We start from the raw sequence: 57,671 nt of genomic DNA on the forward strand, positions 1-57,671 counted from the left end.
TTCTCGGCGCGACAGGTTTCCCCACGTCTGTTTCAAGACCCGCCATCCATCGGTGTTCATCAACTGTTCTCCAGTGTGAGGATGGCCTGCACCCGATTGTTCTGTTTGCTCGCGCTGCCCAGGGTGACGGGCAAGCCGTTCTGCTGCCCGCGTTCACGCAGTTGTTCAAGCTCGACGAAACTGTTCGCCGTCAACTGGATCTTCCAGCCTTCGCCTTCACGAAAATCGATGCGCTGCACCTCGACGTTGCTGGCGCCAATGACCTGCTCGGTCAGACGGGTCAGACGCGCGACCTGAGTGTCGTGGCTTTGCCCGCGTCGGCTCTGCAATGCCTGGAACTGCGCCGCCAGGTCGACGATCCGCTCCTGCCCGGGATACAGCGACCTGAACCGCTGTTCGCTTTGGGCATGCAAAAACCGGGTTTCGCGTTCAAGAAAACGTACGCGGGCGTCGCAGAAAGCCCAGGTGAGCACCAACATGCCCAGTACCACCGCCGAAACGCCCCGCCATGGCAGCGCTCGACCACGTCGACGGAACTCACCTTGCAACAGGTCGATAGGACGTCCACCCGCGCTCAGCAGCCATTCATCGATGCCAGGGCAATCGCGCTCTTCGTCCAGCCAGTGAATGTCCTCGGGCAAGCCGGGCTTGAGCGTCGCCAGGGCCCGTACCGACAACGCCACCCGCGCCGGCAGCCCTGCGCCCAACAACCAACGCCCGAACCAACGCACGCCCAATGCCTGCTCATCGGCAAGCAGGTCGGCGTCGACATGCACCGCCCGTGTATCGATGCCTTGTTCGGCGAGCAGCGCCAGCAGCGCCTGGAACCGGGCGCGCTCCGTCACCATCAGCGGATAGCGGTGCTGACGGTCCCGCGGGCCGACGCTGATGTGCAGCGCCTCCAGGTTTTCACTCAGTTGTTCTTCGATGGCGAATGCCAGGGCCTGGGGCCGGGGCTGGCGTCGGGAGGGCCACGGATCGCTGCGCAACCAGCTGCACATTTCCATCGGCAACAGCACATCGACGGGCCGTCCGCTCAACTCGCCGGCCGCCTCGTGCAACGGCAGGCGACGACGCTCGCCGGTGGACGACCACACGCAGCACGGCCAGTTGGCGCAAGGCGAGGTCAGGCCCTCGGCAGTCAGGTAAAGCCAGGTTTTCATCAAGGAAGCTCACTGGGGCTGAAGGGTAAGAAACGTCGCTGACGAACCGTCCAGCGCCCGCTGACAGCATCACGCTCGATATCCGAGGCCAGGCGCAGACGGCTGTCGGCATGGGTCACGCTCACGGTGATTCGAAACCAGCGACTGCCCACCCCCAGGCCATGGCTGCTCAGGCCCATGCCGGACAGCAACGGGTCGTTGGTGAACGCCTGCACGCTGGGGTATGGCGCGTGGCGACGCTGATTGACCAACGTCCGGGCAGCCTCGGCCTCCATGCCATCGAGGGTCATCAGCACGCGCTGCGGGGCGGTATTGATGTTCATCCGCGCGTCCTTGGGCAGCAACGCCACCCAGGGCTCCAGGCGCCGTAGCGTCGGGCCGTCGATGCCCGGCAACAGGCGCAGTTGACTCAACTCCTGTATCGGCCCGACCTGGGGCAACGACAGCGGCGGCAGATCCAGCGAGGCCAGCAAGCGGGTCCAGCGACCGAGGGTGACCTGATCGATTTGTCCCTGGGCCAGCAGCCCATTGAGATTCAGGCGCCCGGACAAATCCTCGATACCGATGTGCAGCGCGGCGCCGTCCATTTCCATGGCAGGCCCGAGCCGGGCCCAATCCTGGCTCAGGTCAACGGGCCCGGACGGCGTTATCCCACTGCTTTCCAACACCCCCCGCGCCCAGTCTTCCCCAGCCAATCCCAATTGCCGCAACTGGACCTGTTGCAGTTGCTGCGCGCTGCTGTGCAACAGCAGGCGATGGCTGCGCAACAGCCCACCGACCAGCAGCAATGCCAGGCTCAACACCAGCAGCACGCTGATCAGCGCCACGCCGCGTTGGCGCTTCATGGCAACGCCTCCGGCAACAGCAGCACCCGGCGGATCTGTTCGAAACGCCCCGCAGACACGCTCAGCTCCAACGCCAGCGGCGCGGTGCCGCTCGCGGTTTCACCGCGCCAGCCCCGTTGCCGGTCGAACACGCGCCAGCCCAGGCTGCGGACGTCGTCGAGCAATATCTGCCGCTGCACAAGCGTCATGCCTTCACCGACGCTCTCGCGCCATAACGTACCGCCCTCGAGCTGATAGCTCACTGTCTGCCGTTCGCTGCGAGGCTGATCCAGTGGGTTGCGCCAATGGCTGCGCTGCAACTGCAAATGCCCGGACGCGAGCACGACCGAGTCGGCAACCGCCTGCCACACATCCCGTTCGATCACGCCGACAGCGCGCTGCAAGGCCCTGATGTCGCGCTCATGCTGACCGACTCCCTGCTGGGTCCGCACGACCCCATCGAACAACCGCCAACTGGCCAGGCCGAGCAAGGCAAAAATGGCGATGGCGATGACCAGCTCCAACAAGGTGAAACCCGATTGCCTATTCATGATGGCTGCGGATCCAGCCGATGGTACGGTGCGCGACGGTCGCACTGTCGTCGCGGCTGACCTGGATCTCGACCTGCAACAGGCGTCCGTCACGGGCCGGGGCGATACGCTGTTGCAAGACCCAAGCGCGGCGATCCAGGTGCCGGCCCAGGCGCTGTTGTCCGGGCGACGTGATGACTTCCAGGCGCAGTTCGCTCAGTTGATTGTCCGCCAGCCAGGCGCCGAACAGACGCTCCTCAAGTGTGGCGCTTTGCTTGAGCACGAACTGGCTGGCCGAGAGAACGGCGGCCGCCAGCGTCGCGAAAATCGCCAGGGCGATCATGACTTCCAACAGTGTGAAACCCTGGCAACCGGCGGCCTGCCTGCGCGCGTTACTCATCGATCAGCGGCTCCGCCAGGCCATCGCTCGATACCCGGGCAACCGTCTGCCCAGCGACGTTGATGAACAGCTTGAACGGACTGGTCTCGTCATTGCTGAGCATCAGCAACTGAGGTGAGCCTTGAACGGCATCGAGCGACAGGACATGGCCGTCCAGCTCCAACCCGAGCGTCAAGCCCTCGGGCAATCGATGGGGCACCGACACGGTCGTCCAGCCCTGGACGTCGAGTCGCAACGCCTGATAACCGCCGGGCTGCACGTGCACACCATATTCCTGCCCGTCCAGTACCGCCCGCTCGCGCAACTGCTGCACCAGCGCAACGAAGTCCCGGGCTTGCTGGCGGGCTTCACGCGCCGGGCCCGGCCCCGTGGCGAGGCGGACCATGCCCGCCAGGACGCCGATCAAGACAATAACGACCATCAGCTCCAACAAGGTGAAGCCCCGGCAACGGCGCGGCATGTTCACTCCGCCCAATTGCCGATGTCGGCCGCCACCCCTTCACCACCCGACACGCCATCGGCGCCCAGGGAGTAGAGGTCATAGCCGCCATCGAGGGATTTGTGCCCGGGGTTGAGGTACTGGTAGGGCGTGCCCCAAGGGTCGACCGGCAAGCTTTTCAGATAACCCTGGGGGTTCCAGTTCCTGGCCGCGGGGGTACCGGAGGGGCGTTTGCTCAACGCCTCCAGGCCTTGTTGGGTCGAGGGGTAATGGAAGTTGTCGAGGCGGTACATTTCCAGGGCCGTGGCGATCGCCTGGATATCGGTGCGGGCGGCCGTGACCTTGGCCTGGTCGGGTCGGCTCATGAACTGCGGCACGACGATGGCGCCCAGCACGCCAATGATGACCACCACCACCATGATTTCGATCAGGGTAAAACCGCGTTGTTGATGATGTGCGGGTCGGTTGCTTTGAAGTTTCATCGGTCAGTTCACCAATTGGTTGAGGCTCAGGATCGGTAGGAGAATGGCCATGACGATCAGCAGCACGACGCCGCCCATCAGCACCAACATGGCCGGTTCGAAAAGGCTCACCACCAGCGCGATGCGCGCCGCGAGGCTGGCTTCCTGTTGTTCGGCGGCCCGGGCCAGCATGTTGTCGAGTTCGCCGGCCCGTTCGCCGCTGGCGATCATGTGCAGCATCAGCGGCGGAATATCACCGCCCTGCTCCAGGCCACGGGTCAGGGTCCCGCCCTCATGCACCGAACGTGCAACGTCAGCCATGCGGGCGCGGATCGTCAGGTTGCCGATCACCTGGGCGGCGATGTGCAAGGCCTCCACCAGCGGCACCGCGCTTTTGCTCAGGATCGCCAAGGTGCTGGCGAATCGCGCCGCTTCCATCGCCCGCAGCACTTCGCCCAGCAGCGGCAGCCGCAGCAACAAGCGATGCCAGCGCAGGCGCCACGCCGGTTGGCGCACGCTCCAGCGCCACAACCCGAACAGCCCGGCCAGGGCACCGAGCAGCACCAGGCCATGGCGACGCAAGCCGTCACTCACGGCGATCAGCGCCTGGGTCAGCCAGGGCAACGGCTGACCGCTGTCGATGAAAATCTTCACCACATCCGGCACCACATACCCCAACAGGAACGCGACAATCGCGACACAGGCCAGCATCAGGATCAGCGGGTACACCAACGCCAGTTGAATGCGCTGGCGCGAGGCCTGGCGCGCCTGGGTGTAGCTCGCCAGTTGCTCCAACACCTGGCCCAGGTGACCCGACTGCTCGCCCGCCGCGACCGTGGCGCAGAACAGTTCGGGGAACGCTTGAGGGAAGGCCCTCAGTGCCGTCGCCAGCGCATGGCCTTCCATCACCCGGCTGCGCACCGCCGCCAGCAGGTGGGCAACGCGGCGTTTCTGGCTCTGTTGCGCCACCGCCCCCAGGGATTCCTCAAGGGGCAGGCCGGCCTGGATCAAGGTGGACAGCTGCAACGTCAGTAACGCCAGATCCGCCGGGCCCAGGCGCCCCCCGGCATGGCGCCCGCCCAGGACTCGCTGCTCCTTGGCTTCCGCCAGCTCGCTGGGCAGCAAGCCGCGCTCGCGCAACAACTGTCGAGCATGCCGGGGGCTGTCGGCTTCCACGCGGCCCTTGCAGCGTCGGCCCTGGGGGTTTTCGGCCTGATAATCGAAGGTCGGCATGGCGCTAATCCTCCTGGGTAATGCGCAGTAATTCGTCGACGCTGGTCAGGCCTTCCAGCACGCGCTGGCGACCGTCCTGGAACAGGCTGCGGGAGGTCTTGCGGGCCTCGGCGGCGAGCGCCTGCTCGGTGGCGCCCTGGTGAATCAGCTGCGACAGCGCAGCGTTGACATGCACCAGCTCATAGATGCCGAAGCGCCCGCGATAGCCTTTCTGGCATTGCTCGCAGCCCTGGGCCTTGAACAACCTGGGTGCGGCATCGGCGTCGAGGCCCAGCCGCCGACACGTGGCGGCGTCGGCCACATAAGGGGCTTTGCAGGAAGGGCACAGACAGCGCAACAAGCGCTGGGCGACGATGCCGGCCAGGGACGACGCCAGCAGATACGCATCCACGCCCATGTCCACCAGCCGCGTGACCGCGCCGACGGCGGTGTTGGTGTGCAGGGTCGAGAGCACCAGGTGCCCGGTCAGCGATGCCTGGACGGCGATTTCGGCGGTCTCGCGGTCGCGTATTTCGCCGACCATCACCACGTCCGGGTCCTGGCGCAAAATGGCCCGTAAACCGCGGGCGAAGGTCATGTCGACTTTCGGGTTGACCGGCATCTGGCCGATGCCCGGCAGGTGATATTCGATGGGGTCTTCGACCGTGAGGATGTTGCGGCTCTGGTCGTTGATGCTGCTCAGCGCCGCGTACAGGCTGGTGGTCTTCCCCGACCCCGTGGGCCCGGTGACCAGCACGATGCCGTGGGGCTTGCCGAGCAACTGACGCAGGCTCGCCAGGGTGTCGTCGGGCAGGCCCAGGCGTTGCAGATCCAGGCGCCCGGCCTGCTTGTCGAGCAGGCGCAACACCACCCGCTCGCCATGGGCCGAAGGCAGGGTCGAGACCCGCACATCGACCTCGTGCCCGGCCAGGCGCAACGCCATCCGGCCGTCCTGAGGCACGCGTTTTTCGGCGATGTCCAGGCGCGCCATGACCTTGATCCGCGACACCAGCAGGTTCGCCAGTTCCCGGCGCGGGCGCAGCATTTCCCGCAGCTGCCCGTCGATGCGCATGCGCACCGACAGGTATTGCTCGAACGTTTCCAGGTGCACATCCGAGGCGTGCTCGCGGACCGCCTCGCTGAGCAATGCATTGATCAGGCGAATGATCGGCGCATCACCCTGCTGCTCCAGCAGGTCGGTAGTCTGCGGCATCTGGTCGGCCAGGCTGAGCAGGTCCAGTTCCTCGTCCAGGCCTTGGGCCACCTGCTCGGCGGCGCTCTGGCCCTGGCGATAGACGCTGGCCAGGCGCGCGGCGAACTGCGCCGGCTCCAGGACCTGGATAGGCAGATCCCGCCCACACAGGCGCCGGACTTCCGCCACGGCAGTCAGGGGCGTGTCGCTGCGCATCGCCAGGCTCAAGGTCGGCCCCGCGCCTTCCAGCAGCACGCCCAGGCGCCTGGCGAAACCAAAGGGCAACGGCTCGCTCACAGGCCCTCCGGCTGCGGTGGACGCCTGTCGACCGCCGGCTCCCGCGCGGACGATTCGAACAACTGGTGGGCGTCCCGGGGCAGCAGCGAATTGTTTTTCCGCGAGCCGGGTTTGCTCAACTCCCGGAGCGCGTCGTAGCGTTGCCGGCTCACATCGGCCAGGTCTTCGCTGCTGCGCACGATGGTCGGGCGCAGGAACACCATCAAGTTGCTTTTGGTCTGGGTGTCGCGGTTCCAGCGAAACAACGCGCCCAGGTAGGGAATACTGCGCAGCAGCGGCACACCGCTTTGCTGGCTGCGGACACTGTCGCGGATCAGGCCGCCGATCACGATGATCTCGCCATCGTCCGCCAGGATCGTGCTCTTCAAGGCGCGCTTGTTGGTGATCAGGTCCGAAGAGTCCACGCCGGAGACCGACGGCGCGATGTCTGACACCTCCTGCTCGACTTCGAGGCGCAAGGTCGAGCCTTCGTTGATGTAAGGCTTGACCTTGAGGCTGATACCCACGTCCTTGCGCTCCACAGTGGTGAACGGATTGTCCGCGCCGTTGCCGCTGGTGGCGTAGGAGCCCGTCTTGAACGGAACGTTCTGGCCCACGATGATTTCCGCCTCCTGGTTATCCAGGGTCAGCAGGCTGGGGGTGGACAGCAGGTTGCTGTGGGCGTTGCTCGCCAGCGCCGAGACCAGCGCACTGAAGCGATCGCCACCCAGCCGCAGGAATGCGCTTTCCTTGGTTTTATCCAGCTTGCTGAAGTCCAGGCCGATGATCGGGATGTCGGTTCCCGGGAAGTTGATGCTCCCTGCCGCGCTGCCGCTCTTGAGTCCCCACTGCACCCCCAGCGCTTCGGAAATATCTCCGCTCACCTCGACGATGGCCGCATGAATGAGCACCTGGGCCCGGGGTTGGTCCAGCTCCCGGACGATGTTCTCGATGATGCGGACCTGGGCCGGCTCGGCGATCAGGACCAAGGCATTCTGGCTTTCATCGGCCTTGATCCTGAAGGGGCTGGCCCCCGCGGTTTCCCGTTGGCCAGCGAGGGCCGGCGTGGTTTTCCTATCCTGCCCGACACCTTCCAGGACCTCGGCCAACTGTTTGGCATCGCTGTGACGCAGACGGATGACCCGCGCGTTGTCCTGGGAAGCGGCTGCCGGTACGTCCAGGGTCCGGGCCAGGTCGACCAGGCGTTGACGCACCGCTGGCGCGCCGATGATCACCAGCCGATTGCTGCGGGCATCGGCGATCACCACCCCCGCCGTATCCCCCTCGCGCTTGCCGCCGGAGGCTTCCACCAGGGGGGCGATGTCCCCGGCCTGGGCGTGCTTCAAGCGCACCACCACGTGATTGCGGTTGCGTCCTGAATCCAACCGTTGCACCACGCCGGCGATGCGCTGGACGTTGGCCGCCGTGTCGGTGACCACCAAGGCGTTGGACGAGACCGAAGGGCCGACGTAACCATTGGCCGATACCAAGGGCCGGATCAGCCCGGCGACATCGGCAGCGATGCTCGATTGCAGGTCGAGGACCCGGGTGACGAACTGCGACGGTGTGGCGCTTTGTTCGTCGGCGACACCGGCACGCGTCTTGGCATCGCTGACCGGCGTGATCAGGATCCGCTCGCCTTCGTCGATCACGGTGAAGTTATGGGCATCGAGTACCGAATAGAACAACCGCCGCACCCCTTCGCGGTCCAGCGCCTCCCGGGACATGACCGTGATGCGCCCCGACACCCGGGGATCGAGCACCACGGTCTTGCCCAGGATCGCTGAGAACTCTTCGACCACATCGCGCAGTTCCGCGTTGTTCATCGCCAGTTGCCACTGGGCTTCTTCGGCCTGCAGCCAACCGGCGGGCATCAGCAGGCAAGACGCGGCGAAGCAGAACAGGACACGCGAAACACGCTCCCGGATAAAGCTGTTCATGAATTCGATCACTCTGATTGCCCGGCCACCGGGCGTAGGTATTGCGAGGAATGCGGCGCGGCATGGCCCCCGTCTTCGAGGCTCAGCCGGCGCAGCAGGGGCTTGGCTGTGGGTTGCAGGGCCAAGCGTTCTTCACGTCCGTTGCGCCACAACGTCACATGGCTGGCCTCGACCCGGCGCAGCACGCTGCCACCCGGCAAACGCTCGCCCACCTGGTAAATGCGCGGGCCGGCGGCGTCCGCCAGCAAGGCCCGCGACAAGCCTTGGCCAGCGACAAAACTGGCCTGCAACGTGATCGGTTCGGTGCTAGGGACATGGGCACCTTCGGGCGTCAGGCCGAACACCGTCGCGACGGCTTGTACGTTGGGCAGGGCGCGCACCGGAACGGTCGGCGAGCCGCCAACCACGGGCACATCACGGGCCACTGCCTGGCGATAACGCCACTCGTGCCCGGCCAGCAACACCCCATACAACAGCGGTACGAGCATCAGGATTGTCGTGGGCAAACGACTGCCAACCTTGAAAGAAACACTCACTTTTGCGCCCGCCGGATCATCGCGCCCGAGGGCTTGGCGAAGGTCATTCGCCGCACCACCCTGCGTCCGGAGCACTCATGCCAGGCCACTGCGCAAAGATGCAGCGCCACGAGCACGGAAAGCACCACGCAAGCCGAGGTATGGATCGTGCTGGCCCGTTCGATCAGCGCCGGATCGCTCAGTGGCTGGGGGAAGTGAACGAGTCCGAAGACACTGATCGCGCTTTTCATCATCAGAACGCCGGTCACCAGGACGACAGCAATGACCAGGTAGACCATGGCGTGTACCGCAAAGGCCAGCGTCTTGATCGGCGAAGGCGCCGTTCCATGGGGTTCCAATGCACGGACAAACAGGCAGGCTCGCCACACGAACAGCGGAATGAACAGCGTCGTCAGCGACACATTGAATGACCCGATCCAGTGTTCGGTCGCAGCCGACACCGGGTTGTAAGCCACATAAAACCCGGACACCAACGTCCACAAGATAATGACCGCCGACAACCAGTGCAGCAGCACACGTGGCCGGGAATAATTGGAATGCATCACGCGCCCTCCTTCGAAGGCTCCAGGCAATCCCTGCGGATCGCCCGAAGCCGTGCCTGTCAGGACTTACAACTTGTCCCAGGCGCTTTGCCAGGAGGCACCGACACCCGGTTCAAAGCCGTTGGAAGCCGGGGTGTATTGCTTGCAGTAGCCGGACGCAGGGAACGGCTTGCACTCGAATACTTCCTCGGTCTTGGGTTGCAGCACTTTCGTGCCGGCGGCGTAGTCGCTGATGCCTTCAGGGAATACGAAGTCGTACTCGATGCCTGCACCCTCGCCGGTCAGGGTGACCGTCTTGGTTTCCTGGCGAGTGGTGCGGCCGTCTTCGGTGGTCCCCACCAGTGTCAGGGTGTGCGCACCTGGAGCGCTGCGCACGTCCAGGTTCAGGCCGGTGCTGCCTGCGCCCACGGTCTGGCTCACGACACCCACCTGCTTGTTCTTTTCATCGAACAAAGTGGCTTCGAGATTCATGCTGCGGTTTGTCTGTGCAGTGAACGCCATGCTGGTCCGACCTTTGTCGAGCACGTACTCCGGTTGCAGGGAAGAAATCTCCATGCTGGCGCTGGCGTCTTCGCGCATATCCAGTTGCACTTCATAGCGCTTCACGCCGCTTTCTTTCTGGGCGTACAGCTTGTTGGTGCCCTTGATCGGCGTGATATTGCCCTCGTCATCACGGATACCGGCACGAATCAGAGGATGGGCCTTGTTGATGGCGTCGGCGAGTTTGAACGACCAATTTTCAGGCTTGCCTTCTTCAGCGTTATCGATGCTGATTTGCACGCTGTACTCGGCGTTTTCACCGCTGGCAGAGAACGCCCGAGCCTTGACCTTGTCGCCCGCCAGCAACTGCGTCGATGGTGCGATGCTGCCCACCGGCGACCATCCGCCCGGCAACGCGGCTTCGGCGAGGATGTTCACATCCGCCGGGTTATAGAACGCATTGTCGGTGTCGCCGACCGTCCAGACCGCCAGGATGACATGGTGGCCTGTCTTCTCGTCGGGAATCACGCAATCGTGCTTGGCACCACTGGCTGGAAGTTGATTACCGCCATCGATCGTGCAGAACGGTGCGCTATCGAACGATGCGCGCTTGAGCGGCTCGTTTGGGTTCCAACCGTCACGGGTGATGAAATATTCGTGTTTGGTCGCCGGATGCGGGGCGATGTATTGCCATTGGAAGGTGATGTTGCGATCCCGGATTTCAGTCAGTTGCCAGCGAGTGGCCGACTGCGCATCCAGGGCGGAAAACAGCGAGTTACCGCCGCTGGCGATCTTGCCGTCGTAGGGGCCCTGCAGAGGAGCGCCACCGGCACCATTCGGGAAGCCCTTGAACGTTTCTCCGGTACTATGAGGTTCGTATTGCGCACCACCACAGTTTTTGTTTTCACCTTTCTGGCATAAAAATGCCCGCGAGGGCGGCACTTCGAGGTATCCGTGGGCGAATACACCCTGGGATGTCAGCATGGCCGACAACAGAACTAACGACGATGCGCATCCCGTTAATACGCCATTCTTGTTGAAGTTGTTTTTCATATAAGTTCCAGACTATCCATCGAGATTGAAAGACGTTTTACCGTCATCTTGCAAGACCCGCCGGATCGCTCAGCGCACGGCCTGCAAGCACCGGAACCTTATAGAAAGTTTAAGCCCCCCTATGTAGGAAAAATCTCTCAAAACAGAAGGAATGATCTGTTAATCTATTTCCCTTACATAGAAAGAGAAACTTCTTATAAATGGCAACAACTATTAAACACTGACAAACAGTAACACCAGGCCAACTACAATCAGGCGTTAAATTAAAAGTTATAGGGCAGACAATAAAAAAGCCTGTCCGGCACAGGACCGGACAGGCTGGGTGACAGAGGTCGCAATCAGACGTGATATTGCGCCGACAACTCATGCACCGCCCGCAGGAAGGCGCCGGCGTGTTCCGGGTCGACTTCCGGGGTGATGCCATGGCCCAGGTTGAACACATGGCCGCTGCCGCTGCCATAGCTCGCCAAAATACGCCCGACTTCGGCGCGAATGGCTTCAGGCTTGGCGTAGAGCACGGTCGGGTCCATGTTGCCTTGCAGGGCGACCTTGTGACCGACACGTTCGCGGGCGTTGCCAATGTCGCAGGTCCAATCCAGGCCCAAGGCGTCGGCGCCGGCCTCGGCGATGCTTTCCAGCCACAGGCCGCCGTTCTTGGTGAACAGGATCACCGGGACTTTGCGGCCTTCGTGCTCGCGGATCAGGCCGCTGACGATTTTGCGCATGTAGGCCAGGGAAAATTCCTGGTATGCCGCCGCCGACAGGTTGCCGCCCCAGGTATCGAAGATCTGCACCGCTTGCGCGCCGGCCAGGATCTGGCCGTTGAGGTAGGACGTGACCGATTGGGCCAGCTTGTCCAGCAACAGGTGCATGGCCTGGGGGTTGTCGTAGAGCATGGCCTTGGTCTTGCGGAAGTCCTTCGACGAACCGCCTTCGACCATGTAGGTGGCCAGGGTCCAGGGGCTGCCGGAGAAACCGATCAGCGGCACGCGACCGTTGAGTTCACGGCGAATGGTGCTGACCGCGTCCATGACGTAGCCCAGGTCCTTTTGCGGATCGGGAATCGGCAAGGCCTCGATGTCGGCCAGGGTGCTGACGACTTTCCTGAAACGCGGGCCTTCGCCGGTCTCGAAGTACAAGCCCTGCCCCATGGCGTCGGGAATGGTGAGAATGTCGGAGAACAGGATCGCCGCGTCCAACTGCGGATAACGGTCCAGTGGCTGCATCGTGACTTCGCAGGCGAACTGGGGGTTCATGCACAGGCTCATGAAGTCACCCGCCTTGGCGCGGCTGGCGCGGTACTCCGGCAGGTAGCGACCGGCCTGGCGCATCATCCAGACAGGGGTGACGTCCACGGGTTGCTTGAGCAGGGCGCGAAGGAAACGGTCGTTCTTCAGGGCAGTCATGTCGGCATCCGGAAAAAAAGTGCGGGCATTTTCTCAGAGCGCGACGCAAAAGGCACGGCAAGAGCCGTGCCTTTTATCTATCGGGGCAATTTGTCGCGGTGCCATGCAATGTTCAGCAACACCACAAAACAATTGTGGGAGCGAGCTTGCTCGCGATGAGGGCGTCCCATTCAACAGGTTCGTCGACTGATCCACCGCGATCGCGAGCAAGCTCGCTCCCACATTTTGATCGCATTCCAGCATTGGGAAGCGATCAGACTTGCAGGTAATCCAGGATCCCTTCCGCCGCATTGCGGCCTTCGAAGATCGCCGTCACCACCAGGTCGGAACCCCGGACCATGTCGCCACCGGCGAAGATCTTCGGGTTGCTGGTCTGGTGCTTGTACTGGCCCTGCTCCGGAGCCACGACGCGGCCCTGGCTGTCGGTCTGGATGCTGAACTGCTCGAACCACGGCGCCGGGCTCGGGCGGAAGCCGAAGGCAATGACCACGGCGTCGGCCGGGATGATCTCTTCGGAACCGGGGATCGGCTCGGGGCTGCGACGGCCGCGGGCGTCCGGCTCGCCGAGACGGGTCTCGACCACCTTCACGCCTTCGACCTTGTCTTCACCGACAATGGCGATCGGCTGGCGGTTGTAGAGGAACTTCACGCCTTCTTCCTTGGCGTTCTTCACCTCTTTGCGCGAGCCGGGCATGTTCGCTTCGTCGCGACGATAGGCGCAGGTCACCGACTTGGCGCCCTGGCGGATCGACGTGCGGTTGCAGTCCATCGCCGTGTCGCCACCACCAAGCACCACGACCTTCTTGCCTTTCATGTCGACGAAATCTTCCGGCGACTTTTCAAAGCCCAGGTTGCGGTTGACGTTGGCGATCAGGAAGTCGAGTGCGTCGTAGACGCCCGGCAGGTCCTCACCGGCAAAGCCACCCTTCATGTAGGTGTAGGTGCCCATGCCCATGAAGACCGCATCGTATTCCTCGAGCAGTTGCTCCATGGTCACGTCCTTGCCCACCTCGGTGTTCAGGCGGAACTCGATGCCCATGCCGGTGAAGACTTCGCGACGATTGCTCAGCACGGTCTTTTCCAGCTTGAACTCGGGAATGCCAAAGGTCAGCAGGCCGCCGATTTCCGGATTCTTGTCGAACACCACCGGGGTCACGCCACCGCGTACCAGCACGTCGGCACAGCCCAGGCCCGCCGGGCCGGCACCGATGATCGCCACGCGCTTGCCGGTCGGTTTGACCTTGGACATGTCCGGGCGCCAGCCCATGGCGAACGCGGTGTCGGTGATGTACTTCTCCACCGAACCGATGGTCACCGCGCCAAAACCGTCGTTGAGGGTGCAGGCACCTTCACACAGGCGATCCTGCGGGCACACCCGGCCGCAGACTTCCGGCAGGGTGTTGGTCTGGTGGGACAGCTCGGCGGCCTGGAGGATATTGCCCTCGGCCACCAGTTTCAGCCAGTTGGGAATGAAGTTGTGCACCGGGCACTTCCATTCGCAATACGGGTTGCCACAACCCAGGCAGCGGTGGGCCTGGTCGGCCGACTGCTGGGGTTTGAAAGGTTCGTAGATTTCCACGAACTCTTTCTTGCGTTGACGCAACAGTTTCTTCTTCGGATCCTTGCGCCCGACATCGATGAACTGGAAGTCGTTATTCAGACGTTCAGCCATTGTTAAAACCTCATCAAACTCTTCAGGCGCATATCACTGCGGGTTGGCACGAGTGCTGGAAAGCAACGATTTCAGGTTGGCAGCCTTGGGCTTGACCAGCCAGAAACGACGCACGTAGTCATCGAGGTTCTCGGCGAGTTCACGACCCCACTCGCTGTCGGTTTCCTCGACGTACTCATCCAGTACACGCTGCAAATGGCTGCGGTAGGCTTCCATCGCCTCGCCGCTGATCCGCTGGATTTCCACCAGTTCGTGGTTGACCCGGTCAACGAAGGTGTTGTCCTGGTCGAGCACGTAGGCGAAACCGCCGGTCATGCCAGAGCCGAAGTTATAACCGGTCTTGCCCAGCACGCAGACAAAACCACCGGTCATGTACTCGCAGCAGTGATCGCCGGTGCCTTCCACCACGGTGTGGGCCCCGGAGTTACGCACGGCGAAACGCTCGCCCGCGGTGCCGGCGGCGAACAGCTTGCCGCCCGTGGCGCCATAAAGGCAGGTGTTGCCGATGATGGCACTGTCCTGGGTCTTGTAGACGCTACCCTTGGGCGGAACGATGACCAGCTTGCCGCCGGTCATGCCCTTGCCCACGTAGTCGTTGGCATCGCCTTCCAGGTACATGTTCAGGCCACCGGCGTTCCAGACGCCGAAGCTCTGGCCCGCGGTGCCCTTGAAGCGGAAGGTGATCGGCGCCTTGGCCATGCCCTGGTTGCCGTGCTTGCGGGCGATCTCGCCGGAGATCCGCGCGCCGATGGAGCGGTCGCAGTTGCAGATATCCAGGTCGAACTCGGCACCGCTCAGGTCGTTGATCGCCGAAGCGGCCATGTCGACCATCTTTTCGGCCAGCTCGCCCTTGTCGAACGGCGGGTTGCGGTCGACCTGGCAGAACTGTGGCTTGTCCGCCGGGATGAGATCGCTGCCCAGCAACGGGGTCAGGTCCAGGTGCTGCTGCTTGGCGGTCTGGCCCTCGATCACGTCCAGCAGGTCGGTGCGGCCGATCAGCTCTTCAAGCGAGCGAACGCCCAGCTTGGCCAGCCACTCACGGGTCTCTTCGGCCACGTAGGTGAAGAAATTCACCACCATGTCGACGGTACCGATGTAGTGGTCCTTGCGCAGCTTGTCGTTCTGGGTCGCCACGCCGGTGGCGCAGTTGTTCAGGTGGCAGATGCGCAGGTATTTGCAGCCCAGGGCGATCATCGGCGCGGTGCCGAAGCCGAAGCTCTCGGCGCCGAGGATGGCCGCCTTGATCACGTCGAGGCCGGTTTTCAGGCCACCGTCGGTCTGCACCCGGACCTTGCCGCGCAAATCGTTGCCGCGCAGGGTCTGGTGGGTTTCGGCCAGGCCCAGCTCCCATGGCGCCCCCGCGTACTTGATCGAGGTCAGCGGCGATGCGCCGGTGCCGCCGTCGTAGCCGGAGATGGTGATCAGGTCGGCATAGGCCTTGGCCACGCCGGCCGCAATGGTGCCGACGCCGGCTTCCGCCACCAGCTTCACCGAGACCAGCGCCTTGGGGTTCACCTGCTTGAGGTCGAAGATCAGTTGCGACAAGTCTTCGATCGAGTAGATGTCGTGGTGCGGCGGCGGCGAGATCAGGGTCACGCCGGGGACCGCATAACGCAGCTTGGCGATCAGGCCGTTGACCTTGCCACCGGGCAACTGGCCGCCTTCGCCAGGCTTGGCGCCTTGGGCGACCTTGATCTGCAACACTTCAGCGTTGACCAGGTATTCCGGCGTCACACCGAAGCGGCCGGTGGCCACCTGCTTGATTTTCGAACTCTTGATGGTGCCGTAGCGCGCCGGGTCTTCGCCGCCTTCGCCGGAGTTGGAACGCGCACCGAGGCGGTTCATGGCTTCGGCCAGGGCTTCGTGGGCTTCCGGGGACAAGGCGCCGAGGGAAATACCGGCCGAATCGAAGCGCTTGAGCACCGATTCCAGCGGTTCCACTTCACTGATGTCCAGCGGCGTGTCGAGGGTCTTGACCTTGAGCAGGTCGCGGATCATCGACACCGGACGGTTGTCCACCAGCGAGGTGTATTCCTTGAACTTGCTGTAGTCGCCCTGCTGCACGGCCGCTTGCAGGGTGTTGACCACGTCGGGGTTGTAGGCGTGGTATTCGCCACCGTGGACAAACTTCAGCAGGCCGCCCTGCTGGATCGGCTTGCGCGGGCTCCAGGCTTCGGCGGCCAGGGCTTTCTGTTCGGCTTCGATGTCGACGAAACGCGCACCCTTGATGCGGCTCGGCACGCCACGGAAGCTCAGTTCGCAGACCTCTTCGGACAGGCCGATGGCCTCGAACAGTTGCGCGCCACGGTACGAGGCGATGGTCGAGATGCCCATCTTCGACAGGATCTTGAGCAGGCCCTTGGTGATGCCCTTGCGGTAGTTCTTGAACACCTCGTAGAGGTCGCCCAGTACTTCGCCGGTGCGGATCAGGTCGCCCAGCACTTCATAGGCCAGGAACGGATACACCGCCGAGGCACCAAAACCGATCAGCACCGCGAAGTGATGCGGATCGCGGGCGGTGGCGGTTTCCACCAGGATGTTGGAATCGCAGCGCAGGCCTTTTTCGGTCAGGCGATGGTGCACCGCGCCGGTGGCCAACGAGGCGTGGATCGGCAGCTTGCCCGGAGCGATATGACGGTCGCTGAGGACGATCTGGGTGCGCCCGGCGCGCGCGGCTTCTTCAGCCTGATCGGCCACGTTGCGGATCGCCGCTTCCAGGCCGACGCTTTCGTCGTAGTTCAGGTCGATGACCTGGCGCGCGAAGCCCGGACGGTCGAGGTTGGTCAACGAACGCCACTTGGCCGGGGAAATGACCGGCGAGCTGAGGATCACCCGCGAGGCGTGTTCCGGCGACTCCTGGAAAATGTTGCGCTCGGCACCGAGGCAGATTTCCAGGGACATCACGATCGCTTCGCGCAGCGGGTCGATCGGTGGGTTGGTCACCTGGGCGAACTGCTGGCGGAAATAGTCGTACGGCGTGCGCACGCGCTGCGACAGCACGGCCATCGGCGTGTCGTCGCCCATGGAGCCGACCGCCTCGTAGCCCTGCTCGCCCAGCGGACGCAGCACCTGGTCACGTTCTTCGAACGTCACCTGGTACATCTTCATGTACTGCTTGAGCTGGTCGACGTCATAGAAAGCCGAGCCGTGGTCGTTGTCTTCCATGGTCGCCTGGATGCGCAGGGCATTCTTGCGCAGCCATTGCTTGTACGGATGACGGGACTTGAGGCGGTTGTCGATGGCGTCGGTGTCGAGGATCTGGCCAGTCTCGGTGTCCACGGCAAAGATCTGGCCCGGACCTACGCGGCCCTTGGCGATGACGTCTTCGGGCTGGTAGTTCCAGACGCCGATTTCCGACGCCAGGGTGATGAACCCGTTGGTGGTGGTGACCCAGCGCGCCGGACGCAGACCGTTCCGGTCCAGCAGGCACACGGCGTAGCGACCGTCGGTCATGACGATACCGGCCGGGCCGTCCCACGGCTCCATGTGCATGGAGTTGTATTCGTAGAAGGCGCGCAGGTCCGGATCCATGGTCTCGACGTTCTGCCACGCCGGCGGCACCAGCATGCGAACGCCGCGGAACAGGTCGATGCCACCGGTCACCATCAGTTCCAGCATGTTGTCCATGCTCGAGGAGTCCGAACCCACGCGGTTGACCAGTGGGCCGAGCTCTTCGAGGTCCGGCATCAGGTCGTTGGCGAACTTGGTGCGACGGGCCACGGCCCAGTTGCGGTTGCCGGTGATGGTGTTGATCTCGCCGTTGTGGGCGAGGAAGCGGAATGGCTGGGCCAGCGGCCACTTCGGCAGGGTGTTGGTGGAGAAGCGCTGGTGGAACACGCAGATCGCGGTTTTCAGGCGCTCGTCGCTCAGGTCCGGATAGAAGGCGGTGAGGTCCGCCGGCATCATCAGGCCTTTATAGATAATGGTCTTGTGGGAAAAACTGCAGATGTAGTGATCGGTGTCGGCGGCGTTGGCCACGGACGAACGACGACGGGAGCTGAACAGCTTGATCGACATGTCCTGGTCGCTCAGGCCTTCGCCGGCGATGAACACCTGTTCGATCTGCGGCAGGCGCTCGAGTGCCAGGCGGCCGAGGACGCTGGTGTCGATCGGCACTTTGCGCCAGCCCACCAGTTGCAGGCCGGCGGCCAGGATCTCGCGGTTCATGTTTTCGCGAGCCGCCTCAGCCTTCACCGGGTCCTGGTTGAAGAACACCATGCCCACGGCGTACTGCTTGGGCAGGGTCACGCCGAACGTTTCCTGGGCTACGGCACGCAGGAACTCGTCGGGCTTTTGAATCAGCAAGCCACAACCGTCGCCGGTCTTGCCGTCGGCGTTGATCCCACCGCGGTGGGTCATGCAGGTCAGGGCCTCAATGGCCGTTTGCAAAAGGGTATGGCTGGGCTCGCCCTGCATATGAGCTATCAGGCCGAAACCGCAGTTATCCTTGAATTCATCTGGTTGGTACAGACCTGCTTTCATAGACACTTTCTCACCAGGCTGCCTCTAATCGAGGCAAATTTCTTTTCAATTCAACCGGTTGCATGCCGCGCCGAACGTACGCCAGCTTTGCGGGGGCAAAAGGGAGGTCATTGTACACACCGACACAGAGGCTCACAAATTTGACGACGAACTGTCGCAAATCCATGTCGCATTTGTGAAAGGTTTAAAGCTATATGCTGTGCTAGTCAAAACTTTTTTGGGTTTGACCGCTACGACTCAAACGCTACTGTGACGCAGACACCACAAGGCGCGCGGCCTGAAAGGTCGCCCGCCCTTGCGGAAATTTTGAGGTTGCCGGGAGAGGCGGCCTGGGTAAGGCCGCCGAATCTTCAGCGAGTTGCAGCCAGTTCCTGTTGGACGCTGGCGACAGTGCGAGGCCAAGGTTTACCAGCCTGAACCTTCGCTGGCAAGGCCTTGATGGCGGAAACAGCCGCATCACGGTTGGCAAAGCTGCCGTAGGTGATGACATACAGCGGCTTGCCGTTGAGCACTTTCTTGAAATAACGGTACTCGCCGCCCTGCTCCTTGACGAAGTTCTGCGCCGCGGCTTCGGAACTGGTGCCGAGGATCTGCACCACGTAGTTGCCCGGCGCCTGGCCGGCGTACCAGCTACCGCCCGCGGCCTTGGCTGGGGCAGCGGCAGGCTTGGCCGCCGGTGCTGCTGGCGTCGCTGGCTTGGCCGCAGGCGCCGGAACCGGTACCGGTTTGGCGGTAGCCACCTGGGTCGGCGCCGGGGTCGGCTTGGCGGTCGGGGCTGGGGTTGGCGCCGGGCCAGCCGGCACGCCCACAGGCGGTGCGGTGGTGGTCACGGTCGGCGGCGTGTCGCTGCTGTCGTCGATCGGTGGCGCTGCGCCGTCGTCGCCTTCGGTGATACCGCCGGCCGCTTCGGCCAGCGGGCCGCGCATGACCGGCTGCGACTGGCCGACCAGCGGCAGCGGCATCGGCTGGGTGTTACCGGCGAATTCCACGGCCGGCGCGCCACCGTTGGGTTGCGGCTTACCTTGACCAAGGGGCAGTTGCGCCTGTTCGTTGGCAGGGGCACCCGTGGCAGGTGCCTTGGTGCGACCCGGCATCAGCCAGGCGGCGGCAACCGCGACCACGACGACGGCGGAAATTGCCAATACGTGTTTCTTCGGCATGTTGAACCCCATACTTGGACGCTTCACCGCTGAGCGGCTGGCAATCATGACTTCGATCAGAGCATCGCGGGCGACCTGGTTGATGTTGCCAGGCCAGCCGTCGGAGCTTTCGTGAATCTCAGAGATCTGATCGGCGGTGAAAAGTTCGATACCCCGGCCCGCGCCCTCGAGACGCTGGGCCAGGTATTCACGGGTTTCTTCCTCGGTGTAGGGCGCCAGCTCGATGACGTGGAAGCGCTCTTCCTCGAGGTTCAATTGGTCCAGGTCGGCGATCAGCGACGACTCGCCGAACAGGAACACGTGAGGCCGGCCCTCCGGGGCACCGGCCGCCAAGGCCAGCAGGGCTTCGAGGGCCGACTCGTCGAGTTGCTCGGCATCGTCCACCAGCAGATAGACTTCCTGCCCGGTCAGCGCCAGTTGCACGATCTGATCGAGGATTGCACCGATTTCGGCCTGGGCGACGTTCAGCGCCTGGGCCACCTGGCGCAACACACCGGCGGCATCGCCAGCGCCACGGGCCGACACCACCACGCTTTGCACAGACTGTTTGTTGGTACTGGCCACCAGGGCCTGGCGCAGCAAGGTCTTGCCGCTGCCCTGGGGGCCGGTGACCACCAACAGCAACTGGCTGTAGCGCGCCAGGTGATGCAACTGGCCCAGCACCGGCTTGCGCTGGGCGGGGAAGAACTTGAAGCCCGGGACCCGTGGGGCAAAAGGGTCATGACTCAATTGGAAATGGCCGAGGAAAGCCTCGTCGGCATGCAAACTAGTCATCGGAATCTCATTAACCTTTAAGCTGAGCCAGGGCGCGGTAGTCCGCTCCCAGCGTGGCCTGTAGAACTTCTTTCGGATAATCGTCGGTCACCACCGCTTCGCCCATGTGGCGCAGCAGCACCAGGCGCAGACGACCGTCGATCACTTTTTTGTCGATTGCCATGTGTTCAAGAAAATCCGCCTCGCTCATTTCCTCGGGCGGAACCACCGGCAGCCCGGCGCGCTGGAACAGACGAATACCGCGATCACGCTCCTGTTCGCTGATCCAGCCCAGGCGCGCGGACATCTCAAGAGCCATGACCGTACCGGCCGCAACCGCTTCACCGTGCAGCCAGACACCATAGCCCATGTGCGTTTCGATGGCATGGCCGAAGGTGTGGCCCAGGTTGAGCGTGGCGCGCACCCCCGACTCACGTTCATCGGCACCGACCACCGCGGCCTTGGCGGCGCAGGAGCGCTCGATGGCGTAGGTCAGCGCCGCTTGATCCAGCGCACGCAGGCGGTCGACGTGCTCTTCGAGCCAGCCCAGGAACGGTTCGTCGCAGATCAGCCCGTACTTGATGACTTCCGCCAGCCCCGCGGACAGTTCGCGGGCCGGCAGGGTAGTGAGGGTGGCGGTGTCGATCAGCACCACGTTGGGCTGATAGAACGCACCGACCATGTTCTTGCCCAGCGGATGGTTGATCCCGGTCTTGCCGCCCACCGACGAGTCGACCTGCGACAGCAGCGTCGTGGGGATCTGGATGAAGTCGACGCCACGCTGATAACAAGCGGCGGCAAAACCGGCCATGTCGCCGATCACGCCACCGCCCAGGGCAACCACCGTGGTGCGGCGATCATGCCGTGCGGTCAGCAGGCCGTCGAAAATGAGTTGCAGGGTTTCCCAGTTCTTGAAGGCTTCGCCGTCGGGCAACACCACGGAAATGACCGAGAAAGCCGACAGGCTGCGGGTCAGACGTTCCAGATACAGAGGCGCGACGGTTTCATTGGAAATGATCGCCACTTGCCGCCCGGCGATGTGCGGCGCCAGCAGTTCGGGCTGGTCCAGCAAGCCTTCGCCAATATGAATCGGGTAGCTGCGCTCGCCCAGGTCGACCTTAAGTGTCTGCATGTGTCCCCACAGTGAAGATGGAATCAGGCGTCCTGCCTGCAATTAACGATAGTGCCCAACGGGGATAAATCCCCTCGCCACAGGTCCCAGTGCTTGCCATGACACCATGGGATGGCCATCCGCCACGCCCCAGGCGGGCCATGACGGGACGTCGAGGATAGCGCATTTCGCCAAGCGCATTAACGGGGTGGCAGTTGCTGCAGGCGATCGAGAATGTCCAGCACCACCATCCGCGGCGGCCGCTCGTCGGTTTCCACCACCAGGTCGGCGATCTCCCGATACAGCGGATCACGCAGTTCCAGCAGGTCCCGCAGGGTCTTGGCGGGGTCGGCGGTGCGCAACAGCGGCCGGTTGCGATCCCGGGCGGTGCGGCCGACCTGCTGCTCGACAGAGGCGTGCAGATAGACCACTCGTCCGCCGGCATGCAGCGCACGACGATTGGCTTCGCGCATCACCGCGCCGCCGCCGGTGGCCAACACCACGCCCTCGAACGCGCACAGCTCGGCGATCATCGCCTGCTCACGGTCACGAAAGCCCGGCTCGCCTTCCTTGTCGAAGATCCATGGGATATTGGCACCCGTGCGCAATTCAATTTCCTTGTCGGAATCTTTGAACGGCAGGCGCAGCTCTTTGGCCAGCAAACGGCCGATGGTGCTTTTTCCAGCGCCCATCGGCCCAACAAGAATCAAATTTCGCACAGAATCAACGACTCACAGCAATCGCCTGGTTATTCATGATACGCGGAGTGAGGAACACCAGCAGCTCGGATTTTTTCTCCGAAACCACATCACGCCGGAAAAGGCGGCCAAGATACGGCACATCGCCAAGAAATGGCACCTTATCTATGACCTTGCTCTGAGTATTTGAGAAAACTCCGCCAATCACAATGGTCTCGCCATCATTGACCAGGACCTTGGCGTTGACTTCGTTTTTCTTGATCGGCGGCACTTCCTGCACCTTGTTCAGGTAGTCCGGCTCATCCTTGGTGACCTTGACCTCCATGATGATGCGGTTGTCCGGGGTGATCTGCGGGGTCACCTCCAGCGACAGCGAGGCCTCCTTGAACGACACCGAGGTGGCACCGCTGGAGCTGGCTTCCTGATAAGGAATCTCCGTGCCCTTGAGGATCTTTGCCGTCTCCTTGTCGGACGTCACCACCTTGGGCTGGGAGACGATTTCGCCGTTGCCGGTCTTCTCCATGGCCGTCAGCTCAAGGTCCAGCAAGACGTTGTCGGTGATGAACGCAATACCGATCCCCGACGTATTGCCCGAGGCACCCAGGTCGACGAACGGCTGGTTGGTACCGGTACTGCCCGGCGTGCCAATGGTGGTGGAGGTGCCGCTGGTCACCCCCGAGGAGTTCCAGTTGCCCTTGTTCTGGATCGACCCTCCCCAGCGCACGCCCAGGCTTTTGTCGTAGTCGACGTTGGCCTCGACAATCCGTGCCTCGATCATCACCTGGCGCACCGGAATATCCAGCTGCGCCACGATCCGGCGCAGTTCGTCGAGCCGGTCCTGGGTCTGGTAGGCGATGATGTTGTTGGTCCGCTCATCCACCGTGATCGTGCCGCGCTCGTCGGCTTTGGCCTCGGCACTGGTCACCGACTGGAACAGCTTGGCGATGTCCGCCGCCTTCGCATAGTTGACCTGCAACAGCTCACGCCGCAGCGGCGCCAGGTCGGCGATCTGCTTCTGCGACTCCAGCTCCTGGCGTTCGCGCGCGGCGATTTCATCGGCCGGGGCCACCAGCAGCACGTTACCGACCTTGCGCTTGTCCAGGCCCTTGGTCTTGAGCACCAGGTCCAGCGCCTGGTCCCAGGGCACATTCTGCAAGCGCAGGGTGATGCCGCCCTGCACCGTGTCGCTGGCCACCAGGTTCAGGTTGGTGAAATCGGCAATCAGTTGCAGGACCGAACGCACTTCGATGTCCTGGAAGTTGAGCGAGAGCTTCTCGCCGCTGTAGGCCGCGCGGTCGGCATTGCGTTTTTGCAGGTCGTCGACGGTCATGGGCCGGACGCTGACGGTGAGCTTGTTGTCGGTCTGGTAGGTCGAGTAGTCGAAGGTGCCACTGGGCTCGATGCTGATGGTCGCCCGGTCGCTGCCGGCGCTGGCATTGACGAATTGCACCGGGGTGGCGAAGTCCTTGACGTCCAGGCGCACCCGCAGCGGCTCGGGCAATTGGGTCCTGGCGAAATTGAGGATGATCTTGCCTTCGCGTTCCTGGATGTCCGGGGCGATGGAAGGATCGGACAAATCGATCACCACATTGCCTTCGCCCTGGGTCCCCCGCTGGAAATCCACCCCACGAATCGCCTTGCCCACCGGCGCACCGGCCCTCGCGGGCGCAGCGCTGGCCAGCGCCGGGCGCGGGGCCTGGGCGGCGTTCTTCGGAACATGACTCTTCGCAGCAGTGTTCTTCGCCGCGGCGCCCTTGCCAACCACCACGAACAGGCTATTGCCTTCGACCCGGGTGTCGTACGGCGCCAGCTGGGTCAGGCCGATGATCAACCGGGTGCGATCACCTGCCTCGACCACGGTGGCGCTGCGCGCATTGCCCCCGCCCAAGTCGCGGTGCTTGCTGGCCAATTGGTTGGTCACGCCTGGCAGGTCCAGGGCAATCCGGGCCGGTTGTTCGGTGGTGTAGCCCCGGGGGGGGGGCGGCGGCCCGTCGAAGGTGAGCTTCAACTCGACGCGGTCGCCCGGCAACGCCGCGACATCCAGCGTCTTCAGACTGGCCGCGTGAACCATCGGCGACAACAGCGCTATCCATAGCGAAATACCGAAGGCTGACAAAAACCTGTTCATTGTTGGGGTTCCACTATTGAGTGCTCTTTCAAAGGAATGGTCCGAGGTCGTTCCAGCCAGGCACCCTCGCCATCGGGGACGATTTCGATCACATCGACCTGGGTGGCGCCGATGGCGATGATTCGCCCGTCGTTGCGCCCCAGATAGTCACCGACCTTGAGCCGATGCACCCCGCCCGCGCCCCGCAGGAGCGCGAAGGAGCCACTGGCGTTGGAGATCGTACCGACCATTTCAAACTGCTCGATGTTGAAGCCTTCCAGGTATTGCTTGACCCGGTTGGGGTCGGGCCGCACGTTGTGCGAGCCGCGCTGCCGGTCGGCCTGGTCCACGCGGACCTGCCGGGAAAACGGGCTGCGCAGGTTCGCGGCGCTGTAGGTAAAGGTCTCGTAGGGCCTGAACGTCGGCGTCGGCTCGATCTTGCCCGGTGGACGCAGGCGCACTTCATTCATGTAAGCGTCCAGGTCGCCGAAACCGTTGTCGTCGTTGCAACCCGCCAGCGCGACCAGGCCCGCCAGCAGGCAGAGGCGACACACCAGCGGCCTCATGGCTGCGCCTCCTGCTCGTTGTAGCGGTAGGTCTTGGCCTGGATGCTCATGCGCAGCTTCGTGCCTGCCTCGGGCTCCATCGGGGCGATTTCGAAATCGTGCAGCGTGACGATCCGGGGCAGTCCGGCCACTCCACTGACGAATGTCGCCAGGTCGTGGTAGCCGCCGGTCACGGTGATCTGGATCGGCAGCTCGATGTAGAACGGTTGGGTGACTTCCGGCAGCAGCTTGATTTCCTCGAACTCCAGGCCACTGCCCAGGCCGGTGCGGGTAATGTCTTCCAGCAGGCCCGGCACCTCGGTGTCACTGGGCAATTGCCGCAACAGTACACCGAAAGACGTTTCCATCTGCTTCATCTGCTCGGTGTAGCGTTCCAGGTTCGCGGCCATGTGGGCCTTGCCCGCGAATTGTGCCTTGAGGGTATTTTCTTCCTCGCGCACCTGCTGCAACTGGTTTTCCAGGTCACTCAAGGCAAAGTTATAACCCAGCCCCAGCACCAGGGCCACCAGCAGGATGCCCGCCAGCCACTTGATGGGCGCTGGCCAGGAACCGATGTTGTTGGTGTCCAGGTCACTGACGTCGATCTTGCGCAGCGCGTCGAGCCATTCCCCCGGCCTCATTGGGCGTCCCCCTCATCGGCCGGCCGGGTCTGGCGAACCGTCAGCTGGAAAACGTTGGCCTGGTCGAGCTGACCGGCGGTGGTGGCCTTGACCTCCGTCAGGCTGGGCGCATCGAACAGGTCCGACGAGTCCAGGTTGCGCATCAGGTCCGAGACCCGGTTGTTCGATTCCGCGGCCCCTTTGATGAAGAGCGTCCGGTCCTCCATCTTCACTTCGGTGAAATACACCCCGTCCGGCAAAGTCCTCACCAACTGGTCGAAGATACGCCCGCTGACCGGTCGATTCCCTTGCAAGTCCTGGATGATGCGCATGCGCTCCAGCAATTGCTGGCGACGGGCTTTCAATTCGCTGATCTGCTTGATGCGCTCGTCCAACACGGCGATCTGCTCGGAGAGGTGGCTATTGCGGGCGACCTGGTGGTCGATGGCGCCGTCGATGTAGCGGATGGCGACCAGGACCACGCCGACCGCCCCGACCAGCGCCGCCACCAAGGCCAGCAGAAAGCGCTTGCGCCGCTCTTCGCGCAGCTCTTCGCGCCAGGGAAGCAGGTTGATCCGCGCCATCAGTCGAAACTCCTGAGGGCCAGCCCACAGGCAATCATCAGTGCCGGTGCGTCACTGGCCAGGGCACCGGCATTGACCTTGCTGCTCAGGGCCATGTTGGTAAACGGGTTGGCCACCTGGGTCGGCGTACCCAGGCGCTGTTCGATCAGCCGATCCAGGCCAGCGACCGAAGCCGTGCCCCCGGCCAGCAGGATGTGGTCCACCGCGCTGTACTGGCCCGAGGCGAAGAAGAATTGCAGGGACCGCGAGACCTGCTGCACCAGGGCCTCGCGGAAAGGCTGCAGCACCTCGCTGAGATAATCGTCCGGCAACCCACCCTGCTTCTTTGCCAGGCCGGCCTGCTCGGGTGTCAGGCCGTAGCGGCGCTGGATCTCCTCGGTCAACTGGCGACCGCCGAACAACTGTTCGCGGGTATAGATGATGCGTCCGTTGTGCAACACGCTGAGGGTGGTCATGGTGGCGCCGATGTCGATGACCGCTACCGTCAGCCGTTCCTGGGACGCGGCCAATTGCGTGGCGAGCAGGCCAAACGCCCGCTCCAGCGCATAAGCCTCCACATCGACCACCCGGGCCGTCAGCCCGGCGAGCGCCAACGCGGCCTCGCGAACCTCGACGTTTTCCTTGCGACAGGCGGCCAGCAGCACTTCGACGCGCTCGGCGCTGCGCGGCGAAACGCCCACCACCTCGAAATCGATGGCCACCTCATCCAGCGGATAGGGAATGTACTGATCGGCTTCGATCTTGAGCTGGTTCTCCATGTCGTCGTCGGACAGGCCCGCGTCCATCTCGATGATCTTGGTGATCACCGCCGAACCCGCCACGGCCACCGCCACGCTGCGCAACGGCGTCCTGGCCTTGGCCAACAGCCGCGACAACGCCTGGCCCACCCCTTCGAGCTCGGCGATGTTCTTCTCGATCACGGCGTTGGCCGGCAACGGTTCGACCGCGTAGGACTCGACGCGGTATCGCTCGCCCTGGCGACTCAACTCGAGCAGCTTCACCGACGTCGAACTGATGTCGATCCCCAGAAGCGCATGGGCTTTTTTATTGAAGAGTCGTAGCACTACCAATTCCCTATGACTATCCGTGAGTTACGGACTCTCTAATATGCATTGCGTTCAATCACGGCCGTCCGACGGACGTCCGGATGGCATTCCCGACGAAAAAAAATGCTTATAATGCCCAGCGTTTTTTTCGCTTTGTTGCAAGCTCGGGTTCTTCCCTGCACCTGGCGCCTTTTTCATTCTTTGCCTGGATATCCAAAAGCCTTGATTCGTCTGCTGAAATTCTTCGGATGGTCCATTGTCGCCGTTTTCTGCGGACTGCTCCTGGGCCTGAGCGGTGCCTTTCTTTACCTTAGTCCGGGATTGCCGTCCGTGGAGGCGCTGAGAAGTATTCAGTTGCAGATTCCTCTGCGGGTGTACAGCAGCGATAACAAGCTGATCGCCGAATTTGGCGAAATGCGCCGCACACCGATCCGTTTCGCCGACATTCCCCCCAATTTCATCAATGCGTTACTAAGTGCTGAAGACGATAACTTCGCCAACCACTATGGTGTCGATCCCGGCAGCCTGATGCGCGCCGCCAGCCAATTGGTCAAGAGCGGGCACATCCAGTCCGGCGGCAGCACCATCACCATGCAGGTGGCCAAGAACTTCTTCCTGACCAGCGAGCGCAGCTTCTCGCGCAAGACCACCGAGATCCTCCTGGCCCTGCAGATCGAGCGGCAGCTGACCAAGGATGAAATCCTCGAGCTGTACGTGAACAAGATTTACCTGGGCAACCGCGCCTATGGCATCGAGGCGGCGGCACAGGTGTATTACGGCAAGTCGATCCGCGACGTGAGCCTGGCGCAGATGGCGATGATCGCCGGCCTGCCCAAGGCACCGTCGCGCTTCAACCCGCTCGCCAACCCGGCGCGCAGCAAGGAGCGTCGCGACTGGATCCTGGGGCGCATGTACAAGCTCGGCAAGATCAGCGAGGCCGACTACACCACAGCGATCAATGAGCCGCTGAACGCCAGCTATCACGTGCCGACCCCGGAAGTGAACGCCCCGTACATCGCCGAAATGGCCCGCGCCGAGATGGTCGGGCGCTATGGCAGCGACGCCTACACCGAAGGTTTCCGCGTCACCACCACGGTGCCGAGCAACCTGCAGGAAATGGCCAACACCGCGCTGCACGAGGGCCTGATGACCTACGACCAGCGCCACGGCTACCGTGGCCCTGAATCGCGCCTGCCGGGCAAGACCAAGGAAGCCTGGGCCCTGGAGTTGACCAAGCAGCGCACCATCAGCAGCCTGGAGCCGGCGATCGTCACCTCGGTGGACAAGGACGGCATCAAGGTGCTGACCCGCAACGGCGAGCTGGAAGAACACGTGGCCTGGGACACCATGAAATGGGCCCGTCCGTTCCTCAATACCAACAGCATGGGCGCCGCCCCACGGCAGCCGTCAGATGTTGCCCAGGTCGGTGACCTGATCCGCGTCCAGCGCCAGGCGGACAACACGCTCAAGTTCAGCCAGATCCCGGCGGCCCAGGGCGCCCTGGTGTCCCTCGACCCGCAGGACGGCGCCATCCGCTCGCTGGTGGGAGGTTTCGCCTTCGAGCAAAGCAATTACAACCGTGCACTGCAGGCCAAGCGCCAGCCGGGCTCGAGCTTCAAGCCGTTCGTCTACAGCGCCGCCCTGGACAACGGCTACACCGCCGCCAGCCTGGTGAACGATGCGCCGATCGTGTTCGTCGATGAGTACCTGGACAAGGTCTGGCGGCCGAAGAACGACACCAATACGTTCCTCGGCCCGATTCGCCTGCGCGAGGCGCTGTACAAATCCCGCAACCTGGTATCGATCCGCCTGTTGCAGGCGCTGGGCGTGGATCGCACCATCGACTACATCAGCAAGTTCGGCTTCAACAAGCAGGACCTGCCGCGCAACCTGTCCCTGGCCCTGGGTACCGCGACCCTGACGCCGATGGAAATCGCCACGGGCTGGAGCACATTCGCCAACGGCGGCTACAAGATCACCCCGTACATCATCGACAAGATCGAAAGCCGCAACGGCGAGACATTGTTCGTTGCCAACCCGCCACGGGTCCCCACGGGCGAGCAGGCCAGCGACGGTCTTGCGGCCCCGGCCTCGGAGACGTTCACGGTCAATGCAACGCCGGGGGAAGCCGCGACCGCCCCGGCGGTACCGCAAGCGCCAGCCATTGCCGAGCGCATCATCGACGGCCGGACCACCTACATCCTCAACAGCATGTTGCAGGACGTGATCAAGCTTGGCACCGGTCGTCGCGCCCTGGCCCTGGGCCGTACCGACCTGGCGGGCAAGACCGGTACCACCAACGAATCCAAGGACGCCTGGTTCTCCGGCTACAACGCCGATTACGTGACCACGGTCTGGACCGGTTTCGACCAGCCCGAAAGCCTGGGTCGCCGTGAGTTCGGCGGCACCGTGGCGCTGCCGATCTGGATGACCTACATGGGCGCCGCCCTCAAGGACAAGCCGCCGCACACCCAGCCGGAACCGGAAGGCATTCTCAGCCTGCGGGTCGACCCGGTCAGCGGTCGCGCAGCCACGCCGGGCACCCCGGGTGCGTACTTCGAGCTGTTCAAGAGCGAAGACACGCCACCGTCGGTCAATGAGCTGGGCAACGGTGTCGCACCGGGCAGCCCGCTGCCAGCGGACGAAGCGGCGCCGATCGATCTGTTCTGACCGGTCTCATCCAAAAGCCCCGCCTTCGAAAGAAGTGCGGGGCTTTTGTTCTCAATGACACCAATACCCGTGGGAGCGAGCTTGCTCGCGATAGCGTCGGATCAGCTTGCATCGATGTTGAATGCCAGGCCGTCATCGCGAGCAAGCTCGCTCCCACAGGGGCTGTGGCGGCCAACAAAAAGCCCCGACTCTCAGGAGCCGGGGCTTTTTGTTGAAGCGCTACAACGGCTTAGCCGTTGAACACGTCATCCACGCTCTTGAGCGGGTAGTTCTTCGGGTACGGCAGGGTGGCCGCGCCCGTCTCGATGGCAGCCTTGGCCACGGCGTCGGAGATCAGGGTGATCAGGCGGGCGTCCATGGGTTTCGGGATGATGTATTCACGACCGAATTCCAGCTTGATGCCGCCGTAGGCGTCGCACACTTCCTGGGGCACCGGCAGCTTGGCCAGTTCGCGCAGGGCGTTGGCGGCCGCGACTTTCATCTCTTCGTTGATGCGCTTGGCGCGAACGTCCAGGGCACCGCGGAAGATGAACGGGAAGCCCAGTACGTTGTTGACCTGGTTCGGGTAGTCCGAACGGCCGGTGGCCATGATCACGTCGCTGCGAGTCGCGTGAGCCAGTTCCGGGGAGATTTCCGGGTCCGGGTTCGAGCAGGCGAACACGATCGGGTTCGGCGCCATGCGCAGCAGGTTTTCCGGGCTCAGCAGGTTCGGACCCGACAGGCCGACGAACACGTCGGCACCGTCCAGCGCGTCCGCCAGGGAGCGCTTGTCGGTCGCGTGGGCGAAGACAGCCTTGTACTGGTTCAGGTCGTCACGGCCGGAGTGGATCACGCCGGTACGGTCGACCATGAAGATGTTTTCGATCTTGGCGCCCATGCTCACCAGCAACTTCATGCAGGAGATGGCCGCGGCGCCAGCACCCAGGCAGACGATCTTGGCTTCCGGCAAGGTCTTGCCGGCGATTTCCAGGGCGTTGATCATGCCGGCCGCGGTGACGATGGCGGTGCCGTGCTGGTCATCGTGGAACACCGGGATGTCGCACTGTTCGATCAGGGCGCGCTCGATCTCGAAGCACTCAGGTGCCTTGATGTCTTCCAGGTTGATGCCACCAAAGGTGATGGAGATGCGCTTGACGGTGTCGATGAAGGCTTGCGGGCTCTCGGAATCGACTTCGATGTCGAATACGTCGATACCGGCGAAGCGCTTGAACAGTACGCCCTTGCCTTCCATGACGGGCTTGGAAGCCAATGGGCCGAGGTTACCCAGGCCGAGAATCGCGGTGCCATCGGAAATGACTGCAACCAGGTTGCCTTTACCGGTGTATTTGTAGGCCAGTTCAGGGTCGCGAGCGATTTCGCGGACTGGTTCGGCTACGCCGGGGCTGTAGGCCAGCGACAAGTCGCGAGCAGTAGCGGTGGCCTTGGTGAGCTCGACACTCAGCTTTCCTGGACGAGGATGCGCGTGATATTCGAGAGCGGCAGTTTTCAGATCAGACATGTGGGCATTCCGCTTTTTTACTGTGTTGGACAGACGGACCGCCGAGGATACGCGCCTCGCAAAGTCCCTACAAGACTGACCAGTCACCACTGTCAAGCGCCCTACTCTACGACTTTGGACCAAGAGCCGCGAAACACAAGGGCTATATGCATACAATCAGGCCGAATAATGTCTACAATTATTTTCCTACAGGACTGCTTCCAACATGGCCGGATCGGTCAGCGGCAGCATCCATCGCGCCTGGCCAGCCTTGTTCCCGCCACGCCGGGCGCGGTCGACGATCCAGCCCCGGGCCTCGATTTTCCGCCCCTTGAGCCGCTCCAGGGCCGAAGCGTCGAAGCGTCTCTGCAACCCCGGCGCAATGTGCAGGACAACCGGCCCCTGCAATTCAATCCAGATGCCACCGCGATTGCGCCGCACGTTTTCCACCCGCCCGCTCATCAGCACGAAACCCGGGGCATCGATCTGTTCCGCCCGGACGACAGGGGATTTCTTCCAGAGGCCTGCCCCGGCTTGCCGCGCATGACGCTCAGCCACTTGCTGGCAACTGACCAGGTCGACGTTCGGCGCGACCGCCACCAGAAACCCCAGCCCCTCGGCAATCAACCGCTCCTCGAGGTTCTCGCCCCGGGCGTTGTAGACGTGGGCCAGGGTACGACCGTAATCATCGCGGTCGTCCTTGCCAGGCAATACGCCCACCCGGCCATCGTTGGCGGCCACCAGGGCTTCGAGTCGCTGGCGCGCCGCCACGGCGAAGGGTTCGTCGGCGCGGCCGCGCTTGCCCAGCTCGGGGCTGTTGAGACCGATCATCCGAATGCGGCGCCCATCCTCCAGGTACAAGGTGTCGCCGTCCACCACGCGCTGCACCGCCACCTGGGGCAGGCTGCCCGGCGAAGGACAGGCCCCCTGGGCACCACCGAGCCAAATCGCAGACACAAAAAAGGCGCCCGCAAGGGACGCCTTCTTCATCAATCTGGAGCAGTCGAGACGACCATCCAAAATGATCAGCCTCAGGCTTTTGGAGTAACTTTGCCGAAAGCACCGAAACGATCGGCGAACTTCTGAACGCGGCCGCCGGTATCCAGAGTCTTTTGCTTACCGGTGTAGAACGGGTGGCATTCGTTGCAAACGTCGATCGCCAGGGCTTTGCCGTAGGTCGAACGCGTTTCGAACTTGTTGCCGCAGCTGCAGGTTACGGCAATTTCTGGGTATTCCGGATGGATATCGGTTTTCATGCTGTTTCCTCAGGCTAGCGTGCCGCCACCCAACACTATTGTTGAATACCGCACGTAATTAGGCCGCGGATTCTACCAGACATCGTCATTCGCGCAAGCTATGACTTGTACCAACCGTCTGCTAGGCTCGCGCCCTCAAGCACAATCCTGTGGGAGCGAGCTTGCTCGCGATAGCGGTGGGTCAGTGGCGGTGATGTTGACTGTGCCGCCGCCTTCGCGAGCAAGCTCGCTCCCACATTGAATCGCGCTCAGCCTTGCGAACTTGTCCGCTTATCGAGATCCCCGCGTGCCCAACGCCATCCTGCGCCTCGCCCTGCCCTCGCCCCTGCGCCGCCTGTTCGACTACCGCGCCCCCGCCGGAGTCCTGCGCGCCCAGTTGCAGCCGGGCATGCGCCTGCGGGTGCCGTTCGGCCGGCGAGAAATGATCGGCATCCTGGTGGAGGTCACCGATCACAGCGAGGTCCCGGTCGACAAGCTCAAACCAGCCCTGGCCCTGCTCGATGCCACGCCGCCGCTGCCCGCCGCGCTGTTCAAGTTGTGCCTGTGGACGTCCCAGTATTACCAGCACAGCCTCGGCGACACCCTGAGCTGGGCGCTGCCGGTGCTGCTGCGCCAGGGCGAGCTGGCCGAGGCGCGCCAGGAACGGTTCTGGTCGGTGGCCCCGGGGGCCTCGCTGGACGATCCGCGCATCGCCCGCGCGCCGCGCCAGCGCGAGGCCCTGGCGACCCTCGCCCAACACCCCCATGGCGTGGCCCACCAACTGCTGAGCAAACTGATGCTCAGCAAGGACAGCCTCGACCTGTTGCTGGCCAAGGACCTGGTCCGGGTGGAGATCCGCCGGCACGCCCCCGGCGCCCGCCACGAACATTGGCTGGCCCAGCCGGAACTGCCGCTCAACGCCGAACAGCGCGCCGCTTGCGAAGCGATTCGCGCAGGTTTCGACAGTTACCACGCCTTTCTGCTGGCGGGCGTCACCGGCAGCGGCAAGACCGAGGTCTACCTGCAACTGATCCGCCAGACCCTGGAGGCCGGCAAGCAGGCCCTGGTGCTGATTCCGGAAATCAACCTCGGCCCCCAGACCCTGGCGCGTTTCGAGCAACGCTTCAATGCACGGATCGCCCTGGTGCACTCGGCAGTCAACGACCGCGAACGCCTGGAAGCCTGGCTCGCCGCCCGCGACGGCGAGGCCGATATCATCATCGGCACCCGCTCGGCCCTGTTCACGCCGATGAAAAACCCCGGGCTGATCATCATCGACGAAGAACACGACGGCTCTTATAAACAGCAGGAAGGCCTGCGCTATCACGCCCGCGACCTGGCGCTGGTGCGCGCCCGCCAGGAAAACATCCCGATCGTCCTCGGCTCGGCCACGCCCTCGCTGGAAAGCCTGCACAACGCCTACACCGGCCGCTACGGCCTGCTGCGCCTCAACGAACGGGCCGGCGGCGCCAAGCAACCGCGGTTCCTGCGCCTGGACGTGAAAAGTCGTCCACTGGACAGCGGTATTTCCGGGCCGATGCAACAAGCCATCGGCCAGACCCTGGCCGCCGGGCAACAGGTCCTGGTGTTCCTCAATCGCCGCGGTTTTGCCCCGACCCTGCTGTGCCACGACTGCGGCTGGATGTCTGGCTGCGAACGTTGCGATGCGCGGATGACCGTGCATCAACGCCATGGCGAGCTGCGTTGCCACCATTGCGGCCACGTCGAACGCGTGCCAAGGCATTGCCCGCAGTGCGGCAAAGTGGACTTGCGCCCGGTCGGCGCCGGCACCGAACGCGCCGAGGAACGGCTGGGCATCCTGTTTCCGGACTACCCGGTCTTGCGGGTGGATCGCGACAGCACCTCGCGCAAGGACGCGATGAACCAGCTGTTCGCGACGATCCAGAAGGGCCAGCCGTGCATATTGGTGGGCACGCAGATGCTCGCCAAGGGGCATCACTTCCCGCGGGTCACGCTGGTGTCGATCCTCGATGCCGATGGCGGACTGTTCTCCGGCGACTTCCGCGCCAGCGAGCGCATGGCGCAGCTGATCGTCCAGGTCGCAGGCCGGGCCGGACGGGCCGAGGAGCCGGGCAAAGTGATTATCCAGACGCACCTGGCCGATCACCCGCTGTTGATCCAACTGACCGAGCAGGGTTATTTCGCCTTCGCCGAACAGGCCCTGAGCGAACGCCGCAGCGCCGGCCTGCCGCCCTTTTCCCACCTGGCGCTGCTGCGGGCCGAAGCCCACAAGCCGGGGCAGGCCGAAGGCTTCCTCGATGAGGCCTGTAGCGAGGCGGAGCGTTTGCTGGCAGAGCAGAACCTCACCGGGATCGAACTATTGGGTCCGGTCCCGGCTCCGATGGAACGGCGGGCCGGGCGCTATCGCGCGCAGCTTTTATTGCAGGCCAACGCCCGGGCGCCGCTGCATCGACTGCTCAGTGCCTGGCTGCTGGCGCTGGAACAGATGCCCAGCGGACGGGCGGTGCGCTGGTCGCTGGATGTGGATCCGGTGGATTTGTATTGAATGGACCGCAAGCCTGCCCCTGTGGGATCGCATACATCCAGGCCAGCAAGAATAGTCACCACACATCCCCAACCGACCCGCTACAGTTGGCAAGCTCGTCCGGGCCACGGATAATGCCCAGTTTTTCCACCAGCGCATCGAAGCGCCGCCGCGCCTGCGGTTGAAAGAGAAGACCATGAAAGACACCATTCGCCAGCTCATCCAGCAAGCCATCGCCCAACTCGTCGCTGAAGGTGTGCTGCCAGAAGGCCTGTCGCCGGCGATTCAGGTCGAGAACACCCGCGACAAGACCCACGGCGACTTCGCCAGCAACATCGCGATGATGCTCGCCAAGCCGGCCGGCATGAAACCTCGCGACCTGGCGGAAAAAATCATCGCCGCGCTGCCGGCCGACGAAAACGTCAGCAAGGCTGACATCGCCGGCCCCGGGTTCATCAATTTCTTCCAGAACACCCAGGCCCTGGCTTCGCGCCTGGATGCGGCCCTGGCCGACGAACGCATCGGCGTGCGCAAGGCCGGCCCGCTGCAGCGCACCGTGGTCGACCTCTCGGCCCCCAACCTCGCCAAGGAAATGCACGTCGGCCACCTGCGCTCGACCATCATCGGCGACGGCGTGGCCCGGGTCCTGGAGTTTCTTGGCGACACCGTGATCCGCCAGAACCACGTTGGCGACTGGGGCACCCAGTTCGGCATGCTGATGGCCTACCTGCAGGAAAACCCGATTACCAGCGACGAACTGGCGGACCTGGAGAATTTCTACCGCGCCGCCAAGCAACGCTTCGACGAATCGCCCGAGTTCGCCGACCGTGCCCGTGGCCTGGTGGTCAAGCTGCAGGCCGGCGATGCCGAGTGCCTGGCGCTGTGGAGCAAGTTCAAGGACATCTCCCTGTCCCACTGCCAGAAAATCTACGAGCTGCTGAACGTCAAACTGACCATGGCCGACGTGATGGGCGAAAGCGCCTACAACGACGACCTGGTCAACGTGGTCAACGACCTCAGGGCCAAGGGCCTGCTGGTGGAAAGCAACGGCGCCCAGTGCGTGTTCCTCGACCAGTTCAAGACCGCCGACGGCGAGCCGCTGCCGGTGATCATCGTCAAGGCCGACGGTGGCTACCTCTACGCCACCACCGACCTGGCGGCCGTGCGCTACCGCAACAGCGTGCTCAAGGCCGATCGAGTGCTGTATTTCGTCGACCAGCGCCAGGCCCTGCACTTCCAGCAAGTGTTCGAAGTGGCGCGCCTGGCCGGCTTCGTGACCCGTCCGATGGAAATGGAACACATGGGCTTCGGCACCATGAACGGCGCCGACGGCCGCCCGTTCAAGACCCGCGATGGCGGCACGGTGAAGCTGATCGACCTGCTGACCGAAGCCCAGGACCGCGCCTACACCCTGGTCAAGGGCAAGAACCCGGACCTGGCCGAGGACGAATTGCGCAAGATCGCCAAGGTGGTGGGCATCGACGCGGTGAAATACGCCGACCTCTCCAAGCACCGCACCAGCGACTACAGCTTCAACTTCGACCTGATGCTCAACTTCGAAGGCAATACCGCGCCGTACCTGCTGTACGCCTACACCCGCGTGGCGGGGGTGTTCCGCAAGCTCGGCAAGGGCTTTAACGAAGTGGACGGCCAGATTGTGCTCGAGGCCCCTCTGGAACAGGAACTGGCGGCGAAGCTGGCGCAGTTCGGCGAGGTCCTGAACAACGTCGCCGACAAGGGCACGCCGCACACCCTGTGCGCCTACCTGTACGATGTGGCCGGCCTGTTCTCCAGCTTCTACGAGAACTGCCCGATCCTCAATGCGCAAACCCCGGAGCAAATGCAGAGCCGCCTGCGCCTCGCCGCGCTGACCGGGCGCACGCTCAAGCAAGGCCTGGAATTGCTGGGCCTGGAAACCCTGGAGCGCATGTAAGTTGGCCGCCAAGAAAAAACCTGCACCCAAGCGCGGCGCCAGTCGTTACCAGCCTCCAGCCAAAAAACCGATTCCAGGTTGGTTGTGGATGGCCATCGGCCTGACCGTCGGCGCGTTCATTGTGTTCTTGATGAAGCTGGAGCCGGGCCAGGGCGATGACGTCAAGCGCGTCCGGCAGGAGCAGCAGAAAGCCACCCGCATCGCCGAGGCCAACAAGACCCCGCCGAGCCCGACACAACCGGTGAAGCCGAAGTACGACTTCTACACGTTGCTGCCGGAATCGGAAGTCATCGTGCCGCCCGATGCCGTGCCGGAGAAAACCCTGCCGACGCCGCAAGTGCCCACCACACCGGTGACCCCGGCCGAAGCGGCGAAGATCGACACCGCTCGCGCCCAGGCGGCCCTGGCCGGCATCACGCCGCCACCCGCCCCTCCGGTACAGAAAGCCGCGCCGGTGACGAAGTTCTTCCTGCAGGCCGGTTCGTTCCGCAAGGAAGCCGACGCCGACAAGGTCCGCGCGCAGATCATTCTGCTGGGCCAATCCGTGTCCGTGGAATCCGGGACGGTGAAGGACGAAACCTGGTACCGGGTATTGGTCGGCCCGTTCAGCAACCGCGAGGAACTGACCAAGGCCCAGAAACAATTGGCGGGCAGTGGTTTCAGCAACCTGTTGTTACAACAACGCCAGAGCCGCTGATTTCCACCGATAACGCCTGTGGCTATGGCTTTTGTGGCGAGGGAGCTTGCTCCCGCTGGGCCCGTAGGAGCTGTCGAGCGGAGCGAGGCTGCGATCTTTCCCCAGACAATTGAGTCTCAAGCGAAAGATCAAAAGATCGCAGCCTCGCTCCGCTCGACAGCTCCTACGTGACTCGCACCGCTCGTCCCCTCCCCCACCCCGCAGTTGAAAAACCCCACGCCACCCCCATATGAGTTCCATCCGGGCATTTTCGCCCCGCTGCGTGGAGACTCTCCCTTGACCACCATCGTTTCAGTCCGCCGTCATGGCAAAGTCGTCATGGGCGGCGACGGCCAGGTTTCACTGGGCAACACCGTGATGAAAGGCAATGCGAAGAAAGTGCGCCGCCTGTATCACGGCGAGGTCATCGCCGGGTTCGCCGGCGCCACCGCCGATGCTTTCACCCTGTTCGAACGATTCGAAGGCCAGCTTGAAAAACACCAGGGCCATCTGGTCCGCGCCGCCGTGGAGCTGGCCAAGGAATGGCGGACCGACCGCTCCCTGAGCCGCCTCGAGGCCATGCTCGCGGTCGCCAACAAGGACGCTTCGCTGATCATCACCGGCAACGGCGACGTCGTTGAGCCCGAGGATGGCTTGATCGCCATGGGTTCCGGCGGTGCCTACGCCCAGGCCGCGGCCAGCGCCCTGCTGAAAAAAACCGACCTGTCAGCCCGTGAGATCGTCGAGACTGCCTTGGGCATCGCCGGCGACATCTGCGTCTTCACCAACCACACCCAGACCATTGAGGAGCAGGACCTCGCCGAATAAGCCTGCCACCTGCGCACCGGCTCATTCTTGCTTGAGGACCGCCAATTATTATGTCCATGACTCCCCGCGAAATCGTCCACGAACTCAACCGCCACATCATCGGCCAGGACGATGCCAAGCGCGCCGTCGCCATCGCCCTGCGTAACCGCTGGCGCCGGATGCAACTGCCCGAAGAGCTGCGCGTCGAAGTGACCCCCAAGAACATCCTGATGATCGGCCCGACCGGTGTCGGCAAGACCGAAATCGCCCGGCGCCTGGCCAAGCTCGCCAATGCACCGTTCATCAAGGTCGAAGCCACCAAGTTCACCGAAGTCGGCTATGTCGGCCGCGACGTCGAGTCGATCATCCGTGACCTGGCCGATGCCGCCATCAAGCTGCTGCGCGAACAGGAAATCACCAAGGTCCGCCACCGCGCCGAAGACGCCGCCGAAGAGCGCATCCTCGACGCCCTGCTGCCGCCGGCGCGCATGGGCTTCAACGCCGACGCCGCCGCGACCCAGGACTCCAACACCCGCCAGCTGTTCCGCAAGCGCCTGCGCGAGGGCCAGTTGGACGACAAGGAAATCGAGATCGAAGTGGCCGAGATGGCCGGCGTCGACATTTCCGCGCCGCCGGGCATGGAAGAAATGACCAACCAGTTGCAGAGCCTGTTCGCCAACATGGGCAAGGGCAAGAAGAAAAGCCGCAAGCTCAAGGTCAAGGAAGCGCTGAAGCTGGTGCGCGACGAAGAAGCCGGCCGCCTGGTCAACGAAGAAGAATTGAAGGCCAAGGCCCTGGAAGCGGTCGAGCAGCATGGCATCGTGTTCATCGACGAAATCGACAAGGTCGCCAAGCGCGGCAATGTCGGCGGTGCCGATGTGTCCCGCGAAGGTGTACAACGCGACCTGCTGCCGCTGATCGAGGGCTGCACGGTCAACACCAAGCTGGGCATGGTCAAGACCGACCACATCCTGTTCATCGCCTCCGGCGCGTTCCACCTGAGCAAACCGAGCGACCTGGTGCCGGAGCTGCAAGGCCGCCTGCCGATCCGCGTCGAACTCAAGGCGCTGACGCCGGAAGACTTCGAGCGCATCCTGAGCGAGCCCCATGCGTCCCTGACCGAACAGTACTGCGCGCTGCTCAAGACCGAAGGCCTGAGCATCGAGTTCACGCCAGAAGGCATCAAGCGCCTGGCCCAGATCGCCTGGCAGGTCAACGAGAAGACCGAGAACATCGGTGCCCGTCGCCTGCACACGCTGCTCGAACGCTTGCTCGAGGAAGTGTCGTTCAGCGCCGGCGACCTGGCCAGCGCCCACAACGAAGCGCCGATCCTCATCGACGCCGAGTACGTCAACAGCCACCTGGGTGAATTGGCGCAGAACGAAGACCTGTCGCGGTATATCCTGTAACCCACCGACAAATTTCCCGGTACCTGTGGGAGCGAGCTTGCTCGCGATGGCGGCATGACATTCAACCCGTGTGTTGACTGTCAACTCCTCATCGCGAGCAAGCTCGCTCCCACATGGGCCGTGTCGTTTTTGCAGATCAAGGCATCCTTCAGAGACGGATCACAGGCCATGACCAAACTCCCCACCGCCATCAACCTGCACAAAGCCTCCAAGACCCTGACGCTCAAATACGCACCGGACGAGGAGTACCACCTGCCCGCCGAATTCCTGCGGGTGCACTCGCCTTCCGCCGAGGTCCAGGGCCATGGCAAACCCATCCTGCAACACGGCAAGCTCAACGTTGCCCTGACCAAGGTCGAACCGGCCGGCCAGTACGCACTGAAACTGACCTTCGACGACGGCCACGACAGCGGATTGTTCACCTGGGACTATCTCTACCAGTTGGCGGTGCGCCAGCAAGACCTGTGGAACGATTATCTTGGCGAACTCAAGGCCGCCGGAAAAACCCGCGATCCGAACGCGTCCGTCGTCAAGCTGATGCTCTAGCTCAAGGGCTGGCGCTTTAGGGCGATTTTTCTAGACTCATCTGCTTGAATGCCCGCGCAGCAACGTCAATGACTGGCCTGCTTGCGAAAAAAATTAAACTCGGGTAACCAATGGAGCTGGCAAGTTCCCTGCAAAGGAACCGGCGAGTTCCTGGCATACGTTTCCTCATTGGCCCTCGATGCGGAATTAATGGTCACCCGAGCAGCGTACCTGGTATCGGATGTGTGGCTTCATGGCACCAACCGGGTACTCGTCTGAAGGACAATGGAGCGTCGTAGATGAGCAACAAGAACAACGATGACCTGAAGTACCAGGCCTCGGAAAACACCCTGGGGTTGAATCCCGTCGTCGGCTTGCGCAGGAAAGACCTGCTGGCCTCTGCCCGCATGGTGCTGAAGCAAGCCATCAGGCAACCGCTGCACAGCGTCAAGCATGTCGCCCATTTCAGCGTCGAACTCAAGAATGTCCTGTTCGGCAAATCCGAACTGCAACCGGCCGGCGACGACCGTCGCTTCGCCGACCCGGCGTGGAGCCAGAACCCGCTCTACAAACGCTACCTGCAAACCTACCTGGCGTGGCGCAAGGAGCTGCACGCCTGGATCGACGACAGCAGCCTCTCGCCCGCGGACATCAGCCGCGGGCATTTCGTGATCAACCTGATGACCGAAGCCATGGCCCCGACCAATTCGGCGGCCAACCCGGCGGCGGTCAAGCGCTTCTTCGAAACCGGCGGCAAGAGCCTGCTGGACGGCCTGTCCCACCTGGCCAAGGACCTGGTGCACAACGGCGGAATGCCGAGCCAGGTGAACATGGGCGCGTTCGAGGTCGGCAAGAGCCTGGGCGTGACCGAAGGCGCCGTGGTGTTTCGCAACGACGTGCTGGAGCTGATCCAGTACCGGCCTATCACCGAGCAGGTCCACGAGCGACCGCTGCTGGTGGTACCGCCACAGATCAACAAGTTCTACGTGTTCGACCTGAGCCCGGACAAGAGCCTGGCGCGCTTCTGCCTGCGCAGCAACGTGCAGACCTTCATCGTCAGCTGGCGCAACCCCACCAAGGAGCAGCGCGAGTGGGGCCTGTCGACCTACATCGAGGCGCTCAAGGAAGCGGTGGACGTGGTCACGGCCATCACCGGCAGCAAGGACGTGAACATGCTCGGCGCCTGCTCGGGCGGCATCACCTGCACCGCACTGCTGGGCCATTACGCCGCCCTCGGCGAAAAAAAGGTCAACGCCCTGACCTTGCTGGTGAGCGTGCTCGACACCACCCTGGACACCGACGTGGCACTGTTCGTCGACGAACAGACTCTGGAAGCGGCCAAGCGCCACTCCTACCAGGCCGGCGTACTCGAAGGCCGCGACATGGCCAAGGTCTTCGCCTGGATGCGCCCCAACGACCTGATCTGGAACTACTGGGTCAACAATTACCTGTTGGGCAACGAACCGCCCGTGTTCGACATCCTTTTCTGGAACAACGACACCACGCGGCTGCCGGCGGCGTTCCACGGTGACCTCATCGAAATGTTCAAGAACAATCCACTGATCCGCCCCAACGCACTGGAAGTGTGCGGCACCCCCATCGATCTCAAGCAGGTCACCGCCGACATCTACTCCCTGGCCGGCACCAACGACCACATCACGCCGTGGAAGTCCTGCTACAAGTCGGCGCAGTTGTTTGGCGGCAAGGTGGAGTTCGTGCTGTCGAGCAGCGGCCATATCCAGAGCATCCTCAATCCCCCAGGCAACCCCAAGTCGCGCTACATGACCAGTGATGACATGCCGGCCAAGGCCGAAGACTGGCAGGAGAATTCAACCAAGCACACCGACTCCTGGTGGCTGCACTGGCAAGCCTGGCAGGCCGAGCGCTCGGGCAAACTGAAAAAAGCCCCTACCGTGTTGGGCAACAAGGCCTACCCGGCCGGTGAAGCGGCGCCCGGCACCTATGTGCATGAGCGGTAAGGGATGCAACTCGTCTGCTGCGGGGTGGGCTTGCTCACGAATACATCCCGCCAGCCGACACTGAATGCAAGGCCCACAGCGCTGGCGAACATAAAATCCATGTTCACAGCAGATCCCCCTGTGGGAGCGAGCTTGCTCGCTCCCACAGGGGATCGGGGAAAAATGAAAGACAGCGACCCAACCCACAGGGCTTGAAGCATGCCGCAACCGTACATCTTCCGTACCGTCGATCTGGATGGCCAGACCTTGCGCACCGCGGTACGTCCCGGCAAGCCTCACTTGACGCCCTTGCTGATTTTCAACGGCATCGGCGCCAACCTCGAGCTGGTGTTTCCGTTCATCCAGGCCCTGGACCCGGACCTGGAAGTCATCGCCTTTGACGTGCCCGGCGTTGGCGGTTCATCGACGCCCAACCGGCCGTATCGCTTTCCGGGCCTGGCCAAGCTCACCGCGCGGATGCTCGATTACCTCGACTACGGGCAGGTCAACGTGATCGGCGTGTCCTGGGGGGGCGCCCTGGCCCAGCAGTTTGCCTATGACTACCCGGAGCGCTGCAAGAAGCTGGTGCTGGCGGCCACGGCTGCCGGGGCGGTGATGGTGCCGGGCAAACCGAAGGTGTTGTGGATGATGGCCAGCCCCCGGCGCTACGTTCAGCCTTCCCATGTGATGCGTATCGCACCGCTGATCTATGGCGGTTCGTTCCGTCGTGACCCGAGCCTGGCGGCCAGCCACGCGGCCAAGGTTCGTTCGGCGGGCAAGCTCGGTTATTACTGGCAACTGTTCGCCGGCCTCGGCTGGACCAGCATCCATTGGCTGCACAAGATCCACCAGCCCACGCTGGTGCTGGCCGGCGATGACGACCCGCTGATTCCCCTGATCAACATGCGCATGCTGGCCTGGCGCATCCCCAACGCCCAATTGCACATCATCGATGACGGCCATCTGTTCCTGATCACCCGGGCCGAGGCGGTGGCGCCGATCATCATGAAGTTTTTGGAGGAAGAACGTCAGCGTGCCGTGATGCATCCGCATCCCTCGCCGCTGGGCGGCGGCTGAAACCCGCCCATTAGCGCCTGGCAGGACGCCTGATCGCGCAACGACCCGAAACAGCGACTATGTTGTCTGGTTCGGTGTGTTTGTTTTTAGCCTGATGACGAAGGAGTTGACTCATGCGCGACAAACCGGCGAAGGGCTCCATGCCCGCCCCTGCCAGTTTCATCAACGCACAAAGTGCGGTCACCGGCCTGCGCGGCAGGGACCTGCTGTCCACTTTGCGCAGTGTGGCCACACACGGCTTGCGCAACCCGATGCACAGCGCCCGGCATGCGTTGAAACTGGGCGGTCAATTGGGCCGTGTGTTGCTGGGCGAAACCCTGCACCCCACCAACCCCAACGACCCGCGCTTCGCCGACCCCACCTGGCAGCTCAATCCGTTCTATCGCCGCAGCCTGCAGGCTTACCTGAGCTGGCAAAAACAGGTCAAGAGCTGGATTGACGAAAGCGACATGAACGAGGATGACCGCGCCCGCGCCCACTTCGCCTTCGCCCTGCTCAACGACGCCGTATCGCCCTCCAATACCTTGCTCAACCCACTGGCGGTCAAGGAGCTGTTCAACTCCGGCGGCGCCAGCCTGGTTCGAGGCATCAGCCACCTGGTGGACGACCTGCTGCACAACGACGGCTTGCCGCGCCAAACCACGCCCCATGCCTTTGAAGTCGGCAAGACCCTGGCGACCACACCCGGCGCGGTGGTGTTTCGCAACGAATTGCTCGAACTGATCCAGTACCGGCCCATGAGCGAAAAGCAGTACGCCAAGCCATTGCTGATCGTGCCGCCTCAGATCAACAAGTTCTACATTTTCGACCTCAGCCCCTCCAACAGCTTCGTCCAGTACGCCCTGAAAAATGGTTTGCAGGTGTTCATCATCAGCTGGCGCAACCCTGACGTACGCCACCGCGAATGGGGCCTTTCCAGCTATGTCGAGGCCACGGAAGAGGCCATGAACGTCTGCAGGGCGATCACGGGCGCCCGTGAGGTCAACCTGATGGGCGCCTGTGCCGGTGGCATGACCATCGCCGCCCTGCAAGGCCATCTGCAAGCCAAGCGCCAGTTGCGCCGAGTCGCCAGCGCCACCTACCTGGTGAGCCTGCTGGACAGCCAGATCGACAGCCCGGCCACGCTGTTCATCGACGAGCAGACCCTTGAGGCCGCCAAGCGCCGCTCCTACCAGAAGGGCGTTCTCGATGGTCGCGACATGGCCCGGGTGTTCGCCTGGATGCGTCCAAACGACCTGATCTGGACCTACTTCATCAACAACTACCTGCTGGGCAAAGAGCCGCCGGCTTTCGACATTCTCTACTGGAACAACGACTGCACCCGGCTGCCGGCGGCTTACCACGGCGATCTGTTGGATTTCTTCAAGCACAACCCACTGACCCACCCCGGCGGCCTGGAAGTGTGCGGCACGCCCATCGACCTGCAGAAAGTGACGGTGGACAGCTTCAGCGTGGCCGGCATCAACGATCACATCACGCCCTGGGACGCCGTCTATCGCTCGACGCTGTTGCTCGGTGGCGACAAACGCTTCGTGCTTTCCAACAGTGGCCATGTCCAGAGCATTCTCAACCCGCCGGGCAATCCCAAGGCCAACTACATCGAAAGCGCAAAAATGAGCAGCGACCCACGGGCCTGGTACTACGACGCCGCCCACGTCGAAGGGAGTTGGTGGACGCAATGGCTGGGCTGGATCCAGGAACGCTCCGGTGCCCAGCACGAAACCCAGATGACCTTGGGCAACGCGAACTACCCACCTCTGGACGCCGCCCCCGGCACCTATGTTCGCGTGCGCTGAAGCCCCTAGCCCACGGCCAGGCGATTGGCCGTGGCACGACTCGATCATTAAGAAGACCGGATGAAAACCCGCGACCGCATCCTTGAATGTGCCCTGCAATTATTCAACGAAAAGGGCGAACCGAACGTATCCACGATGGAGATTGCCAACGAAATGGGCATCAGCCCAGGCAACCTCTACTACCACTTCCATGGCAAGGAACCGCTGATCCTCGGGTTGTTCGAGCGCTTCCAGAGCGAACTGGCACCGCTGTTGGACCCACCGGCGGATGCGCAGTTGGCGCCGGAAGACTACTGGCTGTTCCTGCACTTGATCGTCGAGCGCCTGGCCCAGTACCGGTTTCTGTTCCAGGACCTGTCGAACCTGGCCGGGCGCCTGCCGAAGCTGGCCAAGGGCATCCGTCAATTGCTCAACGCCCTGAAACGAACCCTCGCCTCACTGCTGGCGCAGCTCAAGGCCCAGGATCTGCTGGTCAGCGATACCCAGGCCCTGGGGCAACTGGTGGAGCAGATCACCATGACGTTGCTGTTCTCCCTGGACTACCAGCGGATCCTGGACCGCGAGGGCGAGGTTCGTCTGGTGGTCTACCAGATCATGATGCTGGTGGCGCCGCACCTGCCGCCCGCGACCAAGGTGGCGACGGAGCGGCTGGCGTTGCGGTACCTGGAAGAGCATGACTGACGACCAGCAGTGGAAGATCCATTGTGGGAGCTAGCTTTGTGGGAGCAAAGCTTGCTCGCGATCCAGGCGCTGCGGTCCTCAAGAGACCGCAGCGTTTTCATCGCGGGCAAGCCTTGCTCCCACAAAGCTCGCTGCCACAGGATGACCTGCGTACAAACAAAAACGCCCGACCTTCACAGGCCGGGCGTTTTTGCATGTCCCGCAGAATCAGGACTGGGTGGAAGGCGTCGTTGGCGCCGCCGTTGGTGCTGGAGTGGCGACCGGAGTCGGAGCGGCGGCGGAGTTCGTCGTGCTCGCCGGGGTTGCCGGTTTGGCGGCCGCGGTTGGCGCCTTGGGCGCGGCGGCTTTTGGCGCGGCCGGTTTTTTCACGGCGGGCTTTTTCGCCGCAGCGGGTTTGGCCGCCGCTTTTGCCGCAGGCTTGGCTGCAGGCTTAGCCGCTGGCTTGGCCGCTGCGGGTTTAGCTGCAGCAGTCTTGGTCGCTGGCTTAGCTGCCGGTTTGGCGGCGGGCTTGGCGGCCGCTTTCGCCGCTACCGGTTTGGCCGCAGCCTTGGCAGCAGGTTTGGCCGCAGCGGTTTTAGCCGCGGGTTTGGCCGCTGCTTTCGCCGCTGGTTTTGCCGCAGCCTTGACCAGTGGTTTGGCTGCCGTTTTAGCGGCCGGTTTGGCCGCCGCTGTCTTGGTCGCCACGGGTGCGACTTTGGCGCCGGTGAGTTTTTCGATCTGCTTGGTCAGGGTGTCGACCTTGCTGTGCAGCGCCTTGACTTCATTACGGCTCGGCACGCCCAGGCGCGAGATCGCGCTGTTCAGGCGCTTGTCGAAAGCCCCTTCCAGTTCGTCCCATTTACCCAGTGCCCGATCCTTCACGCCGCCGATGCGCGACTTGGCGGACTCGGCAGAGTCCTTGGCGGCTTCGACTTGTTTGCCGACTGCCGTCTTGGTGAGTTTTTCGGCCTTTTCGCCGTCCTTAACCAGGGACTCGAAGAGCTTGCTGCCGTCAGTGTCGATCTTCGAGTACACGCCTAAACCAGCAAGCCAGATTTTGCGGGAATATTTTTCAATCTTCCCGGCCCACGAGCTGCCCTCTTTTTCTGTGATTTTTTTGCCAGCCATCCCGTTCTCCTTAATGTTTACGCGCGACACGTTCGAGCAATGCTGTCAGCTCATCGAGCTTAGCAGAGAGTGTCTCAACGTCATGTTTAGACGGAATGCCGATACGATTCAAGGCACTTGCAACACGCGCATCGAATACCTTCTCGACTTTATCGAGTTGTACTTCAACCCGGGCCTTGAAAGTATTGACGTCACTCTTGGCTTCAATCAATTCGCTGTTGGCCGCTTCAAGTTTCCCGGCAATTTTCTTTTTGCCTTTGGTTTCAATAACTTCACCAGCCTTAACCAACTCCTGGAAGTACCCGCTGCCTTCCTGGCCGACCTTCGTGTAGGCGCCCAGGCCAGCCAGCCAGATCTTGCGCGCGTACGTTTTCACGTCGCTGAGCGTGGAAGATTCAACGTCGGTTTTTTTCTTCAGAACAACTTTGGCCATGGTGCACCTCACTCGAAAAAAGGTTTGAGGAACTGCCCGCACATGGACGGGCTCAGGCACAAAGTAGTGACAATAATTAGAAACGGCACCCTAACAACTGACACAAAACCTGAGGGCGATGACTATCCATTGTGGGAGCGAGCCTGCTCGCGATTGCGGCGGACCAGCAACATTGATGTTGAATGACACGCCGCTATCGCGAGCAGGCTCGCTCCCACAGGTGGATTGGTGGTGAACTTGAGTTTGTTCCACCCCATCCTTTCGGTCGATCAAGCCAACGCCTTATCCAACGCCTTTTCAATTTCCGTCTTGATCGTGCCGCTCATGGCCGACATCAACATGCCCAGTTCCACGTCGACGCGGATCGAATCCTCGCCCACATGCACTTCGCCCTTGACCCCGGAACGCTTGAGTTTCAGGGTGTCGCCCACCCACTGCGGCTCCAGGCCATAGCTGTCGGACAACTTCTGCGCCAGCTTGTCGGCTTTCTCTCGCGCCGCTTCCTTGCCCAGGCCATGGGCACGCTCAACAGTTATACGGGCCATCGGGTGACTCCTGTTTTATCGGGACTTGCCTGAACGTTTCAGACCCTGGCTGCGTCAAAACGTCCCGGCGGTCGCCCATCTTACCTTCAGCCTTGCCAAGACAAAGCCCTCCACCGGGATTAGAATGTCCCGCATTCTTTTTTGGTGACCGCGATATGACTGATCAGCGCAAAGGCAGCGATGCCGAACCCACCACTCACTTCGGCTTCAAGAACGTGCCGGAAAGCCAGAAAGCGGAAAAAGTCGCTGAGGTTTTCCACTCGGTAGCCGCCAAGTACGACTTGATGAACGACCTGCTCTCGGGCGGCATGCACCGCCTGTGGAAGCGTTTCGCGATCGAGCTGTCGGGCGTGCGCAGCGGCAATCGTGTGCTGGACATCGCTGGCGGCACGGGTGACCTGACGAAGAAGTTTTCCCACATCGTCGGGCCGACCGGCCAGGTGGTGCTGGCCGACATCAATGAGTCCATGCTCAAGGTCGGCCGCGACCGCCTGCTGGACCTGGGGGTGGCCGGCAATGTCGAGTTCGTCCAGGCCGACGCCGAAAAGCTGCCGTTCCCCGACAACCATTTCGACTGCGTGACCATCGCCTTCGGCCTGCGCAACGTCACCCACAAGGAAGACGCCCTGCGCTCGATGCTGCGCGTGCTCAAGCCCGGCGGCCGCCTGCTGGTGCTGGAGTTCTCCAAGCCGACCAACGCGCTGATGTCCAAGGCCTATGACGCCTATTCGTTCGCCTTCATGCCGCTGATGGGCAAGCTGATCACCAATGACTCGGAAAGCTATCGCTACCTGGCCGAATCGATCCGCATGCACCCGAACCAGGAAACCCTGAAGTCGATGATGGTCGAGGCCGGTTTCGACCGCGTGACCTACCACAACATGACCGCGGGCATCGTCGCCCTGCACCGCGGTATCAAGCCCTGATGTTGCTCACCGGCCTGCTCGCCAGCGTCGAACTCGGCATCAACCGGGTGCTGCGCCTGGACAGCACGGCGCTCGCGCGCCTGGCGCACTTGAGCGGCAAGGTGATCGCCGTCGACTGCCGCAACCCTACGTTGCAGCTGTTCATCCTGCCCAGCGACGAAGGCCTGATGCTCGCCTCCCACTGGGAAGCCGAAGCCGATTGCACCCTGCGCGCCCCAGCCTCGAGCCTGCTGAACCTGGCCCTGGGCAAGGACAAGACCGCGGTGCTGCACAGCCCCGAAGTCGAACTCGACGGCGACAGTGGCGTGCTGCTGGAGCTGGCGGCGATTCTCCAGGACCTGGAACTGGACTGGGAATACGAAGTGTCCCGCTGGATCGGCCCGGTGGCGACCCAGTTGCTCAGCGGCCATCTGCACAGTCGCCGCCGCTGGTATCGCCAGGGCTTCGCCAGCCTGGGACAGAATCTGAGTGAATACCTGGCCGAAGAATCGCGTACCCTCGTAGGCCAACGCGAGGCCCAGGCCCGTTTTGATGAACTGGACCAGGTCAAGCTTGACCTGGAACGTCTCGAGGCGCGTTTCGAGCGCCTTTCCCGATCCCTTGAAACCAAGCGATAACGCATGAAGCTGCTTGCCGTCCGCCGTTTGTTGCGCATCCAGCGCGTCGTGATCCGCTACCGCCTCGATGACCTGCTGTTCGCCCTGCCGCTGCCCTGGTTTCTCCTGGCGCTGCGCTTCGTGCTGCCGTGGCGCTGGTTCCCCCGACGAACCCTGGACCTGACGCGTGGCGCGCGCCTGCGCCTGGCCTTGCAGGACCTGGGACCGATCTTCATCAAGTTCGGGCAGATCCTCTCGACCCGGCGCGACCTGCTGCCCGAAGACATCGCCGATGAACTGATGCTGTTGCAAGACCGCGTGCCGCCGTTCGATTCCAAGCTGTCGGTGGCGCTGATCGAGGAACAACTGGGCAAGAAGATCAGCGAAGTGTTCAGCCGTTTCGACGTCGAGCCCCTGGCCTCGGCCTCCGTGGCCCAGGTTCACGCCGCCCAGCTCAAGAGCGGCGAAGAGGTGGTGGTCAAGGTCATCCGTCCGGGCCTCAAGCCCATCATCGCCCAGGACCTGGCGTGGCTGTTCATCCTCGCCCGCGCCGCCGAGCGGCTGTCGGCCGATGCGCGCCTGCTGCACCCGGTGGACGTGGTCCAGGACTACGAAAAAACCATCTACGACGAACTCGACCTGCTGCGCGAGGCCGCCAACGCCAGCCAGTTGCGCCGCAACTTCGAAGGCTCGCCGCTGCTTTATGTGCCGCAGGTCTATTGGGACTGGTGCCGGCCGAAAGTACTGGTGATGGAGCGCATCTACGGTATCCAGGTCACCGACCTGGCGACCCTGGCCGACCAGCGCACCGACATGAAACTGCTGGCCGAGCGCGGCGTGGAGATCTTCTTCACCCAAGTGTTCCGCGACAGTTTCTTCCACGCCGACATGCACCCGGGCAACATCTTCGTCAGCACCGTGCAACCGTGGAGCCCGCAATACATCGCCATCGACTGCGGCATCGTCGGCAGCCTGACCCCCGAGGACCAGGACTACCTGGCCCGCAACCTGTTCGCCTTCTTCAAGCGTGATTACCGCCGTGTCGCCCAACTGCACATCGATTCGGGCTGGGTGCCGGCCGAGACCAAGCTCAACGAATTCGAAGCGGCGATCCGAACCGTGTGCGAACCGATCTTCGAAAAACCGTTAAAAGATATTTCCTTCGGCCAGGTACTGATGCGCCTGTTCCAGACCGCGCGACGCTTCAACATGGAGGTCCAGCCCCAGTTGGTGCTGCTGCAGAAAACCCTGTTGAACATCGAAGGCCTCGGTCGCCAGCTGTACCCGGACCTCGACCTGTGGAACACCGCCCAACCGTTCCTCGAACGCTGGATGCGCGAGCGCGTCAGCCCGCGCGCCTTGCTGGGCAACGTGCAGAGCCAGTTCGAGCAGATCCCGCACCTGGCCAACATGACCCGCGACCTGCTCGAACGCATGTCCCAACCCCACGCCCACGACCCGGCGCCACCGTGGCACCGACGCAAGGACGACTGGCTGTTGCGCCTGCTGGGCGCGGCTCACCTGGGCGGCGGCGCGGTGCTGGCGACCGGCGGGCCGTTGAGCGAACTGGGTCACTGGCCGGCCGGTATCATGATGGCGGTGGGTCTGTATCTGGTCGTTCGCCGATAGCCAGCACCGGTTCGCGCTGGCACACTGTTTCAACGCTGGGCCCGCCGACGTCAGGTGCGCGGCCCATGGTCGGAGTCAACGATGAAAAACTGGCAGGACGAGATCAAGTGGGACGCTGACGGCCTGGTGCCGGCCATCGCCCAGGACCACAAGACCGGGCGCGTATTGATGATGGCCTGGATGAACCGTGAAGCACTGGCCCTGACCGCCGCCGAGAACCGAGCCATCTATTGGTCACGTTCCCGTGGCAAGCTGTGGCGCAAGGGTGAAGAGTCCGGGCATATGCAGCACCTGCATGAGATGCGCCTGGATTGCGACGGCGACGTCATCATCCTGATGGTCGAGCAAGTCGGTGAGATTGCTTGCCACACCGGCCGTCAAAGCTGCTTCTATCGCGTCTTCGAGAACGGCGACTGGAAAACCGTCGACCCGGTGCTCAAGGACCCGCATGCCATTTATTCAGGACATACCCATGAGTGACACCCTGACCCGCCTGGCCCAGGTGCTGGAAGAGCGCAAGGGCGCCGCGGCCGACAGCTCCTATGTCGCCAGCCTGTACCACAAGGGCTTGAACAAGATTCTGGAAAAAGTCGGCGAAGAATCCGTCGAGACCATCATCGCCGCCAAGGACGCCGCCATCAGCGGCGACTGCAGCGACGTGATCTACGAGACCGCCGACCTGTGGTTCCACAGCCTGGTCATGCTGGCCCAACTGGGGCAGCATCCGCAGGCCGTACTGGATGAACTGGACCGTCGCTTCGGTCTGTCCGGGCACGTCGAGAAAGCCTCGCGCCCGTCCGCCTGATCCATTTTTGAGAGGAGTAGCCACATGGGTATCTTTGACTGGAAACACTGGGTCGTCATCCTGGTCGTCGTGGTGCTGGTGTTCGGCACCAAGAAACTGAAGAACCTCGGCACCGATGTCGGCGAGTCGATCAAGGGTTTTCGCAAGGCCATGAACGATGACGAGAAACCGGCCGATCCGACGACAAACCAGGCTCAGCCCGCACAACCGACCCAACCGGTACATCCACAGGCCACTCAGCCTGTGAATGCGCCGAATACCATCGACGTGCAGGCCCAAAAAGTCGAAGAGCCCATCCGCAAAGACTCGTGAGCACTGACTAATGTTTGGGATCAGCTTCACTGAACTGCTGCTCGTCGGCCTCGTCGCCCTGCTGGTACTGGGCCCCGAGCGCCTGCCGGGTGCTGCGCGCACCGCCGGTCTCTGGATCGGGCGCCTGAAGCGCAGCTTCAATGCGATCAAACAGGAAGTTGAACGTGAAATCGGTGCAGACGACATCCGTCGGCAACTGCACAACGAACACATTCTGTCCCTGGAGCAGGAGGCGCGGAAAATCTTCACGCCCACCCAGCAGGAACCGACGCCAGTCCAGCCTGAGGCCGAGCCGACGGTGGCTCCCCAAGTGCCAGAAGGTGGCGCGCCGGTGACTGAACCGGCGCCAGTGACACCGACGGTCGCGGACACAGCGCCCCCGGCTGTCCCTGCGCCTAACGATCCTACTTTGCCGCCGCGAGCCCCATGAGCGATATTCCTGAAAACGACCAGCCGATGCCGCTGGTATCGCACCTCACCGAGTTGCGCACCCGCCTGCTGCGTTGCGTCGCGTCGGTGTTCATCATCTTCGCCGGGCTGTTTTCCTTCACCCAGCAGATCTACACCTTCGTCTCCACGCCACTGCGCCAGTACCTGCCGGTAGGCGCGACAATGATCGCCACCGACGTGTCGTCGCCGTTCCTGACGCCATTGAAGCTGACGATGATGGTCTCGCTGTTCCTGGCGATCCCGGTGATCCTGCACCAGATCTGGGGCTTCATCGCACCGGGCCTGTACAAGCATGAAAAGCGCATCGCCGTGCCGCTGTTGGTGTCCAGCATCCTGCTGTTCTACACCGGCATGGCCTTCGCCTACTACCTGGTGTTCCCGCTGATCTTCAAGTTCTTCGCCGCCGCCACCCCGGCGGGCGTGGAGATGATGACCGATATCAGCAGCTACCTGGATTTCGTCATGACGCTGTTCTTCGCCTTCGGCGTGGCGTTCGAAATCCCCGTGGCCGTGGTGCTGCTGGTGTGGATCGGCGTGGTCGACGTGGCCTACCTGAAGAAGATCCGCCCCTACGTGATCATCGGCTGCTTCGTGGTCGGCATGATCCTGACCCCGCCGGACATTTTCTCCCAGACCCTGCTGGCGGTGCCGATGTGGCTGCTGTTCGAGATCGGCATCCTGTTCGGCAGCCTGGTGCGCAAGCGCCGGGAAGAAGAACCCGAGGATCGGCCGGTCGATGACCACAACGACCAGCCGCCAGCGACCCAAGCGTGAACCTGCTGCTGCTCGAAGAGGCCGACTTCATCGGGCCTGACCGCGTCATCCTGAGCGATCGCCGGTTGACCCATATGCAGGAAGTCCATCGCAGTGCCGTCGGTGACAGCCTGCGGGTCGGGCGCATCGGAGGGTTGATGGGCTCGGCCCAGGTGCTGCGCCTGGAGGCTCGCGAGGCCGAACTGCAAGTGACCCTCGACCAGCCGCCGCCGGCCAAGTTGCCGTTGACCCTGGTGCTGGCGCTGCCGCGTCCGAAAATGCTCCGGCGAGTGTTCCAGACGGTCGCCACCATGGGCGTACCGCGGGTGGTGCTGGTCAACAGCTATCGCGTGGAAAAGAGCTTCTGGCAGACGCCGTTCCTCGAGCCCGAGGCCATCCGCGAGCAACTGATCCTGGGCCTGGAACAAGCCCGGGACAGCGTGCTGCCAGACATCATCATCGAAAAACGTTTCAAACCCTTCGTCGAGGACCGCCTGCCGGCCATCGCGAACGGCACCCTCGGCCTGGTCGGCCACCCTGGCAACCACCCGCCCTGCCCGCGAGCGCTGACAGAACCGGTGACCTTGGCCATCGGCCCAGAAGGCGGTTGGATTCCCTACGAGATCGACCTGCTGGGCAAGGCCGGCCTGCAGCCGGTTCAACTGGGCGAGCGAATCCTGCGGGTCGAGACCGCGGTTACGGCACTGCTCGCACGACTGTTCTGATCCCTGGGTTTGCCAGGGCATTCCAAACGCATCTAACTCATTTCTCCTGCTTCCCCTTCATTCGCCAATTTGACCCCGCGCCATCGCCAGTCGTGAGGATGCACGCAGCAAACCGGACGCCAGCTATTTTCTACAGATCCCCCTGACATGGTCGATACTCTTATCACAAGAACTATCGAAGGTTCGAAGGAGTATCAGCATGTTCAGTTGGCTAACCGAAAAGCTGGGAAACGTAAGTGTCAATCGCAAACTGGGTTTCGGTTTTGGCCTGGTCCTGCTCATGACCCTCCTGAGCACTTTCGCGGGCTGGAACAGCCTGGGCAGCGTGATCAGCCGCGCGGATAAACAGGCGTCTATCGCAAGTCTCAATGAGTTGGCCAAGGATTTGCGAGTCGCCAGTCTCGACTATGAGATGCGGCGCGGCGAACAAGGGCCGGCAGTCGTCAGCGAGTTCCTGGGCAAGCTTCAGGAAAGCATACAAGCCGCTCTCAAACGGTTTGTACGTCCGGCAGACCAGGAGTTGCTCAATCAGCAACTGGCTATCCTCGATGAGTACAAACGCGCCTTTGCCGACCTGACCCAAGCGACGCAGAACCGCGAATCGGCCCGATCCAAGCTGGGCGCCAACGCCGACAATGCCGTGGCCAAGGTGAAAGAGGTCGAAAACGCCTTGCGCCAAGGCGACAGTGTTGCGCAATTCGACAGCGTGATTGAGCTGAGCAAACTGCTCCAGCAAGCGCGCTACCAGGTCCGCGGCTACACCTACAGTGGCAAGGCCGATGCCGAGCAACCGGCGCTGGATGCCATCGACAGTGTCTTGAAAAATCTTGAAAGCCTGCCGGGCAAACTGCCGGAACAGCACGCCGCCAACCTGCAACAAGCCACCGAGTCGATGAAGGCTTATCGTGCCGCCGTCAGCCAGTTCCGCGATTCGCAGGTGAGCAGCGCCTCAGCCCTCAAAAAAATGGCCGACCAAGACACCCGTTTGAACGCTCTGAATGATCAATTGACTACTTCGCAGATCGAGAAACGCGACCAGGAAACGGCTCAAGCGAAAGAAACGCTGATCATTGTCACCATCCTGGCATTGGCGTTTGGCCTGCTGGCTGCATGGATCATCACCCGGCAGATCGTCGTGCCACTGCAACAGACCCTGGTTGCCCTCGAACGTGTCGCCTCCGGTGACTTGAGTCATAACCTGGTGGTCACCCGCCGTGACGACATGGGCCAATTGCAGGGCAGCCTGCAGCGAATGGTGATCAGCTTGCGGCAACTGATCGGTGGTATCAGCGACGGCGTCACGCAGATCGCCAGCGCCGCCGAACAGCTTTCAGCCGTGACCGAACAGACCAGCGCCGGGGTCAACAGCCAGAAAGTGGAAACCGATCAGGTCGCCACCGCCATGCACGAAATGACCGCCACGGTGCAGGAAGTGGCGCGCAACGCCGAGGAAGCTTCCGAAGCGGCCGTCGCCGCGGACCAGCAGGCGCGCGAAGGCGAAAAAGTCGTGGGCGAAGCCATTGCCCAGATCGAACGCCTGTCCAAGGAAGTGGGCAATTCCACCGAAGCCATGGGCCATCTCAAGCGCGAGAGCGACAAGATCGGCAGTGTGCTGGATGTGATCAAGTCCGTGGCCCAGCAAACCAACCTGCTGGCCCTCAACGCGGCGATCGAGGCGGCCCGGGCCGGTGAAGCCGGACGTGGTTTCGCGGTGGTGGCCGATGAAGTTCGCAGCCTGGCCCAGCGCACCCAGAAGTCCACCGAAGAAATCGAGGGGCTTATCCTCGGCCTGCAATCGGGCACCGAACAGGTCGCGACCACCCTGGACAACAGCCGCAACCTGACCGACAGCAGCGTCGAATTGACCCGCCGCGCCGGCGGCTCATTGGAAAACATCACCCGCACCGTCTCGGCAATCCAGTCGATGAACCAACAGATCGCCGCCGCCGCCGAGCAGCAGAGTGCTGTGGCCGAAGAGATCAACCGCAGCGTCGTGAACGTTCGCGATGTGTCCGAACAAACGGCTTCTTCCAGTGAAGAAACCGCGGCCTCCAGCGCCGAACTGGCACGGCTGGGGGTGCATTTGCAGACGCTGGTGGGGCGCTTCAAGGTCTAAAAATATACCCCACCGTGGCGAGAGAGCTTGCTCCCTCGCCACGGAAACGCATTACGCCTATTTTTCTACAGATTCCGCCCGAACCGCCGATACAGCCCTGATAAAACCAATCAGCGCTACAAGGGAGTATCAGCATGTTCCGGTGGCTTGCCCAGGGTCTGGGAAACGTAGGCGTTAATCGCAAACTCGGCGCAGGCTTCGGCCTGGTGCTGTTCCTCACCTTGATGATTGCATTCACCGGTTGGTCCGGCCTGGGCAATGTCATCAGTCGGGGCGACAAACTGGGGTTCATTGCCAGTCTCAACGACTTGAGCAAAGACTTGAACCTGGCCAGCATCGACTACAACACCACGCGGGGCGAGAAAGGACCGCAAGCGGTCAACGATCTGCTGGGCAAGCTCGAGGCCGGGCTGAAAACCGCCCGCGAACTGATCGAACAGCCGGCCGACGTCGCGCTGATCGACAAGCAACTGGCCGCCGTCGCCGAATACAAGGGCGCCTTCGCCCAGATGACCCGCGCCACCGTCAGCCGCGAAGATGCACGCAGCAAACTCGGCGCCAGCGCCGACAACGCCGTGGCCCGCGTCGCCGAAGTTGAAACGTCGATGCTGCAAGCCGGCGACGTCACCCCGTTCAACAGCGTGGTCACCCTGAGCAAGGCCATCCAGCAAGCCCGCTACCAGGTTCGCGGCTACACCTACAGCGGCAAGAGCGACGCCCAGCAACCCGCCCTCGATGCCATCGACGCCGTCCTCAAACTGCTTGCGCGCCTGCCAGACCAATTGCCCCAGGAACACGCCGCCAACCTGCAGCAGGCCAGCGACTCGTTCAACCTCTATCGCGCGGCGGTCGCCCAGTTCCGCGACTCGCAGATCGACAACGCCGCCGCCCTCCAGCGCATGAGCGAGCAGGGTCAGATACTGATGGACGCCAGCCAGAAGCTGACCGTGTCCCAGACAGCCGTGCGTGACCACGACGCCGCCCAAGCCAAGATGGTCCTGATCGTAGCGGCTGCCCTGGCGCTGCTGTTTGGCGTGATCGCCGCGCTGTTCATCACCCGGCAGATCGTGGGCCCGCTCGGCCAGACCTTGAAGGTTGCCGAACGCGTGGCCGCCGGCGACCTGACCCACAACCTCACCTCCGACCGTCGCGACGAACTGGGCCAACTGCAACGCGCCATGCAAAGCATGACCGTGGGCCTGCGACAATTGATCGGTGGCATCAGCGAAGGTGTGACCCAGATCTCCAGCGCCGCCGAACAACTCTCGGCCGTGACCGAGCAGACCAGCGCC

Annotated in this window: 51 protein-coding genes and 2 pseudogenes (2 of these 53 cut by a window edge); 23 read left to right on the plus strand and 30 right to left on the minus strand. The window is 62.8% G+C overall.

What is annotated here, in order from left to right; all coding sequences use genetic code 11:
• The 24 genes from gspM to BLQ55_RS07335 all read right to left on the minus strand — a co-directional run.
• Positions 1–60: the 5' portion of a type II secretion system protein GspM gene (gene gspM, locus BLQ55_RS07215; RefSeq protein ID WP_092253121.1), read on the minus strand. The gene continues 396 nt to the left of window position 1, outside the view; the window shows 60 of its 456 coding nt (coding positions 1–60); it begins with the start codon at positions 58–60; its stop codon lies beyond the left edge, outside the window.
• Positions 60–1,163 (minus strand): type II secretion system protein GspL, encoded by a 1,104-nt coding sequence (gene gspL / locus BLQ55_RS07220; protein WP_092253123.1) that lies wholly within the window; start codon positions 1,161–1,163, stop codon positions 60–62. Before gspL ends, gspM begins: the two co-directional genes overlap by 1 nt.
• Positions 1,163–2,008 carry a type II secretion system protein GspK gene (locus BLQ55_RS07225; RefSeq protein ID WP_092253125.1) on the minus strand — a complete coding sequence of 282 codons (846 nt, stop codon included), beginning with the start codon at positions 2,006–2,008 and terminating at the stop codon, positions 1,163–1,165. The genes gspL and BLQ55_RS07225 overlap by 1 nt, the downstream gene beginning before the upstream one ends.
• Positions 2,005–2,538, minus strand: a complete 534-nt coding sequence (locus BLQ55_RS07230; protein ID WP_092253127.1) for a type II secretion system protein GspJ — start codon at positions 2,536–2,538, stop codon at positions 2,005–2,007. Before BLQ55_RS07230 ends, BLQ55_RS07225 begins: the two co-directional genes overlap by 4 nt.
• On the minus strand, positions 2,531–2,917 hold the full coding sequence (gspI, locus tag BLQ55_RS07235) for a type II secretion system minor pseudopilin GspI (protein ID WP_092253129.1): 387 nt from the start codon (positions 2,915–2,917) through the stop codon (positions 2,531–2,533). Before gspI ends, BLQ55_RS07230 begins: the two co-directional genes overlap by 8 nt.
• Entirely contained in the window at positions 2,910–3,377 is a 468-nt protein-coding gene (gspH, locus tag BLQ55_RS07240) for a type II secretion system minor pseudopilin GspH (RefSeq protein WP_092253131.1), read from the minus strand. The genes gspI and gspH overlap by 8 nt, the downstream gene beginning before the upstream one ends.
• Positions 3,378–3,379: 2 nt before the next feature.
• Positions 3,380–3,838: a type II secretion system major pseudopilin GspG gene (gene gspG, locus BLQ55_RS07245; RefSeq protein ID WP_092253133.1), complete on the minus strand. Its 459-nt coding sequence runs from the start codon at positions 3,836–3,838 to the stop codon at positions 3,380–3,382.
• 3 nt (positions 3,839–3,841) lie between these two features.
• Positions 3,842–5,050: a type II secretion system inner membrane protein GspF gene (gene gspF / locus BLQ55_RS07250; protein ID WP_092253135.1), complete on the minus strand. Its 1,209-nt coding sequence runs from the start codon at positions 5,048–5,050 to the stop codon at positions 3,842–3,844.
• Between the two features lie 4 nt (positions 5,051–5,054).
• Positions 5,055–6,518 (minus strand): type II secretion system ATPase GspE, encoded by a 1,464-nt coding sequence (gene gspE, locus BLQ55_RS07255; RefSeq protein WP_092253137.1) that lies wholly within the window; start codon positions 6,516–6,518, stop codon positions 5,055–5,057.
• Positions 6,515–8,437, minus strand: a complete 1,923-nt coding sequence (gene gspD / locus BLQ55_RS07260; protein ID WP_176814192.1) for a type II secretion system secretin GspD — start codon at positions 8,435–8,437, stop codon at positions 6,515–6,517. Before gspD ends, gspE begins: the two co-directional genes overlap by 4 nt.
• Positions 8,438–8,445: 8 nt before the next feature.
• Positions 8,446–8,973, minus strand: a complete 528-nt coding sequence (locus tag BLQ55_RS07265) for a type II secretion system protein N (protein ID WP_092203356.1) — start codon at positions 8,971–8,973, stop codon at positions 8,446–8,448.
• A complete protein-coding gene (locus BLQ55_RS07270; RefSeq protein ID WP_092253141.1) occupies positions 8,970–9,515 on the minus strand; it encodes a cytochrome b in 546 nt (181 codons plus the stop codon). The genes BLQ55_RS07265 and BLQ55_RS07270 overlap by 4 nt, the downstream gene beginning before the upstream one ends.
• A 66-nt stretch (positions 9,516–9,581) precedes the next feature.
• Complete coding sequence (gene gbpA, locus BLQ55_RS07275) at positions 9,582–11,048, minus strand: N-acetylglucosamine-binding protein GbpA (RefSeq protein ID WP_092203352.1); 1,467 nt, start codon at positions 11,046–11,048, stop codon at positions 9,582–9,584.
• Positions 11,049–11,386: 338 nt separating this feature from the next.
• The gene (gene hemE, locus BLQ55_RS07280) at positions 11,387–12,454 is read right to left on the minus strand and encodes a uroporphyrinogen decarboxylase (protein WP_092203350.1); all 1,068 of its coding nucleotides are present in this window, start codon (positions 12,452–12,454) and stop codon (positions 11,387–11,389) included.
• Between the two features lie 253 nt (positions 12,455–12,707).
• Positions 12,708–14,126, minus strand: a complete 1,419-nt coding sequence (locus tag BLQ55_RS07285; protein WP_003196992.1) for an FAD-dependent oxidoreductase — start codon at positions 14,124–14,126, stop codon at positions 12,708–12,710.
• 33 nt (positions 14,127–14,159) lie between these two features.
• Positions 14,160–18,608, minus strand: coding sequence for a glutamate synthase large subunit (gene gltB / locus BLQ55_RS07290; RefSeq protein ID WP_092253143.1), 4,449 nt, complete (start codon positions 18,606–18,608; stop codon positions 14,160–14,162).
• A gap of 350 nt (positions 18,609–18,958) precedes the next feature.
• Positions 18,959–20,542 (minus strand): AAA family ATPase, encoded by a 1,584-nt coding sequence (locus tag BLQ55_RS07300; RefSeq protein ID WP_092203346.1) that lies wholly within the window; start codon positions 20,540–20,542, stop codon positions 18,959–18,961.
• A gap of 10 nt (positions 20,543–20,552) precedes the next feature.
• Positions 20,553–21,653 carry a 3-dehydroquinate synthase gene (gene aroB, locus BLQ55_RS07305; protein ID WP_092203344.1) on the minus strand — a complete coding sequence of 367 codons (1,101 nt, stop codon included), beginning with the start codon at positions 21,651–21,653 and terminating at the stop codon, positions 20,553–20,555.
• A gap of 179 nt (positions 21,654–21,832) precedes the next feature.
• Positions 21,833–22,351 (minus strand): shikimate kinase AroK, encoded by a 519-nt coding sequence (gene aroK / locus BLQ55_RS07310; protein WP_060739556.1) that lies wholly within the window; start codon positions 22,349–22,351, stop codon positions 21,833–21,835.
• A 4-nt stretch (positions 22,352–22,355) separates the two neighbouring features.
• Entirely contained in the window at positions 22,356–24,458 is a 2,103-nt protein-coding gene (gene pilQ / locus BLQ55_RS07315) for a type IV pilus secretin PilQ (RefSeq protein ID WP_092253145.1), read from the minus strand.
• On the minus strand, positions 24,455–25,003 hold the full coding sequence (locus BLQ55_RS07320; RefSeq protein ID WP_092253148.1) for a pilus assembly protein PilP: 549 nt from the start codon (positions 25,001–25,003) through the stop codon (positions 24,455–24,457). The genes pilQ and BLQ55_RS07320 overlap by 4 nt, the downstream gene beginning before the upstream one ends.
• Positions 25,000–25,623: a type 4a pilus biogenesis protein PilO gene (gene pilO, locus BLQ55_RS07325; RefSeq protein WP_092203338.1), complete on the minus strand. Its 624-nt coding sequence runs from the start codon at positions 25,621–25,623 to the stop codon at positions 25,000–25,002. The genes BLQ55_RS07320 and pilO overlap by 4 nt, the downstream gene beginning before the upstream one ends.
• Positions 25,620–26,186, minus strand: a complete 567-nt coding sequence (locus tag BLQ55_RS07330; protein ID WP_092203336.1) for a PilN domain-containing protein — start codon at positions 26,184–26,186, stop codon at positions 25,620–25,622. The genes pilO and BLQ55_RS07330 overlap by 4 nt, the downstream gene beginning before the upstream one ends.
• A complete protein-coding gene (locus BLQ55_RS07335) occupies positions 26,186–27,250 on the minus strand; it encodes a pilus assembly protein PilM (protein ID WP_092203334.1) in 1,065 nt (354 codons plus the stop codon). Before BLQ55_RS07335 ends, BLQ55_RS07330 begins: the two co-directional genes overlap by 1 nt.
• A 207-nt stretch (positions 27,251–27,457) precedes the next feature.
• Between BLQ55_RS07335 and BLQ55_RS07340 the strand changes: the two genes are divergently transcribed.
• Positions 27,458–29,902 carry a penicillin-binding protein 1A gene (locus BLQ55_RS07340; RefSeq protein WP_170847617.1) on the plus strand — a complete coding sequence of 815 codons (2,445 nt, stop codon included), beginning with the start codon at positions 27,458–27,460 and terminating at the stop codon, positions 29,900–29,902.
• Between the two features lie 229 nt (positions 29,903–30,131).
• Here the strand turns inward: BLQ55_RS07340 and BLQ55_RS07345 are convergent, their stop codons facing one another.
• The 3 genes from BLQ55_RS07345 to rpmE form a co-directional block, all read right to left on the minus strand.
• Entirely contained in the window at positions 30,132–31,400 is a 1,269-nt protein-coding gene (locus BLQ55_RS07345; RefSeq protein ID WP_092253150.1) for a malic enzyme-like NAD(P)-binding protein, read from the minus strand.
• A gap of 186 nt (positions 31,401–31,586) precedes the next feature.
• Positions 31,587–32,369 (minus strand): thermonuclease family protein, encoded by a 783-nt coding sequence (locus BLQ55_RS07350; RefSeq protein WP_092253152.1) that lies wholly within the window; start codon positions 32,367–32,369, stop codon positions 31,587–31,589.
• A gap of 41 nt (positions 32,370–32,410) precedes the next feature.
• Positions 32,411–32,635 (minus strand): 50S ribosomal protein L31, encoded by a 225-nt coding sequence (gene rpmE / locus BLQ55_RS07355; RefSeq protein ID WP_053117645.1) that lies wholly within the window; start codon positions 32,633–32,635, stop codon positions 32,411–32,413.
• Positions 32,636–32,921: 286 nt separating this feature from the next.
• Between rpmE and BLQ55_RS07360 the strand changes: the two genes are divergently transcribed.
• The 10 genes from BLQ55_RS07360 to BLQ55_RS07405 all read left to right on the plus strand — a co-directional run bounded on the left by BLQ55_RS07360 (position 32,922) and on the right by BLQ55_RS07405 (position 45,982).
• Positions 32,922–35,141: a primosomal protein N' gene (locus BLQ55_RS07360; protein WP_092203328.1), complete on the plus strand. Its 2,220-nt coding sequence runs from the start codon at positions 32,922–32,924 to the stop codon at positions 35,139–35,141.
• A gap of 175 nt (positions 35,142–35,316) precedes the next feature.
• The gene (gene argS, locus BLQ55_RS07365; RefSeq protein WP_092203326.1) at positions 35,317–37,053 is read left to right on the plus strand and encodes an arginine--tRNA ligase; all 1,737 of its coding nucleotides are present in this window, start codon (positions 35,317–35,319) and stop codon (positions 37,051–37,053) included.
• A 1-nt stretch (position 37,054) separates the two neighbouring features.
• Positions 37,055–37,750 (plus strand): SPOR domain-containing protein, encoded by a 696-nt coding sequence (locus tag BLQ55_RS07370; RefSeq protein WP_003196959.1) that lies wholly within the window; start codon positions 37,055–37,057, stop codon positions 37,748–37,750.
• A gap of 276 nt (positions 37,751–38,026) precedes the next feature.
• The gene (hslV, locus tag BLQ55_RS07375; protein ID WP_003196958.1) at positions 38,027–38,557 is read left to right on the plus strand and encodes an ATP-dependent protease subunit HslV; all 531 of its coding nucleotides are present in this window, start codon (positions 38,027–38,029) and stop codon (positions 38,555–38,557) included.
• Between the two features lie 50 nt (positions 38,558–38,607).
• Positions 38,608–39,945 (plus strand): ATP-dependent protease ATPase subunit HslU, encoded by a 1,338-nt coding sequence (hslU, locus tag BLQ55_RS07380; protein WP_053117636.1) that lies wholly within the window; start codon positions 38,608–38,610, stop codon positions 39,943–39,945.
• A gap of 168 nt (positions 39,946–40,113) precedes the next feature.
• On the plus strand, positions 40,114–40,491 hold the full coding sequence (locus tag BLQ55_RS07385) for a gamma-butyrobetaine hydroxylase family protein (protein ID WP_092253154.1): 378 nt from the start codon (positions 40,114–40,116) through the stop codon (positions 40,489–40,491).
• Between the two features lie 278 nt (positions 40,492–40,769).
• Positions 40,770–42,449, plus strand: a complete 1,680-nt coding sequence (gene phaC / locus BLQ55_RS07390) for a class II poly(R)-hydroxyalkanoic acid synthase (RefSeq protein ID WP_092203320.1) — start codon at positions 40,770–40,772, stop codon at positions 42,447–42,449.
• 198 nt (positions 42,450–42,647) lie between these two features.
• Complete coding sequence (gene phaZ / locus BLQ55_RS07395; RefSeq protein ID WP_003186648.1) at positions 42,648–43,505, plus strand: poly(3-hydroxyalkanoate) depolymerase; 858 nt, start codon at positions 42,648–42,650, stop codon at positions 43,503–43,505.
• Between the two features lie 113 nt (positions 43,506–43,618).
• On the plus strand, positions 43,619–45,301 hold the full coding sequence (gene phaC / locus BLQ55_RS07400; RefSeq protein ID WP_092203318.1) for a class II poly(R)-hydroxyalkanoic acid synthase: 1,683 nt from the start codon (positions 43,619–43,621) through the stop codon (positions 45,299–45,301).
• Between the two features lie 60 nt (positions 45,302–45,361).
• Complete coding sequence (locus BLQ55_RS07405; RefSeq protein ID WP_092253156.1) at positions 45,362–45,982, plus strand: TetR/AcrR family transcriptional regulator; 621 nt, start codon at positions 45,362–45,364, stop codon at positions 45,980–45,982.
• Positions 45,983–46,189: 207 nt separating this feature from the next.
• Here BLQ55_RS07405 and BLQ55_RS07410 read toward each other — a convergent pair whose 3' ends face one another.
• From BLQ55_RS07410 to BLQ55_RS07425, 3 genes are all read right to left on the minus strand, one after another.
• On the minus strand, positions 46,190–47,089 hold the full coding sequence (locus BLQ55_RS07410) for a phasin family protein (RefSeq protein ID WP_092253158.1): 900 nt from the start codon (positions 47,087–47,089) through the stop codon (positions 46,190–46,192).
• Between the two features lie 10 nt (positions 47,090–47,099).
• Positions 47,100–47,522, minus strand: a complete 423-nt coding sequence (locus BLQ55_RS07415) for a phasin family protein (protein ID WP_092253159.1) — start codon at positions 47,520–47,522, stop codon at positions 47,100–47,102.
• A gap of 269 nt (positions 47,523–47,791) precedes the next feature.
• Positions 47,792–48,067: a polyhydroxyalkanoic acid system family protein gene (locus BLQ55_RS07425; RefSeq protein ID WP_060739573.1), complete on the minus strand. Its 276-nt coding sequence runs from the start codon at positions 48,065–48,067 to the stop codon at positions 47,792–47,794.
• 155 nt (positions 48,068–48,222) lie between these two features.
• Between BLQ55_RS07425 and ubiE the strand changes: the two genes are divergently transcribed.
• The 12 genes and pseudogenes from ubiE to BLQ55_RS07480 all read left to right on the plus strand — a co-directional run.
• The gene (gene ubiE / locus BLQ55_RS07430; protein WP_003196937.1) at positions 48,223–48,993 is read left to right on the plus strand and encodes a bifunctional demethylmenaquinone methyltransferase/2-methoxy-6-polyprenyl-1,4-benzoquinol methylase UbiE; all 771 of its coding nucleotides are present in this window, start codon (positions 48,223–48,225) and stop codon (positions 48,991–48,993) included.
• Positions 48,993–49,617, plus strand: a pseudogene (locus BLQ55_RS07435) (SCP2 domain-containing protein). Before ubiE ends, BLQ55_RS07435 begins: the two are co-directional and overlap by 1 nt.
• Positions 49,614–51,218 (plus strand): ubiquinone biosynthesis regulatory protein kinase UbiB, encoded by a 1,605-nt coding sequence (gene ubiB / locus BLQ55_RS07440; protein ID WP_092203308.1) that lies wholly within the window; start codon positions 49,614–49,616, stop codon positions 51,216–51,218. Before BLQ55_RS07435 ends, ubiB begins: the two are co-directional and overlap by 4 nt.
• An 81-nt stretch (positions 51,219–51,299) precedes the next feature.
• Entirely contained in the window at positions 51,300–51,698 is a 399-nt protein-coding gene (hisI, locus tag BLQ55_RS07445; RefSeq protein WP_092203306.1) for a phosphoribosyl-AMP cyclohydrolase, read from the plus strand.
• Complete coding sequence (locus BLQ55_RS07450) at positions 51,691–52,023, plus strand: phosphoribosyl-ATP diphosphatase (RefSeq protein WP_003186671.1); 333 nt, start codon at positions 51,691–51,693, stop codon at positions 52,021–52,023. Before hisI ends, BLQ55_RS07450 begins: the two co-directional genes overlap by 8 nt.
• 24 nt (positions 52,024–52,047) lie before the next feature.
• Positions 52,048–52,335: a twin-arginine translocase TatA/TatE family subunit gene (locus BLQ55_RS07455; RefSeq protein WP_060739575.1), complete on the plus strand. Its 288-nt coding sequence runs from the start codon at positions 52,048–52,050 to the stop codon at positions 52,333–52,335.
• Positions 52,336–52,345: 10 nt separating this feature from the next.
• Positions 52,346–52,765 (plus strand): Sec-independent protein translocase protein TatB, encoded by a 420-nt coding sequence (tatB, locus tag BLQ55_RS07460; protein WP_092253164.1) that lies wholly within the window; start codon positions 52,346–52,348, stop codon positions 52,763–52,765.
• Positions 52,762–53,559, plus strand: coding sequence for a twin-arginine translocase subunit TatC (gene tatC, locus BLQ55_RS07465; RefSeq protein ID WP_092253166.1), 798 nt, complete (start codon positions 52,762–52,764; stop codon positions 53,557–53,559). Before tatB ends, tatC begins: the two co-directional genes overlap by 4 nt.
• Positions 53,556–54,263, plus strand: a complete 708-nt coding sequence (locus BLQ55_RS07470; protein ID WP_092253168.1) for a 16S rRNA (uracil(1498)-N(3))-methyltransferase — start codon at positions 53,556–53,558, stop codon at positions 54,261–54,263. The genes tatC and BLQ55_RS07470 overlap by 4 nt, the downstream gene beginning before the upstream one ends.
• Positions 54,264–54,543: 280 nt before the next feature.
• Positions 54,544–55,476, plus strand: a pseudogene (locus tag BLQ55_RS32760) (methyl-accepting chemotaxis protein); the annotation flags it as partial.
• A gap of 198 nt (positions 55,477–55,674) precedes the next feature.
• Positions 55,675–56,379 carry a methyl-accepting chemotaxis protein gene (locus BLQ55_RS32765; protein ID WP_371128522.1) on the plus strand — a complete coding sequence of 235 codons (705 nt, stop codon included), beginning with the start codon at positions 55,675–55,677 and terminating at the stop codon, positions 56,377–56,379.
• A 134-nt stretch (positions 56,380–56,513) separates the two neighbouring features.
• Positions 56,514–57,671, plus strand: partial view of a methyl-accepting chemotaxis protein gene (locus BLQ55_RS07480; RefSeq protein ID WP_092253169.1) — the 5' portion only. It continues 759 nt past the right edge of the window; the window shows 1,158 of its 1,917 coding nt (coding positions 1–1,158); the start codon lies at positions 56,514–56,516; the stop codon falls past the right edge of the window.

The organism is Pseudomonas sp. NFACC13-1, from assembly GCF_900104425.1.
Lineage (GTDB): Bacteria > Pseudomonadota > Gammaproteobacteria > Pseudomonadales > Pseudomonadaceae > Aquipseudomonas > Aquipseudomonas fluorescens_AA.

Excerpts from the sequence above, each read along its gene's own strand:
- gspL (WP_092253123.1), bottom strand. The coding sequence starts at position 1,163 with ATGAAAACCTGGCTTTACCTGACTGCCGAGGGCCTGACCTCGCCTTGC.
- BLQ55_RS07225 (WP_092253125.1), bottom strand. The coding sequence starts at position 2,008 with ATGAAGCGCCAACGCGGCGTGGCGCTGATCAGCGTGCTGCTGGTGTTG.
- BLQ55_RS07230 (WP_092253127.1), bottom strand. The coding sequence starts at position 2,538 with ATGAATAGGCAATCGGGTTTCACCTTGTTGGAGCTGGTCATCGCCATC.
- gspI (WP_092253129.1), bottom strand. The coding sequence starts at position 2,917 with ATGAGTAACGCGCGCAGGCAGGCCGCCGGTTGCCAGGGTTTCACACTG.
- gspH (WP_092253131.1), bottom strand. The coding sequence starts at position 3,377 with ATGCCGCGCCGTTGCCGGGGCTTCACCTTGTTGGAGCTGATGGTCGTT.
- gspG (WP_092253133.1), bottom strand. The coding sequence starts at position 3,838 with ATGAAACTTCAAAGCAACCGACCCGCACATCATCAACAACGCGGTTTT.
- gspF (WP_092253135.1), bottom strand. The coding sequence starts at position 5,050 with ATGCCGACCTTCGATTATCAGGCCGAAAACCCCCAGGGCCGACGCTGC.
- gspD (WP_176814192.1), bottom strand. The coding sequence starts at position 8,437 with ATGAACAGCTTTATCCGGGAGCGTGTTTCGCGTGTCCTGTTCTGCTTC.
- BLQ55_RS07270 (WP_092253141.1), bottom strand. The coding sequence starts at position 9,515 with ATGCATTCCAATTATTCCCGGCCACGTGTGCTGCTGCACTGGTTGTCG.
- gbpA (WP_092203352.1), bottom strand. The coding sequence starts at position 11,048 with ATGAAAAACAACTTCAACAAGAATGGCGTATTAACGGGATGCGCATCG.
- hemE (WP_092203350.1), bottom strand. The coding sequence starts at position 12,454 with ATGACTGCCCTGAAGAACGACCGTTTCCTTCGCGCCCTGCTCAAGCAA.
- BLQ55_RS07285 (WP_003196992.1), bottom strand. The coding sequence starts at position 14,126 with ATGGCTGAACGTCTGAATAACGACTTCCAGTTCATCGATGTCGGGCGC.
- gltB (WP_092253143.1), bottom strand. The coding sequence starts at position 18,608 with ATGAAAGCAGGTCTGTACCAACCAGATGAATTCAAGGATAACTGCGGT.
- BLQ55_RS07300 (WP_092203346.1), bottom strand. The coding sequence starts at position 20,542 with ATGACTAGTTTGCATGCCGACGAGGCTTTCCTCGGCCATTTCCAATTG.
- aroB (WP_092203344.1), bottom strand. The coding sequence starts at position 21,653 with ATGCAGACACTTAAGGTCGACCTGGGCGAGCGCAGCTACCCGATTCAT.
- pilQ (WP_092253145.1), bottom strand. The coding sequence starts at position 24,458 with ATGAACAGGTTTTTGTCAGCCTTCGGTATTTCGCTATGGATAGCGCTG.
- BLQ55_RS07320 (WP_092253148.1), bottom strand. The coding sequence starts at position 25,003 with ATGAGGCCGCTGGTGTGTCGCCTCTGCCTGCTGGCGGGCCTGGTCGCG.
- pilO (WP_092203338.1), bottom strand. The coding sequence starts at position 25,623 with ATGAGGCCGGGGGAATGGCTCGACGCGCTGCGCAAGATCGACGTCAGT.
- BLQ55_RS07330 (WP_092203336.1), bottom strand. The coding sequence starts at position 26,186 with ATGGCGCGGATCAACCTGCTTCCCTGGCGCGAAGAGCTGCGCGAAGAG.
- BLQ55_RS07345 (WP_092253150.1), bottom strand. The coding sequence starts at position 31,400 with ATGTCTGATCTGAAAACTGCCGCTCTCGAATATCACGCGCATCCTCGT.
- BLQ55_RS07350 (WP_092253152.1), bottom strand. The coding sequence starts at position 32,369 with ATGAAGAAGGCGTCCCTTGCGGGCGCCTTTTTTGTGTCTGCGATTTGG.
- rpmE (WP_053117645.1), bottom strand. The coding sequence starts at position 32,635 with ATGAAAACCGATATCCATCCGGAATACCCAGAAATTGCCGTAACCTGC.
- argS (WP_092203326.1), top strand. The coding sequence starts at position 35,317 with ATGAAAGACACCATTCGCCAGCTCATCCAGCAAGCCATCGCCCAACTC.
- hslU (WP_053117636.1), top strand. The coding sequence starts at position 38,608 with ATGTCCATGACTCCCCGCGAAATCGTCCACGAACTCAACCGCCACATC.
- BLQ55_RS07385 (WP_092253154.1), top strand. The coding sequence starts at position 40,114 with ATGACCAAACTCCCCACCGCCATCAACCTGCACAAAGCCTCCAAGACC.
- phaC (WP_092203320.1), top strand. The coding sequence starts at position 40,770 with ATGAGCAACAAGAACAACGATGACCTGAAGTACCAGGCCTCGGAAAAC.
- phaZ (WP_003186648.1), top strand. The coding sequence starts at position 42,648 with ATGCCGCAACCGTACATCTTCCGTACCGTCGATCTGGATGGCCAGACC.
- phaC (WP_092203318.1), top strand. The coding sequence starts at position 43,619 with ATGCGCGACAAACCGGCGAAGGGCTCCATGCCCGCCCCTGCCAGTTTC.
- BLQ55_RS07405 (WP_092253156.1), top strand. The coding sequence starts at position 45,362 with ATGAAAACCCGCGACCGCATCCTTGAATGTGCCCTGCAATTATTCAAC.
- BLQ55_RS07410 (WP_092253158.1), bottom strand. The coding sequence starts at position 47,089 with ATGGCTGGCAAAAAAATCACAGAAAAAGAGGGCAGCTCGTGGGCCGGG.
- BLQ55_RS07415 (WP_092253159.1), bottom strand. The coding sequence starts at position 47,522 with ATGGCCAAAGTTGTTCTGAAGAAAAAAACCGACGTTGAATCTTCCACG.
- BLQ55_RS07425 (WP_060739573.1), bottom strand. The coding sequence starts at position 48,067 with ATGGCCCGTATAACTGTTGAGCGTGCCCATGGCCTGGGCAAGGAAGCG.
- ubiE (WP_003196937.1), top strand. The coding sequence starts at position 48,223 with ATGACTGATCAGCGCAAAGGCAGCGATGCCGAACCCACCACTCACTTC.
- ubiB (WP_092203308.1), top strand. The coding sequence starts at position 49,614 with ATGAAGCTGCTTGCCGTCCGCCGTTTGTTGCGCATCCAGCGCGTCGTG.
- hisI (WP_092203306.1), top strand. The coding sequence starts at position 51,300 with ATGAAAAACTGGCAGGACGAGATCAAGTGGGACGCTGACGGCCTGGTG.
- BLQ55_RS07450 (WP_003186671.1), top strand. The coding sequence starts at position 51,691 with ATGAGTGACACCCTGACCCGCCTGGCCCAGGTGCTGGAAGAGCGCAAG.
- BLQ55_RS07455 (WP_060739575.1), top strand. The coding sequence starts at position 52,048 with ATGGGTATCTTTGACTGGAAACACTGGGTCGTCATCCTGGTCGTCGTG.
- tatB (WP_092253164.1), top strand. The coding sequence starts at position 52,346 with ATGTTTGGGATCAGCTTCACTGAACTGCTGCTCGTCGGCCTCGTCGCC.
- tatC (WP_092253166.1), top strand. The coding sequence starts at position 52,762 with ATGAGCGATATTCCTGAAAACGACCAGCCGATGCCGCTGGTATCGCAC.
- BLQ55_RS32765 (WP_371128522.1), top strand. The coding sequence starts at position 55,675 with ATGACCGCCACGGTGCAGGAAGTGGCGCGCAACGCCGAGGAAGCTTCC.